Here is a 57,671-nt window from a genome sequence, read left to right as displayed (position 1 = left end):
AGATTCATAGCCCTAAAATTAGGGGTAACTGCCTTTTAAAATGGGTTTACAACCTTCGTTTTGACTCTTCAATCCTTCGTTTTAGGCTTTCGAAGCTTTTCGGAACTCCTTCGAAGTATTAAAACAATCCTTCGAAGGATCAATTCGTAAGATAAAGAGTATCAGGGAATGGGATCATGGTGACCATAAATCCTTTTTTTTTAATGCAGTATAAAGGGAAAATTCCCTATTATTGTGTTATGCAAAAACGGGTATAATCCCGCATTTTTTATGAAAGTGCATACCTATATTTTTAGCAGAATAAAATAATGTAATACACTAATTCTGATATGTCAACTACATTTTCTGTGATGGTCAAACAAATAGTCACTGAAGGAAACACGGATGTTATTCCTAATCCCGCGCGATCCGGGTATTTGTGTTTGCCAAAGGATTTTTTAACTGAGTTAATCCGGTTTGTATCCATGATGCAGGTACTAAAGATAGGAATTGGGAGTGAAATTGCAGCGATAAAAAATGATTTAGAAGTAGCCAATCAATCACCGTTTATTTCACAATCAGATGATCGATTGTATAAACTAATGGTTGGTGCCATAGATCGTATAAGTATTATCTGTACTAAAGAAGGAGAACGAGCACAAACGATAGGAGAGATGAACCTGGCAGAAACCTATGCATGGTCCATAGCAGGATGCCTATTATTTTTAGAATACTCCGAATCGATGGAATAGTATATGTGTCATTCTGCCGTAGGGCGGAATCCATAATTCTGGTAAAAGATCCGTTGTGGATTCCAGTCTATATTTCGACAAGCTCCATATGACATGCTGGAATGACAAAAAAAAGCAAACAACACAATTATGAAATAAACCGATAACAGTCATTTTATTTTCATATATTTAAAAACCCAAGTGTGTTATTATTTCCCCAAAATCTAATAGCACATCATTATCAGAAAGCCATAGACTTTCTATTAACGTAAATAACCAATCGCCCTACGAGTACAGATTCCTGTAGTCTTATTTCATCGTTGTACATACTAAAGTATCACCATTGCGGATTCCTGTATGGGATAGAATTGTCGTTGTGGTAGTGTATAGAATGAATAGTAATTGGTGATTGTATTTCCGAGATGTAGAGAATATGATTACCGTGGTTACTGTACGCAACTGTTATAATCAATTTAAAAACGAACTAACCAAAAAAACTAATACTTATGAATAGAAAAGACTTTGTTAAACATTCAGCTTTAGGCTTAGGAAGTTTAACTTTAATTTCGAGTTTAGCATCTTGTGAAGAAGAATCCGATAAAAAAAATGAAGTAATCGAAAAATCTTCAAAAATCATAGAAGCATCTTCTATTGCCTTGCCGCCTAAAGTTTCAGAACTTTTTGGTTCAAGAGGCCATAGACTGCATCACTCGCTATGGCATGGATTAAGAGACTTTTGGGATAGATCTGATAAGGTTTCAGAATTAGCCAAAAAAGAGATTACAAAATTAAACTGGAATCCACCGCGTCCTGCTCTTCAATGGCAACGAGGTGGTTGGACACCATTAACTTTGAATGGCTCTGGGATTGATTTTTTGTTTATGCACAGAGAAATGATTTTTGAATTTGACAATGCAATGAAAAAAGAAGGAGAAGATCCAGATATTGGATGGATTTTAATTCCTGAACCTGGTTTATATCCTGAATTTGAAGTGCCACCAGTTTGGGAATTACCAGAAAACTTAAAATGGCTTCAGAGACGCTTTGCATCTGTTAAAACAGATGATTTTTATTGGTCAAGAATAAGATGGTGGGATAGAGAATTTCACGATCACAGTTATTTAAGAACGTTAACTCTAGGACAATTAGGTTCATTAATGGAAACATCGGTGCATAATGATATGCATATGCGATGGGCAAGTCAACCATACGATCCAGTAACGGGAGAAGCCATACCTATGGGAAGAGACGAGATTGATATAGATGTAAAATGGGATTCTGTGAAATATGATTTTTTAGGAGAAACATATTCGTCACACGTACATCCAATTTTTTGGAGATTACATAAATGGGTTGACAATATTATTGATGAGTGGTATAAAGCACACGAAACAATCCATAAAGGAGAGATTGAAAAAATTGAAGTTAACGGAATTACTTGGTACAAATCTTCTAAATGGATAGAGGTTGATAATCCTTGGTCAGCACCTTCACCACATGCACATCATGATATAGAAACTATGGAGAAAGTATCTGGAATATTATTCCCGAAGAACGAAGGGATTTTGAAAGATACTAAAAGATCCGTTGATACAAAACCGATGACTTGGTTCTAATCTAGAAACTAACTGCAGAAAGAGATCAGGCATAAACGATAGGAGAGATGAAGTTAGCAGAAACCTATGCCTGATCCATTGCAGGATGCCGATTATTTTTAGAGTATTTAGAATCGATGGAGTAGCATATGTGGCATTCCGCTGCAGAGCGGAATCCATAATCTTGGTAAAAGATCCGTTGTGGATTCCAGTCTATATTTCGACAAGCTCAATATGACACGCTGGAATGACAAAACAACAATAAGAATGACAATATGAAACAAACCAACAACAATCATTTTATTTTCATATATTTAAAAACCCAAGTGCGTTATTATTTCCCCAAAACTTCATAACACATTCATGCCAGAGAGTGATCCGCTTTCGACTAACGTGAATATACAAACGTTAGCCACAATTAAGGTCAAGAAAAGATGTGTTCAAATATGAATGGTAACACAATAGATAAATAAAGATGAAATTGTATTCTAAATTATCAGAAGTATATGAAGCTATGTATACTACCTTTATTAATTACGAGGAAGAATATAAGTTTTATAATAAAATACTTTCTAAGCACAAAAAATTAAACCTTCTTGAAATCGGAAGTGGGACAGGTAATTTAGCTATCTATTTTGAAGAAAATGGCTATGAATATTGTGGATTAGACTTGAGTAAAGAAATGGTAGATATATCAAAACGTAAGTTGCCTCTGAGTAAATTTATAGTAGGAGATATGAGAACCTTTACCACTAAAAATAAGGTGGATAGTGTAATAGTAACTGGAAGAACAATCAGTTATTTATTAAGTAATAATGATTTAATGTCAGCTTTTGCAAGCATTTATGAAAATTTAAAAATTGGAGGAATAATAAGTTTTGATTTTATTGATGCCAATAGATTTATACCTAGAATTTTAAAAGGAGAAAAAATAACACATGAGGCGATTTACAAAGGCGTACAATATAAACGCAAAAGTAAGTGGGAATTAAGTTTAAAAGCGGGAATGGATTTTATTTGGCACTCAGAATACAGTAAAAAAGTAGGAGATAAATTCTTGAAGATAGAAGATGATACTTCGATAGTAAGAACATTTACAAAGGATGAAATTGAGATATTCTTATTGATAAATAATTTTGAAATTAAAGAGGTCATAAATAGAGAAACCTATGCTTTTCCAACATATGTAATTGTCGCTGAGAAAATTGAAAAATAAAATGAAGACCCGAATCCAGAATAACAAAACAACAACTTGTCATTCCGCCGTACTTGTCTACCGTAACATTTGTGAAGGTAGAGAGCGGAATCCAGAGTCTCTAAAAACAACGACCTGTCATTCCAGCGTAGGCTGGAATCCAGAATAAAAACGACAACTATAAATAAATAAAAAAACAACCTGTCATTCCGCCGTAGGGCGGAATCCAGAATTAATAAAATCCGTCAGCCTGTCTACCATACCAGGTAGATTCGAGTGCTTCGACTTTAGGAGAAGTGTACTTCGACAAGCTCAGCAGAACTATCGAGAATAGGATTTTAAACAACAACAGTCATTTTATTTTCATATATTTAAAAACCCAAGTGTGTTATTATTTCCCCAAAATCTAATAGTGCATCATTACCAGAAAGTAATTCACTTTCTACTAACGTAAATAACCAATCGCCCTACGAGTACAGATTCCTGTAGTCCTATTTCATCGTTGTATATACTAAAATACCACCATTGCGGATTCCCGTAAGGAATTGATTTGTGGTTGTGGTAGTTTGGTGGAGAGAATTTAATATGAATTAGTGGCTATATATTATATATAATAAGAGATATGGTTACCGTGGTAGCTATACACAATTGTTAGCAACAAACAAAAGTAAACGACCTATTTATCTGAATGAATGGAAATAAAATTACCAAATATTGAAAAGCTTATTTTTACCAATGGGAGCAATTTCATTAAACAGTCTTTTAATGACTCTCCAATCGTAAATTTTGAATTCGTTCAAAGCACCCCATTTATAATTTCTTCAAACAAAGAATCTTACTTCATTACCAGTAAACTTGAAGATGAAATACCCGAAGGTTGCAATTATGCTCTTTTAACTACAAAGAAACCTTACAAGAAAGATTTTGAAGCTAGCTCTTTAAAAATCAAAAGGTGGTTAAAACATCCTGCATTTGAAGATTTGACTCCTGAAGATGTTGTAAGCTCATGGAAGGGTAAATTTAAATTTATAAAGGAAGATGTTGATAATGACATTAAAGGATTACGACCACCTCAAATTGGGGCTTTATACTCGATATTAGCTCATGTTCAAACTCCTGAAGATAAGGGGATAGTTGTGATGCCAACGGGAACAGGGAAAACAGAAACAATGCTATCAACCTTAGTAGCTAATGAGTGTAAGAAGCTTTTAGTAGCTGTTCCATCCGATTCACTGCGCACCCAACTATCTAACAAGTTTATCACTCTTGGGTTATTAAGAGAATTTGGAATAGTTGATGAAACTTGCCACAATCCAATAGTAGGTGTCATAAATCAAAAATTTGATAGTCAAGAAGATCTTTTAGAGTTCATATCTAAAACGAATGTAGTTGTTACGACTATGAATATTCTTACTGGTAGTACATATCAGCAACAAATGACTTTTGCTCAAAACTTTAGCCATTTATTTGTTGATGAAGCACATCATTCCGAAGCAAGTACTTGGAAGAAATTTATAAAAAACTTCGATAAGGAGAAGGTATTTCTTTTTACTGCAACACCTTTTAGAAACGATGGTAAGAATTTAGATGGAAAATTCATTTTTAACTTCTCTCTTAAAGAAGCGCAAAAGCAAGGGTATTATAAAAAAATAAACTATTTACCCATAAGAGAGTATGATAAGGAAGAGGCTGATAAAAAGATAGCAAGTACGGCAGTAGCTAAATTAAGAGAAGATATTGCTAATGGCTATCCGCATATAATCATGGCAAGATGTGTTTCAAAGAATAGAGCTAAAGAAGTCTTTGAGCACTATGAAGAATATGAAGATTTAAAACCCGTAATTGTTTATACAGGAGTTGCAGGTTTAAAGGACAAGGTTAAAGCGATAAAGGAAAAGAAGCATAGTATTATCGTTTGTGTAAATATGTTAGGAGAAGGGTTTGATCTTCCCGAATTAAAGATAGCAGCAATACATGATGAAAGGCAAAGCTTGCCAATTACACTTCAATTTGTTGGTAGGTTTACTAGGACATCTTTTGTAAGTCTTGGCAATGCGAGTTTTATAACGAACATTGCATATCCTCCTATTCAACAAGAGCTAAATCACCTTTATGCTAAAAATGCGGATTGGAACCTATTGCTTCCAAACTTGAGTGAAGGTGCCACCGATAAAGAAATTAATTTCCAAGAATTCTTAGACGGGTTCAATGATCTTGAAAATTCGGAAATACCTTTTCAAAATATCAACCCAGCTATGAGTTCGGTTGTATTCCGAAACAATGGAGATGACTGGGATCCTAATAATTGGAAAGAGGGTATTAATAACATCGATGCATATGAACATCAATTTAGCAAACATAATCCTAAAAAAAACACATTAGTAATTATTTTAGGGAAAGTAGAAAAAGTTGAATGGGGTGATTTTGACGTAGTTCAAAACATGGATTGGAATATGATTGTAGTTCATTGGGACCTAAGACCAAAGAAGAATTTAGTATTTGTCCATACTTCATTAAAAAACTTATCATCTACTAAGCTTGTTAAGGCAATTTTTGGAGATGTGGTTAGTGAGATTAAAGGCATGGATATGTTCAAGATTTTCCATGAAGTCAAGAGGCTAACCCTATATAATGTTGGAGCTAGAAAAGGTACAGGGCGTGATATAAGTTTTCAATCCTTTTTTGGAAAAGGTGTACAAGATGGTTTAAAGTTGTTAGAACAAGGAACTCTAATTAAAAACAATGTATTTGGTGTAGGTTTTAAAAATGGAGAGAAGGTTTCTTTAGGATGTTCTGTGAAGGGTAAAGTATGGTCGTATTTAAGGGGTAATTTAAATGAATTAACTCAGTGGTGTAGAGATATTGGGGATGTACTTGATAATCCTAAAATCAATCCGAATACTGTATTAGAAAACACTCTAGTTCCAGTAATAATTACCGAAAGACCAAATGTTGTCCCAATTGCAATTGAATGGCACCATGAGATGTTTGAATATTCAGAAAATAGATATGTAATAAGTTTAAATGGAATTCATTATAACCTATCTAATTCTGAATTGAATATAGTTGATACTCCTAATGATTCGCCATTACGTTTCTGTTTTAAATGTGAAGATTACAGCATTGAATATGAGTTGATTTTGGGATCAAGAATTGTTGATGATGTAGAACAACCTTTTCACCAAATCAAGAAACTCTCGCCGGAAAACCCTATAATATCTTATGGAAACAAAAGAGAGGATTTAACTAACTTCTTACAAGAAGTTACTCCTACTTTTTGGTTTACAAATGGTGGTCAATTATTTCAAAATAGCTACGTTGTTCCTAAGGAAAGGGTGGATGGAATTTCATTGGATAGTATTACTCCAATGAATTGGGATGGTGTTTCTATAAAAGACGAAGCACAAGGTATTGCTCCATATAAAAAAGAATCGATACAATATAATTTTATAGAGAAGATTAGAGAAGATTATGAAATCATCTATGATGATGATGGACCAGGAGAGATTGCAGATGTGATAGGAATCAATAATGGAGATAAGGTAATAGACATACATTTATTTCATTTAAAGTTTGCTAAAGGTGGACGTACTGGTAACGATATAGGCAACTTTTATGAAGTATGTGGACAAGCGCAAAAATCCCTTAATTGGAAATATCGTGATGGAAAAGAATTCTTTAATCATCTTTTACGAAGGGTAACCAAATCTAAAAAAGGAGCCAGTTGTAGTAGAATTATCAAGGGCAATGAAGATGATTTAGAGCTATTATTAAATGCTGCCAAATGGACTAAGGAAATGAAGTTTCACATTTATATAGTTCAACCAAGTTTAATAAAGGGAAAAGGATCAGATAACATTATGTTACTCTTAGGTAATACACATCATTATTTACATACCGTTGGAAATGTGGAACTAAAAGTTTATTCAAGTTGAAAAAGCGAGCTAACTAACACCGTATATAAAATCATAACAGCCTAAGGGATGTTAAGTTCCATATATTAACCGTTACCACAAATTAAAAAAAATGCAACTACCGAGAAAACATTTCTTTGAAACAAAAAAGCTTTTAAAAAGTGTTTCTACTGAAAAAATTGCAAAATGGCTATTAGAGGAAGGTTATTTTCCAGAACAATATATTGTTCCACCTACGTTCAAAGTATCAAAATTTGATTTAAAACCAACACCTTTCATTGAGGTGGATATTACTGGAGCAAATCCAAAATTTGATGTTGAAAAAAGTGAATTAATAAATGTTTCATTTCCAAAGACACAATTAACGGATAGAACATTTGGAGTTATTGAACCGAAAATTTATCACGATATAGTTTGGTACTTAATGAATGAATGGGATTTAATAACAAACCATTTATTTAATTCAAAAAACAAAATCTACTGCTATAGCTTTCCAATTCCTGTCACTAAAAAAAATGAAGGAGAATTAGGGAATTTAAGAGCAGGAAGAATGATTTATGAATTTCTGGAAATGGCTGAAAATGATTTAGTCGCAGAAGCTTTTAATTATAAATACATTTTAAAAACAGACATAAAAAACTTCTATCCTTCAATTTACACTCATAGTATTGCTTGGGCAATTCACACGAAAAAAGTAATTAGAACAAGTGGGAACAGAAATGCTTATGATAGGTTTTTAGGATTGAAGTTGGATAAACTAATACAATATGCTAATGATGGTTGTACAAATGGAATTCCTATTGGCCCTGCGATATCAGATTTAATTGCAGAAATAATTTTATCAGCAGTAGACACTGAAAGCTCTAAAGAAATAGACAAACTAAAAATTGATTTTTTAGCAGTCCGATTTAAAGATGATTATAGAATTCTTTGTCAATCAAAAGAAGAAGCAAATACGATAATAAGAATACTACAAAAGCAATTAAAAAATTTCAATTTAGCACTAAATGATGACAAATCAGAAGTAAATGAATTACCTGAAGGGTTATTTAGAGAATGGACTGCTGATTACCAACAATTTTCATTGCGATATAAAAATAAAATAACTTATAATAGATTTGAAAAATCTTTAAGGGGAACTTTAAAAGTAGATAAGACACATAAAGGAACTGGTGTTGTTGACCGATTTTTAAGTGAACTTTCATCTAATTCTTTTAATCTAAAATTAGACTTTAATGAAAAGAACTTGATGAAAGCAATTAGTCTTTTACTTTTACTGAAAGAACGCAGATATAAATCATTTCCTCAAATTCTTGCCCTAATCGAAAAGATAATTGAAAAATATTCTACAAATAAGTCTGTAATGCATAAAATAGAAAAAGCAATTGAGAATTTGTTTAACGACAAAATGAAAAATATTGAAGACAATCAATATGATTTAATTTGGTTAATATACTTTATTAAATCTAATGATATTTTTTTAATAAAGTTTCCGAGAAAAATTAAATCACCGCTAATAAAAAGTTTGAAAGCTAATCGAAGTGAGTTTTTTAAACCTTTACCAAGTGGGATAAAAATATTTGAGACAATTAAAAAGAAAGGAAGTAATAAATCTATGCTTGAACATTTAGCAGTATTTAAAAAGGAATAACTAGGAGGTAACAACTTGTATAAAGCATAGTCTCTCCGCCAGTCGCCACCTCAGGCGGACAGGTGTGACTAGTGGCGGTAAATATTAGTATTAAGAGATTCAATTAAAAGTTTACATATATCAAGAAAGGCCATAAAACCCTTTAGGTGGTTTTCAACATGTTTTTTGCACACTACATTTATATACAAGATCTTTGGCGGTCTACAGATGATTAAAGAAAGACATATATGAACTTACAAGAGATTTCAGTTTTAGAATCAAAATTTAAAAGACACAAAATTGCTTACCAAATACAAGGGTATAAAGTGATCATAGGGAATGCTAAAATTGACTACACTACTCTTTTAGGGCTGGTTGTTCTGCCACTGATTATATTAATTGGTATGGCCTATTACCTATTTATTGAGAATATAGAAATCTTTTATAAAATGCCGTTAAGAGCAATTCTTGTAATGATGGCAGTACTAAGTATTTCATTATTTTTCTTATGGAGGTTGCGATCCAATAAAAATATAAATAGTAGTACCAAAACCCTGTACAATAAGTCGTTAAAAATTGAAAATAAAAACTTTGCTAAAAGTTTTGACAAAAAAAATATACAAACTATCGCATATAATGTAAGTTGTTTTGAAAATGATGTGTATGAAGGAACATTATTTCTAGTAGATAATGAAGAGACTACACCCGCTCTGCGAAGTTTGCAACTTCGTAGCATCAAAGGTTAGATAACAGCATAAACCGATAAGCGCATTCTATAGAGAAATTATTTTTTACTTTTGGATTTGACAAAGAAAGAGTTTCTAATTCATGAGTACTACGCAACCAACCAAGAATATAGTAAAAACAGTATGGAATACATACATCAGTAGTGCTGCATGGCGTTGGTTTCAGAAAGCAATTATATTGATAATTTTCTCTTTAGTAGTAAATCATTTAGCAGCGAGTGATAATTTTCTGGATAGTGGATCGTATAGATTCCCCATAGAAGGTTTTCTGTCGACTATCGTTTTATCTATTCTCGTTGGAATCATAGCGGATTTTAATTTTAAATTTTACAAGAAAAAATATTTTTCTAAAAAGGTAGAAATCATCACTGTCATAAGGTTTATGATTTCTACGCTGGGATATATTACACTCATGTATATTCCTGTAAATATTATTGTAGATAAAGTAGCAGGTGGACAGACAGTGTTCTATTATTTATTAATTGGTTTACTAATTACCTTATTATTGTGTTTTATTCTCATAGGTTTATTGTATGCCCAAGACCTATACAATTTATATAAGTTATCTATAAGGGAAGCTGAAATTACTATTGATAATGGCACGAAAATGACAAAGCTTACCTATGAAAATATTGCGTGCTTTTATAGCGAAAACAAAATTGTATATACTGTTCAGAATGATGGCAGCACAATTAACACCGATTTTACATTAAATGAGCTCGAAGAAAAAATAAACGATCAATTATTTTTTAGAGCCAATCGACAAATTATCATTCACAAAGATACTGTAGACCTCATTGAAAAGATTGAAAATGGTAAGTTGCGTATTCAGTTAAAAGCTTTCATTGAGAACGATAGTATTGCTGAAATCAATATCAGCCGTTACAAGCGAAAAGCATTTATGAATTGGTTTCAATAAAAGATGCCAAAAACTATCGACTATTCAGTTATAAATTACGACCACTCAGTAAAAACACACCTATCTAAAGGGGTTTTCAGGGATTTTGTTCATTATTTCGTTTAGAATTTAAAATCAAAAAACAATGAACAAAATCACCTTACGACAAATATTAATTCCATTAATTACCATTGCAATCATCTGCTTTTTATGGTTTGGACCATTCCGTATAACCATAGAAAATATCATTATTTCTATAGTAATCATTATAGCCAATTATATAGAATATAAAGGGAAACCATTTTCAGCACTTGGATTTCAACGTGAAAAATTCACATTCAAAAACATTTTCGTACTTGCTCCATTAGTTACACTAGGACTCTTTGTTTTTTATGTCTTTGTATTGGTTCCTGGAATTACAAAACTCACAGGAGTTCCCATAGATTATTCAGGTTTTGATCAATTAAAAGGAAATCTTCCAGCCTTTTTAATTACTTTATTATTAGTGTGGGCTACAGCGGGATTTGGAGAAGAAATAATCTTTCGTGGTTATTTTATGCGACAATTTGTAAAATTCTTTGGAGAAAGCAAAGTCAGTATTGTGCTTAACATTGTCCTAATTACTGGTTTTTTTGGCTTTATGCATAGTTCTCAAGGAATTACCGGGCAACTTGTTACTTGGATTGTCGGAGCGCTCTTAGCCCTGATATTCTACTTGCGTAAATACGATTTGTGGTTTATTATTGCCGTACATGGTTTTTTTAATACCATAGCTTTAACCTGTATTTACTTTGATTTGGTGTAACGATACCAAGTAACAACACCTACACCCTAAATTAACCCTATAAAACCCGATCTACGAAGTTTGCAACTTCGTAGCATCAACGATTAATAACAACAGAAATCTTTCCGTTTAACACATCTCCATCCGATTTCTATGATTAAACCAACAGATAAGAATATTCTAAACGTAAGTCCTAAATAATAGATTTTAACATTTCTATAATAAAAACTAGCTAAAAATATCTCAAACCCACTACTATAAGTGGGGAGGGGGTACTTGTATAAGTGGGTATACATCAGTTAGAACATAACTTAGGGTACTTATGGAAGTGGGTACTCTTGTCGAAAAGGTCGGCATGGGGTACTGCAAATTGACGAAGGGGGGACTTCAAACAGAAGTGGCACTTGTGTTAGAGCTAAGTGTCACTTGCCATAGAGCTAAGATAGACTTAGCTACGAGGTACCCCCTTGGTACTCCAGAGGTAGGGAGAGGGTACTTAAGAAGTACCCCTTAATGACTAAGTGACGTTAATTTTTTAACAAATACATTATCTTCTAATGCTCTCTGTCTCGTTCCAGCTCTCCGAAGTTTGCAACTTCGGAGGATCAACGATTAATAACAACAGAAACCTTTCCGTTTAAGACACCTCCATATGTATCAATGAGCATTCATGGAGTCAAACCACTAAAATAATTCAAGGCATTTCCCCTGTTTGTTAAAAGGTCTTTTAACTATTTATTAGGGATTTATTTCCCCTATGAAAACAAATAACTTTCTGATTGTTAGAGATTTATAATCTGTATAAACTTTCAGATACGTCAAGGCTATTTTTAATAATTGATATTCAGAGTATATTTGAGTCTATCCTACATCAGTCATGCAAACCGCGGTGTTAGCCTGATAACTATCACAATAAAACTACCTGAAAAAGGTATGATATCCCAAACGTGTATTACATCCTAAAGACCACCCATCTTAACGGGTTAGAAATAGCATTAGATGTTGTTTCATGTATAAAGATGGATGTAATGCGGTAATCGGATATTACTAACTGAATGTTGTACTATTTAAAACCACAACCAAATGAAAAATTTAAAATTATTGGCGCTTTGCGCTATTATGATGGGATGCTTGATATCCTGCCAAAAAGAAGACGTCTCTGATACTGCTGTAGAAGAGGTAGCCCAAGAACCCACCAAAGCACAGCTGGATAAACTATCCAAAATGGGGGTCAATACAGAAAAAGTAACGATACAGGATATCCCGCTGCCAGATGGATCCAAAGAGAAATACCTGGTATCTGGGGATATCACGATTCCTATTAATGACCTAAAGGAATACCCAGATCTAGTATCTGAGGATGGGATTAATAAACAATACCGATCTGATTATATTGTTGCACCACAGTACAGAAATATAAGGGTTTTGGGTTGGACAGGCACAGGTTCATCGTTTGATCTGACTCCTAAAATGCAGACTGCATTGTCCTGGGCAGTGGCAAACTATAATGCATTACCTAACACGCTTAATTTTACGCTGACCTATGGTAATGATCAATCGCAAGTTGATATGGTGGTGTACAGAGTAATTGGAGGCGCAGGAGGATCCGCAGGATTCCCTACCTCGGCAGGTAGACCCAATCGATATGTGCGTATTAACTCCGGATTGGATAGTAGCACGTGGAGTTACAATGTAGTAGAGCATGTGATAGGTCACGAAATAGGACATAGTGTTGGCTTTAGACATCAGGATTGGTATAATCGTTGGAGCTGTAATTATACAGGCCCACTTCCTGCAGAACCATCAGTAAGCCCAGCTGCGATCTGGATTCCTGGTACACCTTGGTCTCCGTTTGCGGATTCTATTATGCTAGGTTGCTTTGGTACCGGAGAAGATGGCGAGTTTACCGATTCGGATAAAGATGCCTTGAATATTTTGTATTAAAAATATAAAATAATCAGTAGTAAATTATAAATAGTATAGAGGCTGTCTAAAAGTAGTTTTCTCTGTCATTTTGAGCCCTGTCGAAGGGCTCAATGTGATAGTATCTTAGATATTGTGCTTTTCGGACAGCCTTATACTATTTTGATATTCTTTTGCTTTTAATTCTCTTTTTCTATTAGCAAATCTAAAGGCTCGTGTTTTAGTACTTACAATTAATTTCGAGACATTTGTTTTTCTCCCCAACTTCTCAGTTGTTTAATTAATGGAATTAATTCCTCTCCTGTTGATGTAAGTGAATATTCAACTTTTGGAGGAACTTCTACATATACCTTTCTTGAAACTAATTCATCAGCTTCTAATTCTCTCAATGTTTGTGTCAGCATTTTAGGTGTAATTCCAATAATTGCTCTTTTTAACTCTCCATAGCGCATACAGTTGTCTCTAAGTACCCAAAGTATACGTCCTTTATATTTTCCTCCTATTCTTTTGAAGGCATAATCTACAGGACAATAGGCTGTTGTATTTTTTTTATTCATTTTTATGCAAATTTAAATAGCTGATAATCAGTAATACTATCCTTTTGGTATGTAGTGCACTTTATTGTACGTACTTGTCACAAATATATTAAAAGCTTTACTTTATATTAATTTTCTAAGTACATCAATTTTATAGTATGAAAAACATCCAGAATATCTCTCCAGGAATAGTTGCAATTCTAACACTTGTAGTTATTAGTAGTATCGTGCTATTGCCAATTGATACGATTCTTTTAAAAATGTCACTTTCAGAGTTTCATTCGGAATACCTGGGTTTAACGATTAAAATGGCATCCATCCTAATCATAAGTTATGGTGTTATAAAAAAAATGAAAATTGAACCTATAACTGGCCTCTCTTCAGCATATGATTGGAAATTTAAGTATTTGAATTTGATCCCTGTTTATCTTATTATAATCGGAGTTTCGGGCATTATAGCTACAGATGTAACCCAAATCCATATAGGAAACGTAGTACTCTTACTTTTTGCTTGTTTGACGGTTGGGTTCGCAGAAGAATTTTTATTTAGAGGAGTATTGCAATCAGTATTTTTAAAAAAATATGTCCATAGTAAGAATGGAATTCTTATCAGCATAGTACTACCAGCCATAGTTTTTGGATTATTTCATCTAATCAATTTGACAAAAAACGATAATGTAAGTGCTGTATTAACTCAAGTTGTATTTGCGATGTTTATTGGATTCTTTTTCGGTGTTTTAGTTCTGAAAACAAATAAAATAATACCTGTTGCATTCACTCACGGGCTCATAAATTTTTTCTTTTCTATTTTGCTGCTACCTGGTATAAAAGATATTGAAAACACCCTACCTTTAGAAGAAACAGGAACCTCAATTGCTCCTATAATTTTAACCTTACCTCTTTTAATTATCGGTCTTTTTGTAGCAAAAAAAATTAAAAAAGAAACTGTAGTTAAAAAATTAAATGAAAGCTTTAATTAAGACAATACTAGGTAAATTGGTAGTATGCAGAATACTGAAAAAATAAGATAGCAAGAATGAAAGTTCAAATTATTTATTGTCACCCAAGTCAAAAATCGTATACCTATGAAATACTTGGACAATTAAAATCAAACCTCATACAGGAAAATTTAGAATTCGAAGTTTCAGATTTATATGCCATGAATTTTAAAACGGATATGAGTGAAGATGAGTATGAACGAGAAGGGTTTGTTAATTTGAATTTATCAATACCTGATGATGTAAAAAATGAACATCAGAAAATAGAAAAATCAGACTGTTTAATTTTTGTTTATCCGGTTTGGTGGAGTGATTGCCCTGCAAAATTGAAAGGTTGGTTTGATAGAGTGTATTCTGTTGGATATTCCTATGGGTACGATGAATCTGATAATAATACTCAAAAAATGAAAACAGTACCATATGGAATTGCCCTTTGTACAGCAGGACATCCAAATGAGTTTTTAAATGAAATCGGAATAGCAGAAAGCATGAGAAATGTAATGATAGATGATAGACTCGGGAAACGATTTATAAAGAAAGAAATGATTATTTTAGGTGGAACTTTGAATAAAGAAAATGTGAAGCATAAACACATGGAAATAATTAATGGTATTGGTAAAAAAATAAAAGAATACTGTGCCTAATAACATTGTGCGAAATTAATTACTTGGTAGTAAGTTGTTTACAGCAGATTACTAAACCATATTGACACAAACTTGAAGTATAAAACATGACCTATTATCAACAAGCATCTAATGCCGTTTTGAAAGAGTACATCAGATGTTTTTGGTGGTTAGACAACGATTCATCAAAAAATCTTGATTACACGATTTTACCTGACGGTTTTTTTGATGTTATCGTTCGCTTCGAGAATTACAATTATCAAAGTACTGTGCTAACGGGGCTATATACAAAAGAGGTTGAAGTGGTCATTCCACCAAATCATCAACTTTTCGGAATACAATTCAAACTACCAGCTGCGGAATATATATTCTGCGAAAGTATTGCTCCGTTGTTAAATTCTGATAAAAAATTGCCTAATGCTTTTTGGGATCTAAATTCATTTGACTTTTCCGAAAACTCAGATACGATTGATAGGTTAAGTTCAATAATAAGTCAAGAAATCGATAAAGAAGATAATCCAGACAATCGAAAAATTCGTCTATTTAGCTTATTGAGTCAAACTAAAGGCAATCAAAGCGTGAACTATTTTGCCGATAAAGTATTTTGGTCTAGTAGGCAAATCAACAGATATTTTAATAAAATGTTCGGGCTTTCTCTAAAAAGCTACTGTAATATAGTACGATGTTCGGCATCCTTCAAAGACATTAAGAAAGGAGATTTATTGTCTAATCAAAACTATTATGACAGATCCCATTTTAATAAAGAAATAAAAAAGTATACCAATCACACTCCAAAAACCCTATCAAATAACGAAAACGACCGATTTTTACAAATTTCTATCATCCCCAATAAGTAACTTTGTGGTATAACTAACCATAATAAGCTAGGAATGGACAAAGAAGTGGTTGCATGGAAGAATAAGGGTCGAACAATAGACGTAAACGGTCATCAAGTATTTTACATAAAAGAAGGTAGTGGTCCCAACCTTTTAATACTTCACGGATATCCTTTCAATACCTTCGAGTGGAAATCTGTTTGGAAAAATCTAGTAAAAGAGTACACGGTTTTTACCTTTGATTATTTGGGTATGGGATTTTCAGATAAGCCCAAAGATCATGACTATAGCTTTCATGAACATTGCGAAATAGTCAATTCTCTAATCGAGTTTTGGGGTATTAAACAAACCCATATCTTATCACATGATCTAGGAGTTAGTATTGTACAAGAATTATTAGCCAGGGACTTAGTTTCGCAGAACTGCTTTAAAATACAATCGGTGGTATTTATGAACGGTGGTTTGTTTATGGATAGTTACAAACCTAGAATGATACAACGATTGCTTTCGCAATCTCCCAAACCTATTGGGAAACTGTTGAGCAAGCTTCTCACTAAAAAGAAATTGGAAAAATCGATCAAATCAGTTTTTGGTCCCAACACCCAACCCACGAACCTACTCATAAATCAATTCTGGGATATTTTAAATTATAATGATGGCAAGTCAATCGCATATTTGATTGGGAGGCTGGTTTTTGACAAATTAAACCATCAAGAAAGATGGATAAGCGCCATGCAAAATACAAAGATCCCAATGTGTTTTATAAATGGGCCATTCGATCCCAATTCTGGTATTCATATGGCTAATCGATATAAAGAACTGATTCCCGATCCTAAAGTAAAGCTACTGGGTCAAGACATCGGACATTGGCCACAAATTGAGGATCCAAGCGGTGTTTTGTTATACTATCAAGAATTTAGACACGAAATTCATAAAACATCTAATAGCAACGCTCTTGATTAAAAAGGTTTTCTCAAACTTGAGAATGCTTGAAATGAAATACGCCATATAACATGAGTTATGTGTAATCTAAAAATAACTAGTAATGATAAAAAAAATAGCAATAACATTTAGTGTAATTCTATATGCAATTATCGTCCCTTTTCTGGATATCAATGAAACGCATGTTTGGAATCCAGATTGGACGCCTCACGCTCGAATACATGAGGTTTGGCAATTGATTACCAACTCCAGTATTGGAGTAGTATGCTTGTGGCTGGTTTGGTATAAAAAAGAAGTTCAATTAAGCACTATATTAAGCCTCATAGTTATGGGAGGGTTCTTATTAGCATTCTTCTTAAAAGATGGATATGGTGGTTCTATGAAATATTTAGATGGAAGCGAAAAGACTATAGTGGGAATTAATATAGGAGTTTTAGGCTTTGGAATAGCGTTCTTATTTTTAATGCTATCACAGGTGTTGACAAAAACAAAAAAGACTTCGCATAACTAACCTTATACAGTCTGGTTAGGCGCAAGCTGAAAAATTCCCCAGCTCCCAACTAGTGGCTGTGACATCCCTAATGGTGGGGCACCACAAAAAACACTATAAACCAAATAGGCTGTCTAAAAAGTAGTTTTCTCTGTCATTTCTAGCGGAATCGAGAAACAACCACATTTGGTTTTCAGTACATTTCGACTATAGCCTGTCCTGAGCCCTGTCGAAGGGCTCAATGTGACAGTATAGTAAATATTTTACTTTTAATTCGTAGGAATGGCTGCAGAAACCTTTCCGTTTAACACGCCTCCATTTCGTAACTGTGTATCACAAAAAATCAAAGTGATTTTTTGACCATCATTGTTTACAAATAACTCAGTTTCTGGAGTAGAGTCGCCATTATCGATCAATACCTGATTGGTTGATTTTACAAGCTCTCTCTGGATATGTGTACCCTTAAACTCGTAATCCACGCCAAAATATTGTCCTGTTTTAGGATATCCGCCACTTAATTCATTAAAATTAATTTGAAAAATATCTGGCCAGATTCCAAACCTAAAACCAACGTTACCGTCACCACAGCAACTAGGATTTGTGATTTCTACGTTAGCATCTCTCCAGGTTCCGGAAATACTATAATAATTATCTTGATCATAGGTACACGCAATAGCAGATGTAGTAAATGACTCCCAATCGGTTTCTTCTGTAGGACCGTTTTTTGTAAATGCTGTATAGTGATAAGTCGTATTTGGCGTTAGTCCATCGATAGTATGATTAAATTTATAAAAACCATTGTAATATTCCACCTCTCCTTCGAGTTCGATGATCTGATCGTTACTGGAATCCTGTGCATCTCCGGTTCTAAATATAAAACCTGTGGTATATGTGTCTTGTTGTTGGAAAACAACATTTTCATGATTAATGAAACCATTAAGCGATACAGCATTTTGAGAAGTATAGGTAGTATACGACCTCACATTAGGAGCGTTATAAATTGCATCTTCATCTCCATCACCGAAGATATCGCTCTCGCTACAAGAATATAGCATACACGAAATACATACGAAAGTAATAAGTTTTTTCATTTTGGGTAGATTAGTATTAAAACGACCGCAAAAATGCAGTATTTAAATCGTTTTTACAAGTCTAAAAATGACTACTGATATCAGTGATATTAAACGATATCTTATAATTGCGGTATTCTAACTGATTTTATTGTCCCTATCGATACAACAAAAAAATACATGTCCAATTTTCGGTTGCTGGCCAGATATGATCATCGGTACTTTGTATAAAAACAAACAACGATGAATTTTAAAGAGCTTCATACGCAAAAAACACCTTTGTTATTAGGAAATGTTTGGGATGTACCTAGTACCAAAACAGCCGAGAAACTAGGCTTTAAAGCCATAGGAACTTCGAGCGCTGCCATTGCTAGTCTTTTAGGATACCAAGATGGTGAGGACATGGATTTTTCTGAACTGGCTTATTTCGTAAAACGAATCGCAGCAAATACTAATCTACCACTATCCGTAGACCTGGAATCTGGTTATAGCCGCAATCCAACAAGTATTGCAGAGCATATTAAGGAACTGGTAGCGATGGGAGTAGTAGGTGTTAATGTAGAAGATAGTGTGGTTGCGGATACAAGAACATTGCTAGATGCAGCCGAGTTTGCCAATACCCTTAAGGAAGTAAACAAGCTATTATCACAAGAGGATATCGATGTTTTTATAAATGTACGATCGGATATCTTTTTGTTGGGAGATCCGGATCCCGTAGCGGCAACCAAAAAACGAATCCAATTATACGAAGCAGCAGGTGCTAATGGAATTTTTACACCTGGTGTAGAAAACGAATCGGATATCAGAGAAATTGTAACTTGTACACAGTTACCGATCAATGTAATGTGTATGCCCAATCTTCCGGGTTTTGAAACCTTAGCAAGCATAGGAGTACAACGAATTAGTATGGGTAATTTTTTATTCGATAAGATGTACAGTCAGTTAGAACGTACTACCAAAGAAATCGTAGACCAACAATCATTTCAATCCATTTTTTAAGATGCTGATTACAGAAAACAAAACAATAGAAACGTATTACAAAGCATTGCTAGAACGAAAAGAGAGCTTTGTAGGGATTTTTTTTGTGGGTGTAAAAACGACATCTGTTTTTTGTATCGCTACGTGTAGAGCCAGAAAACCGAAATTAAAAAATGTAGAATTCTACACCTCGTTTAAGGAAGCGCTGGATAATGGATACCGACCATGTAAAATCTGTAAGCCTACCGAAAATGCTAATGAAGCACCAGAACAGGTAGAAAAAGCCATTACATTGGTGAAGCAAAACCCAAAAGAGAAAATCACAGATGATCAGTTACGAAAACTAGCAATCAGTCCAGAAGTGGTGAGGAGATGGTTTAAGAAAAACTATGGAATGACGTTTCAGGCGTATCAGCGGATGTATCGGATTAATAATGCTTTTCAGGAATTAAAAAAAGGAAAAAATGCTACACATACTGCTTTTGATTCGGGATATGAATCCTTGAGCGGTTTTGGATATACCTTTAAAAAAGTCATAGGAACATCTCCTCAAAAAAGTACAAAGGGAAATGTAATTTTAATTAGTCGGTTGACAACACCTTTGGGGCCTATGTTTGTGTGTGCTACCGAAAATGGGATCTGTCTGCTAGAATTTGTAGATAGGCGTATGCTGGAAACCGAGTTTACTGATTTGCAGAAGCGATTGCAGACACAGATCATAGCTGGCGAAAACGAACACATTAAGCAAGCTAAAAAAGAAATCACTGAATATTTCGACGGTAAAAGAAAAATCTTTGAGGTTGATCTAGAAACACCGGGAACGGATTTTCAGAATACTGTTTGGCATAGTTTAAAAGAAATCCAATACGGACAGGTGACTACCTATCAGCAACAAGCAGAGAAAATCAAGAATCCAAAAGCCATTAGAGCAGTAGCTTCTGCAAATGGGTATAATAGGATTTCGATTATAATTCCGTGTCACAGAGTCATCGGAAAAGATGGAAGTATGACTGGTTATGGTGGTGGTGTCGAACGAAAGCAATGGTTGTTAACGCACGAAAGTAACAATCACTTATCTGATTAGTTTTTGATACAAAATTAAGGCTGAATTTTTCAGTTTTATCTTAGAATTCAGCCCCAATTTATAAAATGTATAAAATCACGATTTAGTAGGAATCACTGATTACTTTTTCTGTTTTTAAAACCCTTAGATTTTTGTCTAATACTCTCAGGAAATAAACACCTCTAGGAAGATTTGTAGAAAAACTAATGCTGCTAGAATCATTCATTATAGGCATGCTAGAAACTTCTCTACCAAATACATCTATGAGCTGTACTCTGGTGATTTCGGTATTACTTTTTGGTAATTGAACCGTGAGTGTTGTTGTAAAAGGATTTGGGTAGATCGAAATTTTAGGAACCTCTGTATATTGACTTCTATTAGATAGACTCTGACTACCACCAGAACAGATTATTTTAAACTCATTTATAGACGACCAACTACCTGAATATCCTGATGCACCCGTAATTGTAAGTTTAACATATCTAACAGATTGCGTAGAAAAACTTCTGTTAATCACAGAGCCGCCAGATGTGTTATTTGAGGCATCGGTTAATACCGAGAATCCTGAAGTAGGAGAGTTGCTAGAGCCTTCGACAATAAACTGATATGCTCTATTGCTATATGGATACAAATTGATCTCGTTAATAGTATATTCTTCTCCTAAGTCTATTACTGCGTTTTGCGGAAAACCTTGAGCAGACCATCTATTATCTGTATTGTCATCTATTAGGTTACTTGCTGGATTTGCTGTCTGTTGATCACTGTAACTAGAAAGACTAGCATCTAATGATAGATTACTTCCTGCAGCACAAGTTGGAGTAGTAATAGTATTACCAAAAACTCTAAACTCTGATAAGCTTATCCATGGTCCTGAATAGCCAGATGCACCGGATACAGTTACTCTAACATAACGAGCATCTACAGAAGAGAAGTTATCAGTAATCGGGTTAGAAACTGTTCCTGGTGTTGTGTTGTTGCTTCTATCAACAATTGCCGTATAGGTTCCATTGGGATCAGTAGCTGTTTCTATGGTATATTGATATGCTCTGTCTTTATAACAAATTAATGCTGTTTTGTTAATGCTAAAAGTAGCTCCAAGATCTACCGTAAAAGATTTTGGAAAACCATTTACCGACCAACGAGAATCTGTAGAATCGTCTACAAGGTTTGAAGCTACATTATTACCATCTGGTGTACCTGTAGCGGTTACTGGTTTATTTAACGCCAGATTGATCTCTGAAGAAGTAGTTACAACAGTCACTATAGTTGTATCTGTAAATCCACCATCTTCTGTAGTTACGGTAATAACCGCTTCGCCAGTGTTGGTAGCATTTATTAATCCATTAGCATTGATTGTTGCTACTGAGGTATTATTACTGCTGTAGGTAAGGTTTTGATTAGTTGCATTGGCAGGTGATATTGTGGCTGTTAGTTGTTGGGTGTTGCCAATTTGTATAGTAGTAGTGCTTGGAGAAAGAACTATACCGTCCACAGATACGGTTCCTGTAGCACCTAGTTGGGTTATAATGATTGTTCTGGTCAAAGATCCACCACTAACGGTTACTGTACCAGTTCTTGTAGTACTTTGGGAATTGGCAGTGACCGATATTGTAGCGCTGCCATTATTTACTCCAGATGTAGGGCTTACAGTAATCCAGGAACTAGTATTGGATATGGTCCAATTAACATTGGATGTGATGGTAAGTGTTTTGCTACCAGAAGCAGCTGCGAAATCACTAATTGCGGATACTGTTAAGATATCTGTAGGCGGTGTATTACTACAAGAATTCAGAGAATCTCCGATGTAATTAACGAAACAAGCACCAACCATTGCGGCTACATCGCTATCAGAGTAGGGAGATTGAGCTATGTTTGATCCGGCATTGGTACCAGAAATATCAAAAATTTCACCATTACTACTAGCCGATAAATTTGCTGAGGTGAATCCACTTACCGATGCTCCTAAATTTGTGTTATCATATACATTTCCTGAATACGATAACGACGAACCAATATCTGAAAAATCTCCATTATCATCTTCAGTAATAACATTAGTAGTATTAGATGAATTACTCGAAAAGAAAATGACATTGTTAGAAACGTTACCGGTATTGCTGCTAGTACCTTTGTCTCCATTAAAAAATAACGGAGCATTGGTGTTCACTATGGTATTTTTGGAAACTGTAATGTCTTTTGATTCTTGATACCCATTAGATACACTTGTAGCATTACAATTATCCTGAGAGCCGGTAGAACCTCCCATAAATGTAATTCCATTATTCCATTTTGCTTGATCAATAACGGTGATACAATCCTGAATGTAATTGTTCGTAATCAGGTGATCACTATCTACTATCCGAATACCACCTGTTCCATCAACATTTTCTCCTAAGAAGTAGTTGCCTTCTACAGTAGCACCAGAACCATGACGCAATGTTAATGATCCTCTACATCTTCTAAAGGTGTTATTTTGGTATGTGTTATTGTCACTTTTATTGGTAATAATTTCATTTTCACCATCTGCCTCAACAAAGTAGTTGTTGCTCACTGTTGTTCTACAATCTACATTCTGAAATTCACTGGTTCCCACACGAATGGTTTCACTATCGCCAGAGTTTGATAATGAAGGATCCATTTTTTCGTATTTATAAAAATAATTATTGCTTATCGTATGACCAACAATGTCACATCGATTCACCTCGGCATTGTATTCTAATTCGACTAACACCAAAGCTCCTGCGGTAGATTTATTCAAAAAAGAACAATGTAGTACCTTGTTATTATTTCCATATAATACAATCCATCTATGTTTAACAATTGCTCCATCTTGTTCGGCTTCTGCAGCATCACCAGGTTCAACTCCTAAACCATTAATTACACAATTTTGAATTGTAGAATTTTGTGCATAGGTAGTTCCGTTTCTAAATTGGATAAAATTACTAGCTCCATATCCTCCTTTCCAGTGAAATCCTTCAACGATAAGATAGTTGCCGGCAATATCCATTTGTAGTCCATTATTAAAAATTACGCCACCAGGAGTTTCAGCTTTTAAAGTAATAGGGTTTGATGAGGTTCCATTAGCTTTGAATACAAGTCTTTCATCATCGTTATACGTTCCGTTTGCCCATATGACTACATCACCTGGTGCTAAGGTTAAATTTCTAAAATCGTCTATTGAACTAATCGTGTATTCTGTAGCAAGAATGTTCGTTGAACATAGAAAAGCGAGAATAAATAATACTGGAGGAATCTTTTTTTTCAATAATTCTTTTAAAAACAAAACATCCGAATCATATACTGTTTGCATTATTAGGTTCCAAAATGTGTGAAGATTTTTCATGTTAAATGTGTTAAATGGTTTAGTTATAGATGATCTAGCCTTCCAATTTGGTTTGATTGTAATAAAGCAGTTAAGATTTTAAAAGCTAGTGTAGATACGTAAATTCGTTGTTTACTATTAAATAATTAAATTGGTCAACCAATTTAATGTTTTTTGATGATATATAAATATTTTATGTTGATAAATATTATAATTGCATGAATTTTGTTAATTAATTGAGGAAATAAAGATTTAGAAGAAGGGTGCTTAATTACTCGAATACACGTTGGTCAAAACATTAGTTGTTTGTTAATCAGTTGTTTGCCCCTGTTTTTTTAAGGTGTATACCTATTGTGGTTAGTTTTTTAAAATAATACATTTAGGGTTTCTTATGTAAAGTTTTTGTCCCGTCTATCCTAAAGGAATATAGAAAAACAAGCCTGTATAAAAAGAATCATGGACGTTGTCTGACTAGTTGGTAGCTATGCGATTTTTGGTTTTAACATTAGTGTGTAATTATGAGAATTATTAGGAACCCATTCTTAACTCCTCCTACAAGACATGCGTCTCATTTATTTTCAAAGAAAAATGATGAAAACAGTTTTTTTTCGCAAACTTCTCGGAAAACAGCAAGTTTCTTTGATACATCATTCGTTCAGCCTAAACATATAGGCAGCTCTATTGATCCTGTTTCTGAAAAAGAGGCGAATGTAAATCCCAAAAATAGTATAACAAAACAAAGTGTAGGACCTTCCGTAGTACAAAGAAAATGTGATACATGTGGAAAATGTAAAAAATGTGAACAAGAAGAAAAAAATGGATCTTTGGATGAGCAACCAGAGGATATGGTGATGACCAAGCCTATGGAGCGTTCCGCAACGAATTTAGGAGTTAACAATGAAAATTCTTCTTCTGATACTTTAGAAAACACACTTCAGGCTTCTAAGAGTGGTGGGAAATCACTTCCGGATGATAGTAAGATGGAAATGGAGCAGGCTTTTGATACTGATTTTGAGAATGTAAAAGTACATACAGATTCTACAGCCGATCTTATGAATAAGCAACTACAGGCAAAAGCGTTTACCCATGGAGAGCATATGTATTTTAGCCAAGGAACTTTTGATACGAGTACAAAAGAAGGAAAGAAATTATTGAGCCACGAATTAACCCACGTAGTACAACAAACCAAAGGGTCAGCACCTGCAAGTGCGCAACGCACTATTGGAGATGGACATGACTTGCAATCTCCCAGGTTTTCTGGTAATCCAAAACTAGAAGCTGCTTTTGATAATCAAAGCCTTATAAGAATAGGTGCTAATGGAGCACATGTACGTGCAATTCAGCAAGGAGTAGTTGATGCTGGGCATCCATTGCCAAAATTTGGTGTAGATGGTATATTTGGTAGTGAAACTCATACTGGTATAAGAAGTTATCAGGCAGAGAGAACCTTAAAAGTTGATGGAATTGTTGGCCCGGAAACTATGGGAGATCTGGATCAGTTCTTTACAGATAGCCCTCCAAATACAAAAGTACCGCCTATTATTCCTAATATATGTACGATACTGGAATCTGATAAAAATGGGTTGGTATCGGTCTCATCCCTTACACAGGAACAGAAGGAACTTACAGAAGATACTCCTACGGTAAATTTACCTAATGGCGAGGAAGCTATCGAATGTAAAACCCCGTCAAATAATAAGGATTGCAAAGATTTTTGTGGATGTCCATTGCCGGCTTCCAATTATAAAGGGAGTGTTGGTGATTTGGCCCTTACCATGGATAAAGCTGTTGCTTTCCATGAGAATAATCCAACACCTGGTAAAGATCCACGGAAACACATTTGTCCTCCTAAAGGAACACCTGTAAGAGTTCTGTCTATTATTCCCGTTGGAGCCATGACTTTACTTAAAGTTCGTTTCTGTAATGGATCCTTACCGGATAAGCAAGGAAATATGGTAACTGAAGTATTTATCCAACAACAATTTGTTCATAATGGTAAAAAGTTAAATATCAAAGGACCTGATGAGGTAACCAAACCTAATGAAATAGAGTTGGAAGCAGAAGGCGCACATCCTGGATCACAACCTGACTGGGATGTAGAACACGATCCTTCAAACCATGGACGTGTAGGGATTAATGGTTCTGATAAAAAACCTAAAGTAAAAATCAAAGGAAAAGAACTGAGTTCGTTAGAAGGAGATGTAATGATTAAGGTTTCTGTCTGTGGTATGGTAGCATTACACAGGCTTACTGTAGTACAGCCTTTTGTACTTAATCTTCCAACACCTAGAATACCTCGAACACCTGTAGGGCCCAGGAAGCCTGACGATACTCCTTTGTTATATTGTGTGCCTTTTCTTACTAAAACTGAGGCTAAAGTAGAAAGAGCGATAGCAAAAAAAGAATTACAGGCGTTTATTACAGCGCGACATTCTGGTAATACGGATGCAATGGGTTTGTATATGGAATATCTCAATAAACCAAAAACAGGTACTACAGGAACCATATTACCGCGTAGGCTCTTTAAGGATCCTACAAGTGACTTTGTAAAATCATTTATGATTGATGGAGAAACTTTTAGAGAAAAAAAACGCATTCAAGATCTGATCACTAGTAGGGTAAGCAAAGACCCAAAACTGATTCCTCCTGTAGGTAAAACAACACTTTTATTACCATTTAGAACGGTACTCAAAGATCCGGAAATTATGAATTTACCCATGAGTTTTAAGGATCCTTTTTCAAGAATTCCAGGTCTAGTGGCTGGAGGATTTGGTGTAGATTCTAGTGATGCTGGGGATGATGTACGACATGTTGATGGACAATTTAGAGTTACTAATCAAGGAGGCGGTACCTTGCGTTTTCAGATTAAATATACGTTCGATGTCCATGATGCTGTAGATTTTTGTCCAGGTGCACCTGGAGGATTTTTTGCTAAATTATTACTTACAATTAGATTGAGTCGACTAGAAGCTACACCAGATGTACCTACCTACGATACTCCGTTTGAAGTGCTATATAGCATCAAGGATGATATTATTGTATGATCAGGTTCTTGTTCTGATATTTAATGGAGGTTTAGTTTTTAAAATAAATAACTTTTAAATGAGTAGAATTCTACTGTATCTTTGAAAACTATACATTGAGAATTTTTAAGTTCCGAGTGTACTTTGGTTGCTACAATTATTCTCCACTAAAACACCTTCATGAAAGTAATAGGAATCGAGATTGATAAAAAAAGAGCGATTTGTGTAATCTTATCCAAAGATACACAAGGAGAATACTCCAATCTTACAGGTAAAACTAAGTATATCGAAATCAAAGATGATCAGAACAATCAAGATATACAGAACTTTCAGAAGGATATTCATGCGTTTTTTGATTCGATAACACCAGATCATATTGCTATTATTAGTAGACAAACCAAAGGTAAGTTCGCTGCGGCAGCGGTTTCTTTTAAATTAGAAGCGCTACTCCAGTGTTATCAAAATGTCGAAATGAGTTTCGTTTCTAAGCAAACATTGACTGCTTATTATAAGAAGAATGTACTTCCTGTTACTTATGACAATGCATATCAGGAAAATGCTACTAAATTGGCGGCATATTTATTAAGAGAATAAGTTATTTTCATCATATAAAAGCTATTCTCAATAGTTCTACTGAGCCCGCTGAAGTACATCGTTTTCTATCGAAAACGACTCGAATAGGCGCTTTATTTAAAAAATAAAAAACAAAGGATAATAGGAAAAATTCCATTGTAAAAGGAAAAATTCCAAATTCCAAATATTTCTCTTAGATTTGCATTTCAAAAGAAATGTGATGTCAGAAAAATTATATGCTGTTATTGATGTAGAAACTACCGGTAAAGGCATTAAAGGTAATCGCATTACAGAAATCTGTATTGTATTGTTACAAGGCAATACCATTATAGATAAATTCACTTCTTTAGTGAATCCTGATTGTTATATTCCACCTTTTATTACAGGACTTACCGGTATAGATAATGATATGGTGCGAAATGCACCTAGATTCCACGAAATAGCAGAGCGTATTGTACAAATGACTACAGGAGCCATCTTTGTGGCGCATAATGTAAGCTTTGACTATAATGTCATTAAAGGGGAGTTTAAAAACCTGGGATATTCTTTTGTTCGAAAGAAATTATGTACCGTTCGTTTATCCAGAAAGTTAATTCCGGGGATGTTATCCTATAGTTTAGGAAAACTTTGTTCATCTCTTAATATTCCATTAGAAGGTCGACATCGAGCGGAAGGCGATACAGATGCTACTGTTATTTTATTTCAGCGGATTCTGAGTCTTGATCCTGAATTTTTGGTTATCAATAAATTTTTAAATGCACGTTCTAAAGAGGCTACATTACCTCCGCATCTTCAAGTAGAAAACATAGATGCATTACCCGAAGAAACGGGGATTTATTTATTTAAAGATCAAAAAGGAGAAGTAATATATGCCGGTAAAGCTAAGAATATTAAACAGCGTGTGATTAGCCATTTTTATGATAAAAAGAATAAAGAATATGCATTAGGTCAGGAAACATATTCTATAGACTATGAAGTGACAGGTAATGAGCTAGTGGCGTTGTTATTAGAATCAGAAAAAATACAAAAGCACTATCCTAAATTTAATCGAGCACAGAAAAGACCTGTTGCTCCTTATTGCATTATGTTCTATACCAATAGGAAAGGAGTGGTACAACTGGCAATAGATAGATCACATTCTATAGATCATTCGGTAGAAATATTTTATAGTAGGGCAGAAGCAGTAGAAAAGTTAGAGCAGCTTTGTGAAGAGTATCAGTTATGTCCACGATATTGTAGTTTACAAAGTACTACAGAACGATGTTCTCACTATAAGATAAAGAATTGCAAAGGTATTTGTGAAGGTCAAGAATCTGTTGCGTTGTATAATATGCGGGTACAAAAAGCATTGTCCTCATTGCGTAGAGATCAAAAAAGCTACTTTATTAAAGAAAAGGGAAGAACTTTTAGTGAGCTAAGTTTTGTAATGATTCAGGATGGTGTTTATAAAGGTTTCGGGTTTATACAAGAAGATGAACAAATTGCGAAAATAGAAGACTTCGAGAATTTCCTAAACCTTCAGAAGCATACCTATCATACTACTAAAATAATTAAAAGTTATTTGCGTAAACATGGGGATAGGAATATAATAAATATTGATAGGTAGATTTGAGGTAGACAAAGGCTAATAAACACTGTTTTTTCTCATTTTTAATTGGAAAAAATCTGCATCTTTGACGATTATTAATTCAAAAATCAATCAATGAAAATCTCACAGATTTCCAAATTTATATCGACCGTAGTACTTTTCTTTTCTATTTTTTACACGAATGCACAAACCAAAGAGGTAGAACGAGAATGGGTTTCTTTTCAGCAAAAAATCGATGTTCAAACCGATGAGAAAGTTAAATTTAAACTGAAGGCACGAGTAAAAACCAAAGCTGCAAGTAGTAATAGTGTTGCTGCGATTTGGGTTTCTGTAGAAAACAAAAATAAAGAATACGGTTTTAGCGATGGTATACAAGATACAGTATTAACTAAACCCCAATGGACTTCTTATGAGATCGAAGGTTATTTTGATGAAGAGGCAGAGACCATAACTTTTGGAGGGTATGTTGTTAGTAATGGTACATTTTATTTTGATGATTTTGAATTGTTGTTCCAAGAAGAAGGAGCTTATAAACCTGTAACGATATCTAATGCTGGTTTCGAAAAGAAAGTTGCAAATGATAATATTCCTGGATGGTTACAAGATGTAGACGAAGAAAAGAATATACTAAAAGTAAAAGGATATACTTTTCATTCTGGAGATGATAAGGATTCTGAAGAATCTTTACTAATGATTTTGGGTAAAGATGTTCATTATGATAAAAGTAATTATATCATACAGGAAGAAGGTTTTTCTCCGCAAATAGGGACATTAATCTCTATGTTAAATAATCTTAGTAACAGAGTAGAAGGTATTGTAAAAAATCTAGACCAAAGAGAGACAGATCATTTAGTAGATGAAAAGGCAAATCGAATCGGTGCGCTAATAATGCATTTGGCCGCTGCCGAAAAATTATATCAGAACCTTACTTTTGAAAATAGGAGGTTTAATAAAGAAGAGGAAGAAAAATGGCAAGCAGGATTGAGCCTTGGAGAAGAAGCTAGAGAAAAATTTGTAGGAAAACCAATTTCGTATTATCTGGAGATTTATAAAAAAGTTAGAAAAAAGACAATTGAAGAGCTAAAGAAACGTAATGATGCTTGGTTAGAAGACTCATGGCCAGGATCTACTATGAATAATCATTTTGCATGGTTTCATGTAATGGAACATCAATCGAGTCATCTTGGGCAAATCTTGTTTCTAAAAAAGAGAATTCCTGAAAAAGAAAAAGAAATTACAATGGAGAATGAAATAGATAACTAAGGTTGTCTTTATGATATAAAAGTATAGGTAATCGAGAATTGATCATCTAGATCTAAAAGGCTGTCTAAAAAGTAGATTTCTCTGTCATTTCAAGCGGAGTCGAGAAATAACTACCCTTGGTTTTCAATACATTTCGACTCCGCTCAATGCGACAGTATTGTTAACATTGTGCTTTTCGAACAGCTTTTTTTGTATTTACTGTTGAGATATTTTTCAAAACTATAACAAAATTATAATATACATCTATAATGTAAATTAGTACTTTGAGGAACTTATTCTTATTTGTATTAATCATTTATTATCTATGAAAAGTATTCTTACCGCAGTAATCGTATTCTTAACGGTATCCTTGTATGCTCAAAAAACCATTGATTTTCCATCCAAAGATGGACTAACGATAACGGCCGATATGTATGAAGCCAAAAAAAGCAGTCAATTTATTATTCTTTTTCATCAAGCAGGGTGGAGTCGCGGAGAATACCTAGAAATTGCTCCAAAACTGAATAGTTTAGGATATCATTGTATGGCTGTAGATCAGCGATCTGGAGGAGCAGTTAATGGGGTTGAAAACAAAACGAAAGCCTTGGCCAAAAAAGAGGGAAAGCAAACAGAATTTGTAGATGCTTTTCAGGATATAGAGGCTGCCGTAGATTATGTAAAAAAGACCTATGACCCTGAAAAAATTATTATTTGGGGAAGTTCTTATTCTTCAGCCCTTGTATTAAAATATGCAGGAGATAACCCAGATGCTGTAAACGGGGTTTTGTCTTTTGCTCCAGGAGAATATTTTGGTAAAAAGAATTTTATTACTTCTAGCGCTGCTAATATTAAAGTTCCAGTATTTATTACCTCTGCTAAGAATGAAAAAAAGAATTGGTCTGGAATTTATGAAGCGATTCCATCAGGTAAAAAACAATTCTTTCTTCCTGAAACAAAAGGAAATCATGGATCGAGAGCGCTTTGGGATAAGTTTTCTGACAGTGAAAGTTATTGGAACGAGGTAAAAGGTTTTTTAAAAACTATTTAAAATCAAACAAAAAGTGGTTAGTCTGATTTTTGGACTCTTCTGTTTACGGATCATTTTCCCATTGACTTTTTATTTCTGTATGTCTAAAAATACCTTTTATTGGGTATTTAGTTAGGTGTAAACATTTAATAACTTCACATTATAGAAATAATGATCTAAAGAAGGTATTCTAAAGAAAGGAAAAAATAAAAACAATCAACAATTGTACGTTGTACGAACTAATTTGTATATTAAACGTATTCTACGTAATACTCTCCTGCGTCATTATTGAAAATTAATATTTAATTGAAGGAACAGGTTTCCTCTAAGTAATATATAATCAAATATAATGATGAGTGATTCAGTTGAAAATTCGGATAGCAATAATTTATTAAATCAAGAGGTTTTAAATGAGATAGATAAGAGAGTCGATGAAAAGATTCAGGAATCTAACAAAAAGTTACCACCAATTGTTAGAGTTTTAAATGCGTTATTGAATGCAGTTGTGGCAAAGTTAATAGTCAAACTTGGAATATTATTTTTCGGAGGCTTGATAATATTGGCTCCCTTTTGTGTAACTCAAGTTAAAGATTATGAACTAGTAATGGTTCATAGATGGGGAAGTTTAAAGCAGACGCCTGTTAAACCAGGATTAAAATGGTTTTGGCCAATCATGGATAAAGTGCATCGTTTTGATTTACGTCAAAAGAATATTACTTTAACTGATCGACATGATAATTCTGGAATAGAAGGGATTGATTTTGAAACAAGGGATAAATACCATGCTGGATTTATTGCAAGTATACATTATACGTTAGATAAGAGTAAAGGCAAAGTGCTTGTCGATGCATATGGAGCTAAGGATTCTGAGGAGACCAGAAAATTAATAGAAACCAGAATTGAAGATGAAGTAAGATACTCTCTGCAAAATCTAGGTCCTCAGTATAATTTGAGTGATATTATACAAAATAGAGCTGCATTAATTCATAATGCTTTATTTACAATGGGGTTTAAAAAAACCTCATTAACGAAAAAATCTGATAATCTGAAATCGGGTATAAAAGATCATTTGCCTGATTACCAGATAACTATTCCAGGTCCAATGATGGACGATGAACGGCTTCCTGATTTAGGTATAATTATCAAATATATGCGATTAGAGATCTATACACCAGAAACTTATGAATCCAAAAACAAAGTTGAGTTGAGTTTGTTAGAGTTGGATGATTATGAAAAAAATGAACTTAAACGGGCAGAGATAAAAAGTAAGAGTATGGAAGAATTGAAAAAAGGAGCTTTAATTTACTTTTTAGATAAATGGGATGGTAGATTGCCAGAATCACTCATATTAGATGATAAATTTTATGAGTTAATGAAAGAGGAGAAAGTAATTCGGAGAATTAAATAAAATTTTCTAGAGATTAAAAGAATTTTACTAATTAGGATAGATAAAGTGGCGGAAAAAATAAGCCTGAAAACTAACAAGTTTTCAGGCTTATTCTTATTTTTTTTTGTAATTATACTATACTTCTTCCATATATGCTTCAATAGGAGCGCAAGTACAGATAAGGTTTCTATCTCCATAAGCATCGTCTACACGTCTTACAGTTGGCCAGAATTTATTATCTGCAACATATGATAATGGATATGCCGCTTGCTCTCTGGTATATGGAAAATCCCAAGAGTCTGCAGTTAACATAGCCATTGTGTGAGGAGCGTTTTTCATCACATTATTGGGATTATCAGGGTTTGCTTCTGCAATTTCCTGACGAATACTGATCATGGCGTCACAAAAACGATCTAATTCCGCTTTACTTTCACTCTCTGTTGGTTCGATCATAATCGTTCCGGCAACAGGAAAAGAAACGGTTGGTGCGTGGAACCCATAATCCATTAATCGCTTAGCGATATCCGTTACTTCGATTCCATGTGCTTTAAAAGGACGACAATCTACAATCATTTCATGAGCTGCACGGCCACGTTCCCCAGAATATAAGGTGCTATAATGTCCATCTAATCGTTCCTTAATATAATTGGCATTAAGAATAGCATATTCTGTTGATTCTTTAAGACCTTCTGATCCTAACATGGTGATATACCCATAAGATATTAAACAAGCTAAAGCAGATCCCCAAGGAGCTGCAGAAATAGCTGTAATAGCTTGATCTCCTCCTGTAGTAATTACAGGGTTTCCTGGTAAAAATGGTACTAGCTGTTTTGCTACACAGATAGGACCAACTCCAGGTCCACCACCACCATGAGGGATGGCAAATGTTTTATGTAAATTCAGGTGGCATACATCTGCACCGATAGCTCCAGGATTGGTTAATCCTACCTGAGCATTCATATTGGCGCCATCCATATATACCTGTCCTCCGTTATCATGGATTATTTGAGTAATTTCTTTAATAGCAGATTCATACACTCCGTGAGTAGAAGGATAGGTTACCATTAATGCAGAAAGATTGTCTTTGTACTTCTCTGCTTTTTCTCTCAGATCATCTACATCTATGTTTCCTTCTTCAGTAGCTTTGGTTACCACTACTTTCATTCCGGCCATTACTGCAGATGCAGGATTAGTACCGTGTGCAGAGGATGGAATCAAACAGATATTTCTGTGATGATCTCCTCTTGATTCATGATATGCACGAATTACCATTAATCCAGCAAACTCTCCTTGAGCACCTGAATTAGGTTGTAATGAGGTTGCTGAAAAGCCAGTGATCTCTGTTAATTGATCTTCTAATTTTTTTAATACTTCTTGGTATCCTTGCGCTTGTGTAACAGGTACTAATGGATGGATGTTACCCCATTGTGGGTTACTTAATGGAAGCATTTCTGAAGCAGCATTTAGCTTCATTGTACAAGACCCTAACGGAATCATAGAATGATTTAAAGAAAGATCTTTACGTTCCAACTTCTTGATATAACGCATCAGTTCTGTTTCAGAATGATAGGTATTAAATACCTCATTCGTTAAGAATTCTGTATTTCGTTTTAAAGTATCAGGAATATGTGTAGAAACATCAATAGCATCTATCTGAATGCTGTCTTTTCCAGCTGCTTTTGCAAAAATTGATACAATAGCATTTAGATCTGCAGTAGTTGTAGCTTCGTTTAGTGAGATTGATATAGTCTCTGTATCTGGATAATAAAAGTTTACTTCTTGTGTTTCAGCAATTTCTTTAATCTTATCTGCGTTTGCTTTAATTCGTATAGTGTCAAAGAATGCAGCGTTTAATTGCTCGTAACCAAGTTGACTAAGCGTCTTAGAAAGACTAGCAGTCGAACTATTTACTTTATTGGCGATATATTGTAATCCATCTTTACCATGATATACAGCATACATACCTGCCATTACGGCTAGTAATACCTGAGCTGTACAGATATTAGAAGTTGCCTTATCACGTTTGATATGTTGTTCACGTGTTTGTAACGCCATACGTAACGCTCGATTCCCATTAGTATCTTGGGTAACTCCAATGATTCGGCCTGGGATATTTCTTTTGTATTCTTCTCTAGTAGCAAAATATGCTGCGTGTGGTCCTCCATATCCTAACGGAATTCCGAATCGCTGTGTGGTACCAACAACTACATCAACACCAAAACTACCTGGAGATTTAAGAGCTACCAAACTAAGGATGTCTGCAGCTACGGCCACTTTAATTTCTGATTGATGTGCTTTTTCTACAAATTCGGCATAGTCAAATACTTGACCAGATACACCAGGATATTGTAAAATTGAACCATAGAAATCTGTAGAAAAATCAAATGTAGTATGATCCCCTATTACTAGTTCAATTCCTAAAGGGATCGCTCTTGTCTTTAGTAGAGAAAGTGTTTGAGGTAATATTTCTTCAGAAACAAAAAACTTATGAGTACCTTCTTTTTTCTGTGTTCTTGATCGTACGGCAAATAACATGGTCATTGCTTCTGCTGCAGCTGTACTTTCATCAAGTAAAGAGGCATTAGCTAATTCCATTCCAGTAAGGTCACAAACCATGGTTTGATAATTCAATAAAGCTTCTAATCTACCTTGAGCAATTTCTGCCTGATAAGGTGTGTAAGCAGTATACCAACCTGGGTTTTCCAGAATGTTACGTTGTATTACAGCTGGTAAACAGGCTTCGTGATATCCTAGACCTATATAGGTTTTGAACACCTTATTCTTAGCAGCTAATTGCTGTATATGAGCAGAATACTCTTGTTCGCTCATAGCCTCGTCAAGTTGTAGAGAGGTTTTTAATAAAATGTCATCAGGGACAGTTTCAAAGATGAGTTGATCTATTGAATCAGCCTTGATTATATTCAACATATCATTAAGATCTTTTTCTGATGGACCTATATGACGTAGTTTAAATGAGTCAGTTTTCATAGCAAAAACGGTTGAGATTTAAAGCGCAAAAGTACATATTTAATCCCTAAAAATTTCACAATAAATTAACCTAAAACTAGCAAGTTTTTAACCAACTTAGACTGTTATTAACAGATTCCCCTAAATTTACAGAGTGAAAGTCGTAAAAAGTATATTTAATTTTTATTTAAACAGTAGTATTCATGTAGCGTTAGCTGTAGCAGCTTTAGTAAAACTTACCTTTTTAAAGTTCGAGATTTTAGAGGATAATAAGTACATATATTTCAGCTTTTTTAGTGCTATTGTAGCGTATAACTTCGTGAAATATGCTAATATTTCGAAATTGTATCATAAACAATTAACGAAATCAATGACCAGTATCAAAATATTAACCGGTATTAGTGTCGTGTTGCTTATGTATTTTGGATCTCAGCTATCCAGAGATACTTTGCTTTGTATGTTGCCCTTTGGTTTATTGACTATTCTCTATACGGTTCCAATTTTTCCAAATAAAAAGAACTTAAGAAGTGTTGCGGGGATTAAGATTTTTATTATAGGAGTTACTTGGACAGGAATTACTGTATTGACACCTATTCTTTATGCCGAAGGAACTTTGCTCATAGATGTTATTATAGAGGTCACCCAACGTTTTTTATTTATTGTAGTGATCATGCTTCCTTTTGAGATTAGAGATTTACAATATGATAGAAAAGAATTAGAAACTATTCCTCAGAAAATAGGTATTACTAGAACCAAAGTTTTTGGTAGTATTCTGTTAGTAATTTTTCTGTTGCTTACAGCTTTTAAAAATGAACTTTTTTCTACAGAAATTCTAAGTTCGGTAGCTATTACGATTATAAGTTTATTATTCTTATGGGGTACTGATAAAAAACAATCGGAATACTTCTGTTCCTTTTGGGTTGAAAGTATTCCGATTATGTGGTTGTTTATATTGGTTCTGATGCAAAGCCTATTTGGATAATTTTTTTTGCAACTGCTCTTTCATTTCTTCTTTTTTAGAAGATGTTATCACCTGTAGATTAGATTTTTTTATAATTTTAGTGAGTTTGTTATTCTTTTTTGAATATGCTCTTGTCACCTTACAATATATTAACCTAATATTTAATTTGATGATTTCCGAAAGGGATGCTTCACCATATTGGTTTTTGTCACAGATAAATTTTGCCTGTTCACAGGATACTAATAAACTATTACTTGTTTTCATTACAATTTTAAAATACTAATTATTTGGGGTTTTACTAATTTATTATTCTTGTTCAGTCATTTTTTTCTTTAATTGTTCCTTCATTGCATCCTTAGCTGATTGGTTGATGCTTATAACTTTAGGATCTTTGAATAAATTAGTTAGTTTCGTATTCTTAGACGAATATTTTCTACAAGCCTTACAATAAATTAAATGGATATTTAATTTTACTTTTTCCCAAAAAGAGGCTTCTTTATATTGATTTTTATCGCAAATGTGATTAGCATTTTCACAACTTACAAATATTTTGTTTTCTGTACTCATGTGTATTAAAACCAGTTTTTTTCCAGGCATTCTGCCATCGCTGTACGTGCACGATGAATAATCACCCATAGGTTAGACGCAGTAATATCAAATTCATTACAGATTGCTTCTGTATCAAATCCTTGAATTGTTTTCATAGAGAAAATACGTGCTTGTTTCTCAGGTAGTTTGCCAATGCAATTATGAATGGCAACGCCTAATTCTGTATTCTCAATTTTACCTTCAGCATTCTGATCAAAGGGATCCGCTACTCGCTCTTCTAGCCAATCTCCTTCCGTTTCGCCATCGTTGGTGTACTTGATGCGGACTTCTGCTTTTCCTTTATTACTATTTATTTTTCTGTAATGATCAATGATTTTTCTTTTTAAGATTGAAATTAGCCAAGTACGTTCGCTAGCTTCTCCTTTAAAATTTTTCATTGATTTAAGACCTGCAAAAAAGGTCTCTTGCACTAAATCCTGTGCAATTTCTCTGTCGTCAACCCTTACTATCGTGTAATTAAATAAATAATCACTGTATTTGTCAATCCACGTATTAGGGTCTATCGTGTTTGTTGGCATAGTTTATCAGCTCTTTTCCTCAAAAATAGGATAAAAAGTTGAATCTCAAATAAGTTTAAACCATTGAATTGTAGGAAAGATGATTAAGTGACCTAACAATATACCCAGTAACTGGGTGTTTTTTAAACACTGATATGATTTTATGTTTGTTGATATTAATTTAAAAAAACAAAATCACTAAAAAAATACATTGCTTATAACGATATAACTACTTGTTAGAAAAACTGTTGATTATGCTAATTTTTCTATTTTCATTTTAATAAATTGGTTTCTAGTAGTAAGAAACTCTGTCAAATGTTTCTTTAAAATTAATCGATCAAAAACTCTTCCGAAAAAACCATAGGGTGTGATGTATTCCAAAACATCAATCATTTCTGTTCCGGTTGATGTCTTTTTAAAAACATGCTGATGCTTAAACCGCTTAAAATGCCCAGAAATCATTTCATCTATAAAAAAGGTTGGATACCTTAAAGATGTTATTTTGCTTTGATGTGTCAAGTACATTCCAAAATGTCTTCCTCTCCAGGTTACTGTTTCATAAAGTGCTATCAATCCAGAAGTCCTTCCTGCAATAGCTTTTTCTTTTGTATTCTTTGCAGAATTTATATGAAGATCAATATTCCTTGCTGCATCAAAAACATTTTCTAGAGGAGCTTGGATAACAGTGCTTAATTGAATTGTAGTCATAATTATGATGTTAAATCTATTAGTGCATGGGTAAGGTCAGAATGTTTGAACTTAAAACCTGTGTCCTGAAGTTTTTTTGGAACTACATTTCTGCTTTTTAAAATTAATTCAGTTTCAGTTTTAATGATTCGAGCTCCAATTTCTAAAAGAGGTTTTGGTAATGGAATTCCAAATGGCACTTTAATGACTTCTTGTAATGTTTTCATTAAATGACCATTATTAGTAGGTTTAGGAGAAACAATATTCACTGGACCTTGAATTTTTTGGTTTTTAATAATATACTCCAAACTTCTGGAAAAATCAGTTTCATGGATCCAACTAAACTTTTGATTTCCTTTGCCTTGTTTTCCTCCAAAACCAATCTTCACTAAATTCAGGATAGGCTGTAAAGCGCCGCCATTTTTTCCTAAAACAATAGATGTCCTCAATGCTACTTTTCTGGTTTTTGGAGTTTGACAGGAGAAGAAAGCATGTTCCCAATTGGTAGCTACATTCACAGAAAACCCTTTTCCTATTTCACCAGTAGCTTCATCCATTTCTTTATCCAAAGAATGTCTGTAGATAGTTGCTGTAGATGAGTTAAGCCAAACTTTAGGAGGGTTGTGACATTCAGAAATAGCTTGCCCTAATATATTTGTGGATGCTATTCTAGAGGAAAGGATAAGATCCTTGTTCTTTTGATAATATCTACAATCTACCGATTTGCCAGTCATATTAATAAGAACATCTGCATCTTCAAGCTCGTATTTCCATGTGCTCAGAGTTTTAGCATCCCATTGTACATAGTTGATGTTACCCGCAGATTTATTTTTACCACGAGTAAGTATGACAATGTTTTCTACGTTATTTTTAAAATGTTCAACCAGTACATTTCCTAAAAAACCGGTTCCTGCTGCTATGATTAGTTTTTTCATGAAGTTATTTTTCTGCTGTTATGATAAAATATCCAAAGCTTTGCATGTGCAACCCTGATAGCAATGCAAAGAGGGAACCTTTTAAATTTTTCCAACTTTGAGGTTTCAGTGTTTCTTTTCTGAAAAGTTTTTTAAAAACAAAACCGATGATTGCAAATGGTACGTGTAGTACCGATGGTGCAACTCTAAAAGAGATATCTTCTACAATTACGTTTTTAAAACCAATGCACTCTAAAGATTTCTTTACTTGGTTAATACTTCCTAATCCTTCTAGACTCCAACCTTTGCAGAGCTGATCATAACAATAATGACTTCCTGGGCATAGTTGTTCTTCATCTTTTTTTAGAAAAGCATCTGCAATCACGAATTTAGCTCCAGGCTTTAGAATTCTATATGCTTCGCTTAAGGCTTTATCGCTATGACCTGAATGACAAAAACTTTCAATAGCATAAGCACTGTCAAAACTATTATTTCTAAAAGATGTGTTACCATAATTTTCTTCCAGAATGAGCCCATTCATATTTTGTAATCTTTTGTTTCCTTCGGTTACCTGAAATGGAGAGAGGGTTACTCCCATAATGCTTAGTCGAGGATATTTACGTAATCCATAGCGCATAGTGCCACCAATTCCACAACCTAGATCTGCAATGAGACCATTTCTTTTACTAAAATTTAACCGATTGAAAACCTGATTATTCATTTCATTAAGCATAGTATCTCTTTTAAAAACTGTTGTTTTAAAAGGAATATAGTATCCGAAATGCATATTGAAATCTTTACTCCAGAATTCATAATCTTCTGTTGCTTCGTCATAGAGGTCTATGAGGTTTTCTTTGTTAGATTTTTGGAATCTGATTTTATGTAATAGTGGAAGTGTAGTGTTCATAACAAAGTATTTTTAGTTTATGATTGAAAAAACACAATTTATTTATTGTACCTGAGGTCCTTTTGGTCTTATTGTTTGCGTAATGACTTGTTGTCTTTGTTTGGATTTTTTTCTTCCTCTAAAAAACAAGTACATATTAAGGAATAGCATGAGTCCTAAGTACATAGAGAACCCACCAATTTTGAAGCTTAGTATTTCCACTAAATTTTGATAGGTGTCATTAAAGCGATAGCTATCAATTTTCAGAATTAGTAGTGCACAGCCAATGTTTAATAAGTAGAAACCTACCTCAAAAAGACGGTTCGTTGCGATTGCAATATCATCCTTACCTTTAAAAATATCAATCATAAAGGTTTTTCCATTCTTAAAAAGTGTTTTAGAGACAAAATAAGTCAGGATTATTGCAATAGGTAAGTAGATTGTATATCCAATAAAAATTTTAGAAGTTTCCATAAAGTTGTATTTATAATTATTTAATGTTTTTAATAAATTTTGTTATCCAGAATAAATTGAAATAATGTAAAATTGCTAGGATACAGATAATGATTGCTATATGTTTAGACAAACTTTCTATCATTTGTGCATTAGAATTAATTGTAGTCCATCCGGATAATGTTATAACTGTATATCCAATATTTATAAGATAGTATCCTATTAGGAGCATATTGTTTATTCTTAAACAAAACTCCTTGTCATCGGGAATGAGATATGCTACAAAAATGTTTCCGTTTTTATAACAAATAAGGCCTATCTTGATAATAATGAGTACAGTGATTAGTATGTATATACTATAGGTAATCAAGTTTAGGTTCATAGCTATTTTTTTTAATTTGATATGTGATATACACAAAATAAGAAGCGATACTCATTGGGATAAGCATGAAATAAATAAAACCGACAGAATCACGGAAAGAAAAATCAAGTATTAGCCAAGTAAAACCATATAGTAGGACAATCATCCAATATACTGAAACGTGTTTTTTTGATTGACTGCTTAAGTTTTTCCAATTAAATAATAAGTTTAAACCTAATATAACTTGTACTACACCAAGAACTATTTGAGCTAATAGACCACCAATGACTGATAAGTAAAGAAATAAGGTGATGATAAAACTCCATTTGTTAATGTTATGTATTGTTTTCATAATTCTAATAATTTTAAAGTTTCAATAATTTTTGAAACATAATTTGAAAAAGAAAAGGAATTTCTCCCTTTATCTTATCGCTTATGTTTTTAAGTTTTATTTAATCAGTTTCATAAGTGTTTTTGTAAGCCATTTAGATTCTTGATTCACAATTTTGTTCATCATGGTATCTGCATTATCTGCTAGTTCGTATAAAGCTTTGGTTTGTTTAATAAGTTCTTCAGTTTTTTTTGTTCCATCGCCTTTAATACGAGATACTTCTCTTAATACTTTGATAACAGGTTTGATTTCTCTTCTGCTTCGTTCTTTTGCTACTTGTCTGGCCAGCTCTTGTACATCTTTTTCAGAGGCAAAATATTCCTTACGTTCCCCTGGTTTACTTTCTTTAAAAACAATCCCCCAATCCATTAATTGACGTAAATTCATGCTAGTATTTCCTCTAGAGATGTGTAATTCCTCCATAATGTCCTCCATAGAAAGTGGTTGTGGCGAGATCCATAATAAGGCATGAATTTGTGCCATCGCCTTATTAATACCCCATAAAGTTCCTAGCGCTCCCCAAGTGGATATAAACTTATCTTTTGCTTCTGTGTAATTCATATAGCAAATATATAATAAATTTTAAACTTTCAGTAATTATTGAAAGTTTAATTTAATAAGTTATGTCAAAACCATAAACTAACAGATGTTAGTCCAGTTGATATTTTGCGGGGAAGCCACTTTGGTTACGCTTTGATTTTATGTAAGTTAAGTGTCTAACACAAACTCATTTAAAATGAAAAAAATCAACCTAATTATTTCAACAATTTTGCTGTGCTTATTCCTGCAAAATAGTCACGCACAGCAACCATCGGATATGTTTTATGCCACGATGGAAACAAAAGATGCTCTAGGGCTTCAAAAAGAGCATCCTGAGGATATAAAAATTATAGAATCAAATAATGGCTATAGTGCGGTTATGCTAAGCGATGAAGCCGCCCATGAATTGCATGATAAGGTATTAGTTCACGGTCCCGGTTTTATTTATCAGAACTCAAAGAAAAATGCGATTTCAGCGATACAACAGAGAAGATTATCTCAAAAGCTTGCAGGAGGGTTTTCTATTACTCAAGATCAATTAGTGAGACAAAGCCTTGATTTAGTAAATAATCTGAATATTGCAAATCAAATCCAAGAATTAGAAGATTATGGTACTCGATATCACACAAAAAATAGTGCAACGCAAGCTGTTTTAGATCTAAAAACGAAATGGGAGAACTTAGCAGGCGGTAGAAGTGATGTGTCGGTTCGCATTGTAAATCATACAAGCACTAATATGCCTTCTGTAGTTATGACTATCACAGGAACTGAAGCACCTGATGAATTTGTAATCATTGGTGGGCATATAGATTCTACTTCTGGTGGTAATAATAATGATGCTCCTGGAGCAGATGATAATGCATCCGGTATTGCTACGATTACTGAAGCAGCGAGAGTATTATTTGATATGAATTTTGAACCCAAAAGAACTATGGAGTTTATGGCTTTTGCTGCGGAGGAAGTAGGGTTAAGAGGTTCCAGAGAAATAGCTGAGGATTATCGTAGTAGAAATGTGAATGTAGTGAGTTATATGCAATTAGATATGACTAATTATAAAGGGTCAACGAACGATGTATACGTTTCTACAGATTCATATAATGATGATACATTAAATGATTTCTTAGTAGAGTTAATGGATTATTATAATGCTTCCGGAACCCATAGAATTACATATGGTACATCTAGATGTAACTATGGATGTTCTGATCATTATAGCTGGGCACAAGAAGGGTACGCCGTAACTTTCCCTTTTGAAGCTACATTCAATCAAAGTAATCCAAATATTCATACCACAAGAGATACCTTCGATAGATCTCCAACACCAAATGCTACCCATGCTGCTAAATTTTGTAAACTAGCTTTGGAATATTTGATAGAGATTGGAAATGGCGTAAACACTGGCGGAGGTGGAGGAGAAGAATGTAATATTAATATTACTTCTTTTCCTTATTCAGAAAGTTATGAGGGTTCTATAGGTGCCTGGACACAATCTACCAATGATGACGTTAACTGGACTGTGGATGCTAGTGGTACCCCTTCTAATGGTACAGGGCCTTCTAATGGTGCGGATGGATCTTCCTATATTTATGTGGAAGCTTCTGGAAATGGAACAGGATTTCCAAATAAAAGAGCAATATTGAACTCTCCCTGTTTTGATTTAAATGGATTAAGCAATCCCGGATTAAGCTTTAAATACCATATGGAAGGAAGTGCAATTGGAAGCTTATCAGTCGAACTCAGTACGGATAATGGCGCTAATTGGACAAGCATTTTTAGTAAATCCGGAGCGCAAGGAAGTAATTGGAATACTGCCGATATAGATTTAGCAACTTATAATGGAACTGGAATACAACTTAGGCTGAATACGGTAACGGGAACTAGTTGGCAAGGAGATGTTGCGGTAGATGATTTTAGAATAGGAGAATCTGGCACCGATCCAGGTCCAGATCCATGCGTCACTTTAGACTTTAATGATTATACAATCTCTGCTTTTTCTAATCAGGATTCAGTAGGTGATTTCTCTGTTGTTAGTGGTGGATCAGGATTGTCACTAGAAAATAATACCTGGAAGTATATTCCATTGAATTATACGGTTACATCATCAACTGTAATAGAATTTGATTTCAGTAGTACTTCTCAAGGAGAAATTCATGGAGTTGGTTTCGAGAATGACAATACTTTAACTGCTAATAGATATTTTAAAGTTCACGGTACTCAAAACTATGGAGTGACGAATTACGATAATTATTCTGTAGGTACGACTTCTTATGTAATTCCGGTTGGAGATTTTTATACCGGTGCTATGGATCGATTGGTATTTCTAAATGATAATGATGCGGGAAGCGGTAATACTTCTGTTTTTTCCAATGTAAAGATCTATGAAGGATCTTGTGTAAGATCATCAACAGCTGTAGTGGCTTTCGGAACTAAAATTCCAATATTAGGTGATGAGGATGAACTAAACTCATCGATCATAACTATTGTTCCTAATCCTACTAAGGATAGCTTTACACTTAGTGTAAATGGAACTAGTAATAAGAGTATGACAGCTACCGTATATACAATTTTAGGAAAAAGAGCATCTACAATTCAATTAAACCCTGGAGCGAATACCATTTCTGCTCGTAATCTATCATTAGGATCAGGAATTTATTTGATTAGGATAGAAAGTGAAGGCGAAAAATTAGCAGTACGAAAACTGGTAATTCAATAGTTCTTTTAACAATTAGTTAGCCAAATGATAAGAGCCAGTTTTTTATGAAAAACTGGCTCTTTTTTTATTAGCAATTATCTCCAATGCAGATGCTATTATATTCTGTTTCACAGGTTCCTTTTGCTACGCAGGCATAACCATCGTAATCTACTCCAAGAGTTTCCGATCCGAAACCAAAGCCTGGAGTTATTTCTGAGAGAATGTCTTTTATTCTATCCGGATATACTTCTTTTAAGCTTTTATAAGAAAAAGTTTTTAGTCCTCTTTTGTTGAACTTCATAGTACTTGCAACTGCTTTTAAAAGACCTTTCTTTGCAAATACTTTTCTTAATTTAGGATTAGATTGAACATACTGTTTGAAATCTGCTACGCTTCTTACAATGTTTGCTTCGGGATTATCCATAATTTTTGACAATTCTTCAGCAGTGTTTGCGATTTTATAATTAAATACCCACTCTTGCTTTTGTGCGGTAATAATCATTGAGCTGAATAAAAAAATAATACATGCTACTAATGTTGATTTACGTAATTGTGTGGTTTTCATAATTAATGGTTTTTAAAATTTATGTAAAACTACCAATCAACGTTATGTCATTTCACAGTTGAAACCCCCATGTTTAGCAGGTGTTAATGCTATATTTTTTAGAGTTAAATTCCCTGTTTTATTAATCCAGCCCGTTTTAACAAGGCCTCCGGTTTTGGTTCTTGACCACGGAAACGTTTATATAAAGTCATGGGATTCTCTGTTCCTCCTTGTGATAGCACATTGTCTTTAAATTTGGTTGCTACTTCCTTATTAAAGATTCCATGTTCCTTAAAATATTCAAATGCATCTGCATCCAATACTTCTGCCCACTTATAAGAATAATACCCTGCAGAATACCCTCCTTGAAAAATATGAGAAAAAGCAGTGCTCATACAATTCTCTGCCACATCAGGATATAAAGCAGTTCCAGCAAAAGCTTTCTTTTCATATGCTTTAACATCTTTAATATCACTTGGGTTTTGTGCATGCCAGGACATATCCAGTAAACCGAAACTTAATTGGCGCATAGTTGACATTCCTTCCATAAAGGTGGATGATTCTTTGATCTTGCGCACTAATTCCATGGGAATTACTTCTCCTGTTTCATAATGTTTGGCAAATAATTCTAATGCTTCTTTCTCATAGCACCAGTTCTCTAATACCTGAGATGGTAGTTCTACAAAATCCCAATACACACTGGTTCCCGATAATCCAGGATAGGTAGTGTTGGCTAACATACCGTGTAAGGCGTGACCAAACTCATGAAACAAGGTGGTTACCTCATTAAAGGTTAAAAGCGAAGGCTTACTAGGTGTAGGTTTCGTGAAATTACAGACGATAGATATATGTGGTCTAATATTTTTCCCATCTTTCCTCATTTGAGGTTTGTATGAGGTCATCCACGCACCGTTTCGTTTCCCTGATCTTGGATGAAAATCAGCATAAAAGATAGAAATAAAATTACCTTGTGTATCAGTAACATTATATGTTTTTACTTCTTCGTGATATTTGTCTACTTGATTTGTTTCTTCAAATTGTAGCCCAAATAAATTAGAAGCTATCTGAAAAACACCATCAATAACATTCTCTAACTTAAAGTATGGTTTTAGCTTTTCGTCATCAAGATCAAAAAGCTTTTGTTTTAATTTTTCTGAATAGAATGCGCCATCCCATTTCTGAAGCTGATCAATTCCATCTAATTCTTTGGCAAAATTTTCTAATTGTTTAAATTCTGCTTTTGCGGCAGGCTTTGCTTTTTCCAGAATTTCATTTAAAAAAGAAAATACTTTATCAGGGGTTTCTGCCATACGTTCTTCTAAAACATAATTAGCGTGAGAGGTATAGCCTAACACATTGGCACGTTCATAACGTAGTTTGGCAATTTTAAGTACAATATCTTGGTTGTCTAGCTCATTGTTTTGGAATCCTTTAGAGCCAAAAGCTAAGGCTAATTTTTTGCGCAGTTCTCGGTTATTGGCATAAGTCATAAAAGGAATGTAACTAGGATAATCTAAGGTAATCATCCATCCTTTTTTTTCTTTGGATTCAGCAAGTGCTTTAGCCGCTTCTTTGGCTCCATCTGGTAAACCATCCAGATCAGCTTTATCAGTTAATAGCATTTCGAACTTGTTAGTCTCGGCTAATATGTTTTCACCAAATTTAAGACTAAGTTGAGAAAGTTCTTTATCTATTTCTCTAAGCTGTTCTTTTTTATCAGCAGGAAGGTTAGCTCCATTTCTAGAAAATGATTTGTACCTCTTTTCTAATAATGTTGATTGCTCTGGAGAGAGGTTTAATGTATTTTTATCTAGATATACAGATTCTATTTTTTTAAATAGATCCGTATTTAAAGCGATATCATTACTGAATTCAGAAAGCAATGGAGAAGCTTCTTGTGCAATTTTTTGGATTTCTTCATTAGTTTCTGCGCTATTCAGATTAAAAAAGATACTGGTTACTCTATCCAGTAATTCTCCGCTATATTCCAATTTTTCTATAGTATTAGAAAAGGAGGGAGTTTCTTTATTGGCAACAATTGCATCAACTTCTTGTTTGGCTATTGTGATTGCGTTTTTGATAGCAGGTAAAAAATGCTCCGATTCTATTTGAGAAAAAGGAGCAAGATCAAATGATTCTAACAATGGGTTTTTCATGATCTAAGAATGTTTTCTTTATGTTTTATATGATCTCTTGTCGAAAAAGTGTGTTTTTTATCGATAAATGCTTTTTTTATGGCATCACGTTTTGAATTAATCAAGTATGATACTGATACATTTGTATAGGTTTATTAGTAATGACCTAAACAAAGAATCTAATACATTATTGCTATAGGGGTATGGTAACAATAAGTAATCTTTGAAAAGGTCAAATATATTGAAAGAGCTACAATTATTGTAGCTCTTTTCTTTTCTATTTTGATTGAAAATCTATTATTTACATAGAGGATGCAAAAAAATGTATGTTTTTTCTATGGGAAAAAGCGAAATAAAAATAATTTTAATGCATTTTAACGATAAAAGGTGATTTTTATCGAAAATGTTAATAAGTTTTGACAGATAATTATTGCGTAATTAAAGTAAGGGTTTACCTTTGTGTCAGGTTTTAAGAGTATGGTCTTACGATGAATTTTTTGTGTAATATATTTAAGTTGGTTAATAAATATTGTTATATTCTATTGTAAGACCTGATATTGGAAAGAGTCGCTGAGGAGCGACTCTTTTTTTTTACACTAATTTTAGTGTCTTATTTTTTTATCTGTTTAGCTCCTTCAATTACCTTTTGTTTCAATCCTTCTTTATAAACAAGAATTTTATCCAATACACATTTGTCGGATACCCCAATGATCTGAGCGGCTAGAATACCTGCATTAAGAGCTCCATCCAAAGCTACCGTTGCTACAGGGACTCCACCAGGCATTTGCAATATGGAAAGAACAGAGTCCCAACCATCAATAGAGTTTCTGGATTTTACAGGAACACCTATTACCGGCAGCGGAGATAAAGAAGCTACCATTCCAGGAAGATGGGCGGCGCCACCTGCACCAGCAATGATTACTGAAATACCTCTAGTATGAGCATTTTTACTATAATCAAATAACTTCTCTGGTGTACGGTGCGCTGATACAATATCAACTTCGACCTCTATGTCAAAACCTTGTAGAATGTCGATTGCCTTTTCCATAACGGGCATATCGCTTGTGCTGCCCATGATTATTCCTACTTTGCTCATAGCTTATTTTTTTTCTTATTGTTCTTGTTTTATTTATAACACGTGCTGTAAGGGTGAAGTTGTATTAAATACAATAAATAATTTTCTTAAACCTTTAAACCTCAAAAATGTGTCTGAGCACGTCGAAGGGTCAAACCTATTTACTAACTACTTTTATTGTCTTCTTTACTTTCTCTGCAATTTTTCTAGCTTCCGCGATATCTTCATGGACAATAGTAACGTGTCCCATTTTTCTGAAAGGTCGTGTTTGTTTTTTTCCATAAATATGAGGAGTAACACCTTTCATTTTCATAATGACATCTATATTTTCATAGACTACATTTCCGATATGTCCTTCAGCTCCTACAAGATTCACCATAATACCAGCAACTTTACTTTCCGTAGCACCTAGCGGGAGGTCTAATATAGCTCTTATATGTTGTTCGAATTGATTAGTGTAGCTAGCTTCGATACTATAATGTCCACTATTATGAGGTCTTGGTGCGACTTCGTTAACTAGAATATTATCGTCTTTTGTTTGAAACATCTCCACAGCTAATATACCAACGTGTGAAAAGGCTTTAGAAACTTCTTGTGCTATTGCTCTCGCTTTTTCTGCAATTTCATTGTCAATTCGAGCAGGACAAATTACATATTCTACCTGATTTGCTTCTGGATGAAATTCCATTTCTACAACAGGATAGGTTTTAATTTCATTCTGAGGATTACGAACTACAATTACTGCGAGTTCATTCTTAAAATCTACTAATGTTTCAGCGATGCATTCTGTATCCGGAAGTTTCGCAATATCTCCTCCTGTGCGTATAACAGAAACTCCTTTACCATCATATCCTCCTTGGGTACTTTTCCATACAAAAGGTAACTTTACCTTGCCACTTGTAATCCCTTCTGCTAAATGTGCTTTATTAGAAAACTGCATAAAATCAGCAGTAGGTATTCCTTGATTTTTATAAAAGAGTTTTTGTTTTCCTTTATTCTGAATTTTTTCTAAAGTTTTAGAATCGGGATATACTTTTTTCCCTTCTCGCTCGAGTCGAGCTAATGCCTTCAAGTTAACAGTTTCAATTTCGAAAGTAAGCACATCTACTTTCTTTCCAAAGTTGTATACAGTTTCATAATCCATAAGATCACCTTGTTGAAAGTGATCACAGGCTATTCTGCAAGGGGCATCGGGGTTGGGGTCCAGAACATAAGTTTGGATATCATATTTTCGGGTTTCATAGAGCATCATTTTGCCTAGTTGACCACCACCTAAGATACCTAACTTAAAATCTGATGAAAAATAGTTTGTCATTTTTGGAATAATAAAACGGTCCGTGATCGCAAAAATAATTTTTTAATAAGTAAAAACCACAATATTAGGCAGTAAATGCAATAGATATCTATCTTAAGTCTTGTTTGTAATCACTATCTTTGCCGCTTTAAAATCGAAATGGATATTGTGATAATCTCGGGACCCAATGATTACACTACATGAATTACAATTTATACCATTTATTGCTGAAGAGAAAATAATCAAAGCAATAGATGAATTAGCTGATGAACTTAATAAGGATTTATCAGATAAAAAGCCTCTTTTTATTGGGGTACTTAATGGCGCCTTTATGTTTGTGTCTGAAGTGCTAAAAAGATTCGATCATGATTGTGAAGTGAGTTTTGTAAAACTCGCTTCTTATGAAGGGACAAAGACAACTTCTACAGTTCAAGAACTCATTGGATTAAAAGAAGATATATCAGGCAGAACGGTTGTTATTCTTGAAGATATTGTAGACACAGGTAATACAATTGTAGAATTGACCAAAATGTTTAAAGATAAGGGATGTAAGGAAGTGAAAATTGCAACTTTATTTTTTAAACCAGAAGCTTATACCAAAGAAATTACTTTAGATTATATAGGGATAGAAATCCCAAACCGATTTATTGTAGGATACGGATTAGACTATGATGGTTTAGGTCGTAATCTTACAGAAGTGTACCAATTAAAGCAAAACAACATGACAAATTTAGTGTTATTCGGACCTCCAGGAGCAGGAAAAGGAACACAAGCAGAAGTTTTAAAACAAAAATATGATCTTATACATATTTCTACAGGAGATGTATTTAGGTATAACATAAAAAATGCTACTGAGCTAGGAACATTAGCAAAGTCGTATATTGATAAAGGACAACTAGTTCCAGATGAAGTAACCATCAATATGCTGAATGCTGAAGTGGATAAAAATCCAGATGCGAAAGGTTTCATTTTTGATGGTTTCCCAAGAACTGAAGCACAAGCTGAGTCATTAGCAGAATTATTATCTTCTAAAGGAGCAGAAGTAAGCGCGATGGTTGCTTTAGAGGTAGATGATGAGGTGTTGGTACAACGTTTATTAGAAAGAGGAAAAACATCAGGACGTCCTGATGATGCTGATGAAAGTGTAATTCGTAATCGTATCAAAGTATATTATGACGAAACGGCAATTCTAAAAAACTATTATCAAAAACAAGATAAGTACTTTGGAGTTGATGGAGTAGGAGGTATTAGTGAGATTACGGATAGATTAAGTAGTGTTATAGATAAATTATAGTTGTTATTGGCTGTAAGATGCAGATCTTATTTATGATAACAAAAGGATGAATTTGAATAGATTCCAGTGTATACTGGAATGACAGTTAGCGTATTATGACAGAAGGAAATTTTGTAGATTATGTAAAGTTACACGTAACTTCCGGAAACGGAGGAAAAGGATCTGTACATTTACATAGGGAAAAGTATATAACTAAAGGAGGTCCTGATGGAGGTGATGGTGGTCGTGGAGGTCATGTCATTGTTAGAGGTAATCCAAATATGTGGACATTACTCCACCTTAAGTTCAAACGTCACTTTAGAGCAGAACACGGAGGACACGGAAGTAAAAGTAGAAGTAGTGGAGCGGATGGAGAAGATGTATATGTAGACGTACCTCTAGGAACTGTAATTCGGGATACTGAAACTCAGGAAATTCTTCATGAAATTACAGAAGAAGGACAACAAGTCGTGCTTGCCGAAGGAGGAAAGGGTGGACGTGGAAACTGGCACTTTAAAAACTCAGTGAATCAGACTCCTCGATATGCGCAACCTGGTATCGAAGGTCAACAATTTGATCTAACTCTAGAATTAAAAATACTAGCGGATGTAGGTTTAGTAGGATTCCCTAATGCAGGAAAATCCACTTTATTGTCTGTAATTACTTCTGCAAAACCAAAAATTGCAGACTACGAGTTTACGACTCTGAAACCTAATCTTGGAATTGTAGAGTACAGAGATTTTCAGACTTTTGTTATGGCGGATATTCCTGGAATTATTGAAGGAGCTGCAGAAGGAAAGGGTATAGGTCATAGGTTCCTTAGGCATATCGAACGTAATTCTACATTATTGTTTTTAGTACCTGCCGATGCACCCGATATAAATGACCAGTATGAGATCTTACTAGATGAGTTACGAAGATATAATCCGGATTTATTAGATAAAGAGCGATTAATAGCAATCTCTAAATGTGATATGTTAGATGATGAACTTAGAGCAGAACTCAAAACAGAATTAGATGCACAGTTAAACGTACCTTATATATTCATTTCTTCAGTTGCTCAACAAGGATTACAAGATCTTAAAGATAGATTGTGGCAAATGCTTAATAATTAGATTCTTGTGTAAGAATATTTAATATATTTGCCCGACCCAAAATAATACCTACTTATGAAACAAATTTACCTATTAGCAGTTTTGCTAGTTTCCACTGCGTCTATTTTTTCGCAAACTGTATCAATTCCAGATGCAAATTTTAAACAGGCCTTACTTGATTACCCATTCACTATTGATACAAATGGAGATAACGAGATTCAGGTTTCAGAGGCGTTAGCAGTAACTTTTTTATTTATTTCTGATCCTACCGATAGCAATGGGCAAGACGATGATGATATTGTTGATATTACAGGAATTGAAGCCTTTGAAAATTTAGAAAGATTTAGTTTATATTCTCATCCGATACAGCAAATTGATGTAACGGGTTTTTCTAATTTAGAAATATTGGATCTAGGTCAAGTAGAATTATCATCTATAGATGTTTCTAATAACTCAAAGCTAACTAATCTTAGGCTAGACGACAATAATATAGATTTTGTTGATGTAAGCAATAATCCAGAATTGGTAGAGTTGGACTTGCGTTATAATGAACTTAAACAACTGGATGTATCTCAGAATTTAAAATTAAAAATGCTTTCTGTTGATCGTAATAAATTGACAAGTTTAGATGTAACCAATAATACAGATTTAGAAGAGTTATATTTTTACGAGTCTCCCGATCTTATGTCAATTGATTTGACTAATAATACAAAACTTAAGAAAGTATCTAGTAGTTTTAATCAAATTGCAGCTATTGATTTATCAACGCTTTCAAATTTAGAAAGTTTTATTTTTACCAGAAGCCAAATAGAAAGTATTGATTTTTCAGCAAATCCAGAGTTATCTCTAGTTACTTTGTCATCTAATTCACTATTAACTTCAGTGAATCTTTTTAGAAATAATAAGATAGAAAGACTGAATCTTATTGGTACGAATGTAGAAGAAATCGATGTTTCCCATATGTCGGATTTAGTGTATTTTGTGTTTTGGAGTAACAATTCGTTAAGTAATCTAAATTTACGAAATGGAAATAATGAAAACCTAAATGTTGGTAGTGGATTTGTCCAAGTGCCGTTATTAGAATTTGCTTGTGTTGATAATGTTAGTTATGCAATTGCTAATTTTGCAAATGATGGAATTGTGCAATTCGTGGATATCTGTGATGCAGTAAATGTGCTTACAGGAACGGTACAATATGATGCTAATAATGATAACTGTACTAGTGGATCGGCTATGGAGAATATTACAATTTCTGCATCGATCAATGGAAATATCTACAGTAGTATTACCGATGTAAATGGAACCTATATGATTCAGATTCCAGAGGAAGGAACTTGCGAGGTTTCTTTGTCTAGTAACTTACCTGAATATATGACCAATCCAGTAAATCAAACAATAAGTTTTACAGGGCTTAGAAATGCTGAGGTAGCAGATTTTTGTACCAGTCCTACTGATGTTTCTGATTTAAAAGTATATTTTATTCCGGCAGCTTCAGCAAGACCAGGTTTTACCACTCGGTATTATTTATATGTTCGAAATAATGGTAATCAGGTTGACAGCGGTACTGTAGAATTAGATTTTGATGATCAAATGGTAGAGTTAACATCTACGAGTCAGACTCCCATAGAACAAACTAGCAATTCTGTGAAGTTTAGTTTTAGTAATCTTTTACCATTTAGGCATACATTATTTAGAGTGAGTTTTAGAACATTCCCTCCACCAACGGTAAATGGGGGAGATCGCATTCTTTTTGAAGCAACAGCATTACCAATCAATGGAGATGTAAAACCAGAAGACAATGTTAAAATATTAAATCATCGAGTAGTTAATTCATATGACCCTAATGATATAGCGGTATTAGAAGGAGAAGAAATTTTTGAAGAAGATGTTGATGATTATTTGAATTATAGAATTCGTTTCCAAAATACTGGCTCTGCTTCCGCTATTAACGTGAATATAGAGAATGTGTTAGATGCTAATTTAGATTGGAATACGTTTTCGCCAACAGTATCTAGTCACGATTATAGAATAGAGATTACAGATGAGAATAACGTTAATTTTATTTTTGACAATATAAATCTACCGGACAGTACTACAGATGAGGAAGAGAGTAATGGTTTTATTGCTTATAGAATTAAACCTAAATCCAATTCGATAATAGGTGATGAATTTGACAATAAAGCTGATATTTTCTTTGATTTTAATTTACCAATCGAGACAAATCAAGTTAAGACAACAATAGTAGCTCTGCTATCTGTTGATGATATTGAAAATCAATCTGAGTTTTTCAAAATTTCACCGGTTCCTTTCGCAGAAGAACTTATTATTGATAATTTAAGCGGTGAAAAAATTAATGAAATCCAATTGTATGCTATAACTGGTAAACAATTCTATACCAGACAGAATATAGAAACTAATACCTTAAAGATTAATACAATCAATCTAGCAACAGGTGTCTACTTTATTAAACTAAATATAGGCAACAAAGTGATCGTTAAAAAACTTCTTAAGAAGTAGTCTTACTTCTTAAGCTAATTCTTAAGACATATAAAAAAGCCTTCTAGTTATATTTAGAAGGCTTTTTATATGGATTATACCGAATATCCATCTTTTAATATACCATCCGCTGCATCTGGATGTCGTTTTAGATAGGCAACTACAAATGGGCAAAGTGGTATCATTTTATATCTTTTTTCCTTAATATAATCGAGTGTCTTTTTTATAATCGTACTCCCTAATCCTTTTCCCTCCATAATTGCTGGTACCTCCGTATGAGTTAGGTATATTGAATTTTCGTTCTTGAGAATATATTCTATAAATATGGTTTCACTTTCTACTTTTAGTTCGAATCTGTTTTTAGAGGAATCCGTGTTATTTATCAATTCCAGTTGAGACCAATCATTCTTTTCCATAAGCGATTTTTGAAGTTGTATCTCAAAATTATGATATAAAGAGGTATCAATGACTTAACGAATGGTTAAAAATCAAGGTAATGATTTAGCTGATCTCTTTCTTAAACAGCTGGTCGATTTCCAGATATTGTTCTTTGATAAGACTTAAACCAAATGCAGCAGCAGAAGCAGAGAATACTGAATAATCTAAGGGAGCTTTTATACCTAATGTAAAGGTCATTGTAACTCCAAAAATTAATAATAAAACGCCACTTATTCTTGCGGATAATGCGGTCTTAAAGCCAATCAGTAGAAAAAATGCAAGTATTATTTCTGCAAGTGTTGCTATCAAGCCAATACTGTTAGTCATAAATTCAGGAGCCCAAGGATTCAGTAGTTTTGTGTATTCTAGAAAACTATCCCAAGTTCCCCAAGCTGATTTTTCTTTTGGCCATAAACCAAATCTGTCTGCAACCGCTGAGATAAATCCAGTAGCTACGCTAACTCGTAAGAAGAGTTTGATGTATATGATTTTCATTAGAAAATAGTTTGATTACGTATTTATTCTTGCGATGGTATTGGTACTAGTAATGTTGCTATTCCTATTCTATTCCAGGTATTAATGCCACAAATAGCCATAATAATATCGGCCACTTTTTCTTCCCCAAATGTGTTAATAGCATTTTGATACAAATCATCCGACAATCCCTGATGAGAAATATGAGTGATTTCTTCAGTCATTTCTAAAATGATTTGTTCCTCTTGTTTGAAAAATGGAGAATCTTTCCATACTGGTAATGCATGAATACGGTATTGTTTTTCACCTTTTTCGATGGCTTCTTTTACATGCATCTGTATGCAATATGCGCAGCCATTGATTTGCGAAGCTCTGATTTCAATTAATAAAAATTCTGTGTCTGTCAGTGTGCTTTTTTTACAATTATTATATAAATCAAATAGGGGTTGATAAGCGTTTGGACTTACCTTGCTAATATCTATTCTAGCTGTTTTCATATCTATATTGTTATTTGTTTATAACAAAATTCAGTATATGAAATGAAGAAAAACTTAATCTAGATTAAGAAATATATTACGAATGTTTTTTTGTTCTTATTTTACTTAAAAATTCAGGAGTAAATCCTAAATAGGATGCTAACATATATTGAGGAATACGCTGAACAAATTCAGGATTGTACTCATAAAAGGTATTATAAAGTTCTTCTCCCGAAAGATTGAACATGAACTGGATTCTTCTTTGATCAGCAATTCGGACACGTTCTAAAATAACCCTGAAGTATTTATTGATTTCCAGAGAGCTTTGTAAAACGATATCCAGATTAGATTTACTAACTTTTAGAATGACTGCATCTTCAGTAGCCTGTATATTAAGTTGAGTTTGAGTTTTATTCATAAAGCTATCAAAATCGGTAAGCCACCAATCTTCAATACCAAAATTCACCGTTTTTTCAACGCCTTTTTTATTGGTAAAAAATGATCTAAAGCAGCCTTTTACAATAAAATGATTGTAATTACAATATTGTCCTTCTTTAATCAGATATTCTCTGCTACTAATATTCTCCAATTCTAAAATGTCAATGAATGATTGTATTTCTTCTTCAGATGGGTTTGCGAATTTGTTGATATGATTTATGATAGCTTCAAATTTCATAGAGAATATTTAGATAACTAAAGGTAAGGATTAAAGGTTGACGAGCGTATTTGTATAGGTATTACAAAATTCGAATTTAACGACATATAGGCAAGGTTAATTTAACAAAAATATTGATTTTTAGTAATAGATTAACGATAAAACGAAGGAGTTTGTAAGAAAGGTTTATGTTTTGGTAAATTAAGTTAAAAAACTGATAATGAGGTAATAAAAATCCGTTCATTCATGTTTCATGATAACAACTTAAATATTTTATCATGAAAAACTCAATTAAAATTACAAGCTTGATCCCGATGATTTGGGTAATGCTTATCGTTTGTATTTCTTGTGAAAAGGATACAGCAGAATTTTCGGCAGAAGAAACTCAAGAAACTGTTGATCAGGAAAAAATTGTTCAGGAAAGAGCGTTTCCCGAAGAACAAGGTGTCGTCGAAACCATTCAATTGTATGGACAGACTGTTCAAGTGGAGAAAATTAATGGACAGTACATTCTGGAAGGAGATATTCTAGTAATTCCGGATGATGTAGCTAAAAGTACGGGTAGAACCAATTCATTTACTCGTTGGCCAGATAACAAAGAACTGAGTTAAAAAACAAGTCTTTTTAGCCTAATTTAGAAATGAAGTTTTCATCGTATGGTCTTCCTGA

General features: G+C 33.8%; 50 protein-coding genes. 29 read left to right on the top strand and 21 right to left on the bottom strand.

Features of this window, described 5'->3' with window-relative positions; all coding sequences use genetic code 11:
- Positions 1 to 329: 329 nt before the first annotated feature.
- The 10 genes from Q0975_RS25215 (at position 330) to Q0975_RS25170 (ending at position 13,416) form a co-directional block, all read left to right on the top strand.
- Entirely contained in the window at positions 330 to 731 is a 402-nt protein-coding gene (locus Q0975_RS25215; RefSeq protein WP_299442626.1) for a hypothetical protein, read from the top strand.
- Between the two features lie 485 nt (positions 732 to 1,216).
- Positions 1,217 to 2,326, top strand: coding sequence for a hypothetical protein (locus Q0975_RS25210; protein ID WP_299442623.1), 1,110 nt, complete (start codon positions 1,217 to 1,219; stop codon positions 2,324 to 2,326).
- A gap of 454 nt (positions 2,327 to 2,780) precedes the next feature.
- The gene (locus Q0975_RS25205) at positions 2,781 to 3,521 is read left to right on the top strand and encodes a class I SAM-dependent methyltransferase (RefSeq protein WP_299442620.1); all 741 of its coding nucleotides are present in this window, start codon (positions 2,781 to 2,783) and stop codon (positions 3,519 to 3,521) included.
- A 1-nt stretch (position 3,522) separates the two neighbouring features.
- Complete coding sequence (locus Q0975_RS25200; protein WP_299442617.1) at positions 3,523 to 3,669, top strand: hypothetical protein; 147 nt, start codon at positions 3,523 to 3,525, stop codon at positions 3,667 to 3,669.
- A gap of 523 nt (positions 3,670 to 4,192) precedes the next feature.
- Positions 4,193 to 7,435 carry a DEAD/DEAH box helicase family protein gene (locus tag Q0975_RS25195; RefSeq protein ID WP_299442614.1) on the top strand — a complete coding sequence of 1,081 codons (3,243 nt, stop codon included), beginning with the start codon at positions 4,193 to 4,195 and terminating at the stop codon, positions 7,433 to 7,435.
- A 262-nt stretch (positions 7,436 to 7,697) separates the two neighbouring features.
- A complete protein-coding gene (locus Q0975_RS25190; RefSeq protein WP_299442611.1) occupies positions 7,698 to 9,065 on the top strand; it encodes an RNA-directed DNA polymerase in 1,368 nt (455 codons plus the stop codon).
- 227 nt (positions 9,066 to 9,292) lie between these two features.
- A complete protein-coding gene (locus Q0975_RS25185; RefSeq protein ID WP_299442608.1) occupies positions 9,293 to 9,790 on the top strand; it encodes a hypothetical protein in 498 nt (165 codons plus the stop codon).
- Positions 9,791 to 9,872: 82 nt separating this feature from the next.
- Positions 9,873 to 10,709, top strand: a complete 837-nt coding sequence (locus Q0975_RS25180) for a LytTR family DNA-binding domain-containing protein (RefSeq protein ID WP_299442605.1) — start codon at positions 9,873 to 9,875, stop codon at positions 10,707 to 10,709.
- Positions 10,710 to 10,833: 124 nt separating this feature from the next.
- A complete protein-coding gene (locus tag Q0975_RS25175; RefSeq protein WP_299442602.1) occupies positions 10,834 to 11,493 on the top strand; it encodes a CPBP family intramembrane glutamic endopeptidase in 660 nt (219 codons plus the stop codon).
- Between the two features lie 1,062 nt (positions 11,494 to 12,555).
- Entirely contained in the window at positions 12,556 to 13,416 is an 861-nt protein-coding gene (locus Q0975_RS25170) for a M57 family metalloprotease (RefSeq protein ID WP_299442599.1), read from the top strand.
- 212 nt (positions 13,417 to 13,628) lie between these two features.
- On the opposite strand, the gene Q0975_RS25165 is transcribed toward Q0975_RS25170, so the two are convergent.
- On the bottom strand, positions 13,629 to 13,952 hold the full coding sequence (locus Q0975_RS25165) for a helix-turn-helix domain-containing protein (protein ID WP_299442596.1): 324 nt from the start codon (positions 13,950 to 13,952) through the stop codon (positions 13,629 to 13,631).
- A gap of 137 nt (positions 13,953 to 14,089) precedes the next feature.
- On the opposite strand from Q0975_RS25165, the gene Q0975_RS25160 reads away from it, so the two are divergent.
- The 5 genes from Q0975_RS25160 (at position 14,090) to Q0975_RS25140 (ending at position 17,841) form a co-directional block, all read left to right on the top strand.
- Complete coding sequence (locus Q0975_RS25160) at positions 14,090 to 14,911, top strand: type II CAAX endopeptidase family protein (RefSeq protein ID WP_299442593.1); 822 nt, start codon at positions 14,090 to 14,092, stop codon at positions 14,909 to 14,911.
- A 56-nt stretch (positions 14,912 to 14,967) separates the two neighbouring features.
- The gene (locus tag Q0975_RS25155; protein ID WP_299442589.1) at positions 14,968 to 15,573 is read left to right on the top strand and encodes an NAD(P)H-dependent oxidoreductase; all 606 of its coding nucleotides are present in this window, start codon (positions 14,968 to 14,970) and stop codon (positions 15,571 to 15,573) included.
- Positions 15,574 to 15,659: 86 nt separating this feature from the next.
- The gene (locus Q0975_RS25150; protein WP_299442586.1) at positions 15,660 to 16,409 is read left to right on the top strand and encodes an AraC family transcriptional regulator; all 750 of its coding nucleotides are present in this window, start codon (positions 15,660 to 15,662) and stop codon (positions 16,407 to 16,409) included.
- A gap of 33 nt (positions 16,410 to 16,442) precedes the next feature.
- The gene (locus tag Q0975_RS25145) at positions 16,443 to 17,351 is read left to right on the top strand and encodes an alpha/beta hydrolase (protein WP_299442583.1); all 909 of its coding nucleotides are present in this window, start codon (positions 16,443 to 16,445) and stop codon (positions 17,349 to 17,351) included.
- An 82-nt stretch (positions 17,352 to 17,433) separates the two neighbouring features.
- Positions 17,434 to 17,841 carry a hypothetical protein gene (locus Q0975_RS25140; protein WP_299442580.1) on the top strand — a complete coding sequence of 136 codons (408 nt, stop codon included), beginning with the start codon at positions 17,434 to 17,436 and terminating at the stop codon, positions 17,839 to 17,841.
- A gap of 248 nt (positions 17,842 to 18,089) precedes the next feature.
- Here Q0975_RS25140 and Q0975_RS25135 read toward each other — a convergent pair whose 3' ends face one another.
- A complete protein-coding gene (locus tag Q0975_RS25135; RefSeq protein ID WP_299442577.1) occupies positions 18,090 to 18,911 on the bottom strand; it encodes a fibronectin type III domain-containing protein in 822 nt (273 codons plus the stop codon).
- A gap of 222 nt (positions 18,912 to 19,133) precedes the next feature.
- Between Q0975_RS25135 and Q0975_RS25130 the strand changes: the two genes are divergently transcribed.
- Positions 19,134 to 19,889 carry an isocitrate lyase/phosphoenolpyruvate mutase family protein gene (locus Q0975_RS25130; RefSeq protein ID WP_299442575.1) on the top strand — a complete coding sequence of 252 codons (756 nt, stop codon included), beginning with the start codon at positions 19,134 to 19,136 and terminating at the stop codon, positions 19,887 to 19,889.
- 1 nt (position 19,890) lies between these two features.
- A complete protein-coding gene (locus Q0975_RS25125) occupies positions 19,891 to 20,952 on the top strand; it encodes a bifunctional transcriptional activator/DNA repair enzyme AdaA (protein ID WP_299442572.1) in 1,062 nt (353 codons plus the stop codon).
- Positions 20,953 to 21,034: 82 nt separating this feature from the next.
- Here Q0975_RS25125 and Q0975_RS25120 read toward each other — a convergent pair whose 3' ends face one another.
- On the bottom strand, positions 21,035 to 24,271 hold the full coding sequence (locus Q0975_RS25120; protein ID WP_299442569.1) for a chondroitinase-B domain-containing protein: 3,237 nt from the start codon (positions 24,269 to 24,271) through the stop codon (positions 21,035 to 21,037).
- 497 nt (positions 24,272 to 24,768) lie between these two features.
- On the opposite strand from Q0975_RS25120, the gene Q0975_RS25115 reads away from it, so the two are divergent.
- From Q0975_RS25115 to Q0975_RS25090, 6 genes are all read left to right on the top strand, one after another.
- Positions 24,769 to 27,294, top strand: coding sequence for a DUF4157 domain-containing protein (locus tag Q0975_RS25115; RefSeq protein WP_299442566.1), 2,526 nt, complete (start codon positions 24,769 to 24,771; stop codon positions 27,292 to 27,294).
- Between the two features lie 159 nt (positions 27,295 to 27,453).
- Positions 27,454 to 27,867 (top strand): DUF3010 family protein, encoded by a 414-nt coding sequence (locus Q0975_RS25110; protein WP_299442563.1) that lies wholly within the window; start codon positions 27,454 to 27,456, stop codon positions 27,865 to 27,867.
- Positions 27,868 to 28,066: 199 nt separating this feature from the next.
- Entirely contained in the window at positions 28,067 to 29,452 is a 1,386-nt protein-coding gene (locus Q0975_RS25105) for an exonuclease domain-containing protein (RefSeq protein ID WP_299442560.1), read from the top strand.
- 96 nt (positions 29,453 to 29,548) lie between these two features.
- Positions 29,549 to 30,697 (top strand): DUF664 domain-containing protein, encoded by a 1,149-nt coding sequence (locus tag Q0975_RS25100; protein WP_299442557.1) that lies wholly within the window; start codon positions 29,549 to 29,551, stop codon positions 30,695 to 30,697.
- 304 nt (positions 30,698 to 31,001) lie between these two features.
- Positions 31,002 to 31,724 (top strand): alpha/beta fold hydrolase, encoded by a 723-nt coding sequence (locus tag Q0975_RS25095; protein WP_299442554.1) that lies wholly within the window; start codon positions 31,002 to 31,004, stop codon positions 31,722 to 31,724.
- A 331-nt stretch (positions 31,725 to 32,055) separates the two neighbouring features.
- Complete coding sequence (locus Q0975_RS25090) at positions 32,056 to 33,111, top strand: SPFH domain-containing protein (protein WP_299442551.1); 1,056 nt, start codon at positions 32,056 to 32,058, stop codon at positions 33,109 to 33,111.
- Between the two features lie 114 nt (positions 33,112 to 33,225).
- On the opposite strand, the gene gcvP is transcribed toward Q0975_RS25090, so the two are convergent.
- Positions 33,226 to 36,078 (bottom strand): aminomethyl-transferring glycine dehydrogenase, encoded by a 2,853-nt coding sequence (gene gcvP / locus Q0975_RS25085; RefSeq protein WP_299442548.1) that lies wholly within the window; start codon positions 36,076 to 36,078, stop codon positions 33,226 to 33,228.
- 133 nt (positions 36,079 to 36,211) lie between these two features.
- Here gcvP and Q0975_RS25080 point away from each other — a divergent pair, with 133 nt between their 5' ends.
- On the top strand, positions 36,212 to 37,039 hold the full coding sequence (locus tag Q0975_RS25080; protein WP_299442545.1) for a hypothetical protein: 828 nt from the start codon (positions 36,212 to 36,214) through the stop codon (positions 37,037 to 37,039).
- Here the strand turns inward: Q0975_RS25080 and Q0975_RS25075 are convergent.
- The 9 genes from Q0975_RS25075 to Q0975_RS25035 all read right to left on the bottom strand — a co-directional run bounded on the left by Q0975_RS25075 (position 37,028) and on the right by Q0975_RS25035 (position 42,377).
- A complete protein-coding gene (locus Q0975_RS25075; RefSeq protein WP_299442542.1) occupies positions 37,028 to 37,282 on the bottom strand; it encodes a hypothetical protein in 255 nt (84 codons plus the stop codon). The genes Q0975_RS25080 and Q0975_RS25075 overlap by 12 nt on opposite strands.
- 42 nt (positions 37,283 to 37,324) lie before the next feature.
- Positions 37,325 to 37,585 carry a hypothetical protein gene (locus Q0975_RS25070; RefSeq protein WP_299442539.1) on the bottom strand — a complete coding sequence of 87 codons (261 nt, stop codon included), beginning with the start codon at positions 37,583 to 37,585 and terminating at the stop codon, positions 37,325 to 37,327.
- A gap of 5 nt (positions 37,586 to 37,590) precedes the next feature.
- Complete coding sequence (locus tag Q0975_RS25065; protein ID WP_299442536.1) at positions 37,591 to 38,145, bottom strand: sigma-70 family RNA polymerase sigma factor; 555 nt, start codon at positions 38,143 to 38,145, stop codon at positions 37,591 to 37,593.
- A 231-nt stretch (positions 38,146 to 38,376) separates the two neighbouring features.
- On the bottom strand, positions 38,377 to 38,832 hold the full coding sequence (locus Q0975_RS25060; RefSeq protein ID WP_299442533.1) for an SRPBCC family protein: 456 nt from the start codon (positions 38,830 to 38,832) through the stop codon (positions 38,377 to 38,379).
- Between the two features lie 2 nt (positions 38,833 to 38,834).
- The gene (locus Q0975_RS25055) at positions 38,835 to 39,746 is read right to left on the bottom strand and encodes a TIGR01777 family oxidoreductase (RefSeq protein ID WP_299442529.1); all 912 of its coding nucleotides are present in this window, start codon (positions 39,744 to 39,746) and stop codon (positions 38,835 to 38,837) included.
- A 4-nt stretch (positions 39,747 to 39,750) separates the two neighbouring features.
- The gene (locus Q0975_RS25050) at positions 39,751 to 40,632 is read right to left on the bottom strand and encodes a methyltransferase domain-containing protein (RefSeq protein ID WP_299442526.1); all 882 of its coding nucleotides are present in this window, start codon (positions 40,630 to 40,632) and stop codon (positions 39,751 to 39,753) included.
- A 42-nt stretch (positions 40,633 to 40,674) separates the two neighbouring features.
- A complete protein-coding gene (locus Q0975_RS25045; RefSeq protein WP_299442523.1) occupies positions 40,675 to 41,085 on the bottom strand; it encodes a hypothetical protein in 411 nt (136 codons plus the stop codon).
- 335 nt (positions 41,086 to 41,420) lie between these two features.
- Positions 41,421 to 41,777, bottom strand: coding sequence for a hypothetical protein (locus Q0975_RS25040; protein WP_299442520.1), 357 nt, complete (start codon positions 41,775 to 41,777; stop codon positions 41,421 to 41,423).
- A 96-nt stretch (positions 41,778 to 41,873) separates the two neighbouring features.
- The gene (locus Q0975_RS25035) at positions 41,874 to 42,377 is read right to left on the bottom strand and encodes a MarR family transcriptional regulator (protein WP_299442517.1); all 504 of its coding nucleotides are present in this window, start codon (positions 42,375 to 42,377) and stop codon (positions 41,874 to 41,876) included.
- Positions 42,378 to 42,552: 175 nt separating this feature from the next.
- Here Q0975_RS25035 and Q0975_RS25030 point away from each other — a divergent pair, with 175 nt between their 5' ends.
- Positions 42,553 to 45,069, top strand: coding sequence for a M20/M25/M40 family metallo-hydrolase (locus Q0975_RS25030; protein ID WP_299442514.1), 2,517 nt, complete (start codon positions 42,553 to 42,555; stop codon positions 45,067 to 45,069).
- A 67-nt stretch (positions 45,070 to 45,136) separates the two neighbouring features.
- Here Q0975_RS25030 and Q0975_RS25025 read toward each other — a convergent pair whose 3' ends face one another.
- The 4 genes from Q0975_RS25025 to Q0975_RS25010 all read right to left on the bottom strand — a co-directional run bounded on the left by Q0975_RS25025 (position 45,137) and on the right by Q0975_RS25010 (position 50,117).
- Entirely contained in the window at positions 45,137 to 45,613 is a 477-nt protein-coding gene (locus Q0975_RS25025; protein ID WP_299442511.1) for a hypothetical protein, read from the bottom strand.
- 104 nt (positions 45,614 to 45,717) lie between these two features.
- Positions 45,718 to 47,748, bottom strand: a complete 2,031-nt coding sequence (locus tag Q0975_RS25020) for a M3 family metallopeptidase (protein WP_299442508.1) — start codon at positions 47,746 to 47,748, stop codon at positions 45,718 to 45,720.
- A 589-nt stretch (positions 47,749 to 48,337) separates the two neighbouring features.
- Positions 48,338 to 48,823 (bottom strand): 5-(carboxyamino)imidazole ribonucleotide mutase, encoded by a 486-nt coding sequence (gene purE / locus Q0975_RS25015; RefSeq protein WP_299442505.1) that lies wholly within the window; start codon positions 48,821 to 48,823, stop codon positions 48,338 to 48,340.
- 136 nt (positions 48,824 to 48,959) lie between these two features.
- A complete protein-coding gene (locus tag Q0975_RS25010) occupies positions 48,960 to 50,117 on the bottom strand; it encodes a 5-(carboxyamino)imidazole ribonucleotide synthase (protein ID WP_299442502.1) in 1,158 nt (385 codons plus the stop codon).
- A gap of 166 nt (positions 50,118 to 50,283) precedes the next feature.
- On the opposite strand from Q0975_RS25010, the gene Q0975_RS25005 reads away from it, so the two are divergent.
- The 3 genes from Q0975_RS25005 to Q0975_RS24995 all read left to right on the top strand — a co-directional run bounded on the left by Q0975_RS25005 (position 50,284) and on the right by Q0975_RS24995 (position 54,980).
- Positions 50,284 to 51,390 (top strand): adenylate kinase, encoded by a 1,107-nt coding sequence (locus tag Q0975_RS25005; protein WP_299442499.1) that lies wholly within the window; start codon positions 50,284 to 50,286, stop codon positions 51,388 to 51,390.
- A 95-nt stretch (positions 51,391 to 51,485) separates the two neighbouring features.
- The gene (gene obgE, locus Q0975_RS25000) at positions 51,486 to 52,484 is read left to right on the top strand and encodes a GTPase ObgE (RefSeq protein WP_299442496.1); all 999 of its coding nucleotides are present in this window, start codon (positions 51,486 to 51,488) and stop codon (positions 52,482 to 52,484) included.
- 54 nt (positions 52,485 to 52,538) lie between these two features.
- Positions 52,539 to 54,980: a T9SS type A sorting domain-containing protein gene (locus Q0975_RS24995; protein WP_299442495.1), complete on the top strand. Its 2,442-nt coding sequence runs from the start codon at positions 52,539 to 52,541 to the stop codon at positions 54,978 to 54,980.
- Positions 54,981 to 55,054: 74 nt separating this feature from the next.
- Here the strand turns inward: Q0975_RS24995 and Q0975_RS24990 are convergent, their stop codons facing one another.
- The 4 genes from Q0975_RS24990 to Q0975_RS24975 form a co-directional block, all read right to left on the bottom strand.
- Complete coding sequence (locus tag Q0975_RS24990; protein ID WP_299442493.1) at positions 55,055 to 55,375, bottom strand: GNAT family N-acetyltransferase; 321 nt, start codon at positions 55,373 to 55,375, stop codon at positions 55,055 to 55,057.
- Positions 55,376 to 55,460: 85 nt separating this feature from the next.
- Positions 55,461 to 55,892, bottom strand: coding sequence for a DoxX family protein (locus tag Q0975_RS24985; protein ID WP_299442491.1), 432 nt, complete (start codon positions 55,890 to 55,892; stop codon positions 55,461 to 55,463).
- Positions 55,893 to 55,915: 23 nt separating this feature from the next.
- The gene (locus Q0975_RS24980) at positions 55,916 to 56,368 is read right to left on the bottom strand and encodes a carboxymuconolactone decarboxylase family protein (RefSeq protein WP_299442490.1); all 453 of its coding nucleotides are present in this window, start codon (positions 56,366 to 56,368) and stop codon (positions 55,916 to 55,918) included.
- 76 nt (positions 56,369 to 56,444) lie between these two features.
- Positions 56,445 to 57,023, bottom strand: a complete 579-nt coding sequence (locus Q0975_RS24975; RefSeq protein WP_299442488.1) for a Crp/Fnr family transcriptional regulator — start codon at positions 57,021 to 57,023, stop codon at positions 56,445 to 56,447.
- Positions 57,024 to 57,280: 257 nt separating this feature from the next.
- Here Q0975_RS24975 and Q0975_RS24970 point away from each other — a divergent pair, with 257 nt between their 5' ends.
- Positions 57,281 to 57,613: a hypothetical protein gene (locus tag Q0975_RS24970; protein WP_299442486.1), complete on the top strand. Its 333-nt coding sequence runs from the start codon at positions 57,281 to 57,283 to the stop codon at positions 57,611 to 57,613.
- Positions 57,614 to 57,671 lie beyond the last annotated feature (58 nt).

Source organism: uncultured Aquimarina sp. (genome assembly GCF_947500065.1).
Lineage (GTDB): Bacteria > Bacteroidota > Bacteroidia > Flavobacteriales > Flavobacteriaceae > Aquimarina.
The sequence above is the reverse complement of the archived record's forward strand: the minus strand, read 5'-3'. Positions and strand labels throughout refer to the sequence as shown.

What these genes read in the sequence shown, in the direction of transcription:
- Q0975_RS25215 (WP_299442626.1), top strand. Translation starts at nt 330, where the DNA reads ATGTCAACTACATTTTCTGTGATGGTCAAACAAATAGTCACTGAAGGA.
- Q0975_RS25210 (WP_299442623.1), top strand. Translation starts at nt 1,217, where the DNA reads ATGAATAGAAAAGACTTTGTTAAACATTCAGCTTTAGGCTTAGGAAGT.
- Q0975_RS25205 (WP_299442620.1), top strand. Translation starts at nt 2,781, where the DNA reads ATGAAATTGTATTCTAAATTATCAGAAGTATATGAAGCTATGTATACT.
- Q0975_RS25200 (WP_299442617.1), top strand. Translation starts at nt 3,523, where the DNA reads ATGAAGACCCGAATCCAGAATAACAAAACAACAACTTGTCATTCCGCC.
- Q0975_RS25195 (WP_299442614.1), top strand. Translation starts at nt 4,193, where the DNA reads ATGGAAATAAAATTACCAAATATTGAAAAGCTTATTTTTACCAATGGG.
- Q0975_RS25185 (WP_299442608.1), top strand. Translation starts at nt 9,293, where the DNA reads ATGAACTTACAAGAGATTTCAGTTTTAGAATCAAAATTTAAAAGACAC.
- Q0975_RS25180 (WP_299442605.1), top strand. Translation starts at nt 9,873, where the DNA reads ATGAGTACTACGCAACCAACCAAGAATATAGTAAAAACAGTATGGAAT.
- Q0975_RS25175 (WP_299442602.1), top strand. Translation starts at nt 10,834, where the DNA reads ATGAACAAAATCACCTTACGACAAATATTAATTCCATTAATTACCATT.
- Q0975_RS25170 (WP_299442599.1), top strand. Translation starts at nt 12,556, where the DNA reads ATGAAAAATTTAAAATTATTGGCGCTTTGCGCTATTATGATGGGATGC.
- Q0975_RS25165 (WP_299442596.1), bottom strand. Translation starts at nt 13,952, where the DNA reads ATGAATAAAAAAAATACAACAGCCTATTGTCCTGTAGATTATGCCTTC.
- Q0975_RS25160 (WP_299442593.1), top strand. Translation starts at nt 14,090, where the DNA reads ATGAAAAACATCCAGAATATCTCTCCAGGAATAGTTGCAATTCTAACA.
- Q0975_RS25155 (WP_299442589.1), top strand. Translation starts at nt 14,968, where the DNA reads ATGAAAGTTCAAATTATTTATTGTCACCCAAGTCAAAAATCGTATACC.
- Q0975_RS25150 (WP_299442586.1), top strand. Translation starts at nt 15,660, where the DNA reads ATGACCTATTATCAACAAGCATCTAATGCCGTTTTGAAAGAGTACATC.
- Q0975_RS25145 (WP_299442583.1), top strand. Translation starts at nt 16,443, where the DNA reads ATGGACAAAGAAGTGGTTGCATGGAAGAATAAGGGTCGAACAATAGAC.
- Q0975_RS25140 (WP_299442580.1), top strand. Translation starts at nt 17,434, where the DNA reads ATGATAAAAAAAATAGCAATAACATTTAGTGTAATTCTATATGCAATT.
- Q0975_RS25135 (WP_299442577.1), bottom strand. Translation starts at nt 18,911, where the DNA reads ATGAAAAAACTTATTACTTTCGTATGTATTTCGTGTATGCTATATTCT.
- Q0975_RS25130 (WP_299442575.1), top strand. Translation starts at nt 19,134, where the DNA reads ATGAATTTTAAAGAGCTTCATACGCAAAAAACACCTTTGTTATTAGGA.
- Q0975_RS25125 (WP_299442572.1), top strand. Translation starts at nt 19,891, where the DNA reads ATGCTGATTACAGAAAACAAAACAATAGAAACGTATTACAAAGCATTG.
- Q0975_RS25120 (WP_299442569.1), bottom strand. Translation starts at nt 24,271, where the DNA reads ATGAAAAATCTTCACACATTTTGGAACCTAATAATGCAAACAGTATAT.
- Q0975_RS25115 (WP_299442566.1), top strand. Translation starts at nt 24,769, where the DNA reads ATGAGAATTATTAGGAACCCATTCTTAACTCCTCCTACAAGACATGCG.
- Q0975_RS25110 (WP_299442563.1), top strand. Translation starts at nt 27,454, where the DNA reads ATGAAAGTAATAGGAATCGAGATTGATAAAAAAAGAGCGATTTGTGTA.
- Q0975_RS25105 (WP_299442560.1), top strand. Translation starts at nt 28,067, where the DNA reads ATGTCAGAAAAATTATATGCTGTTATTGATGTAGAAACTACCGGTAAA.
- Q0975_RS25100 (WP_299442557.1), top strand. Translation starts at nt 29,549, where the DNA reads ATGAAAATCTCACAGATTTCCAAATTTATATCGACCGTAGTACTTTTC.
- Q0975_RS25095 (WP_299442554.1), top strand. Translation starts at nt 31,002, where the DNA reads ATGAAAAGTATTCTTACCGCAGTAATCGTATTCTTAACGGTATCCTTG.
- Q0975_RS25090 (WP_299442551.1), top strand. Translation starts at nt 32,056, where the DNA reads ATGAGTGATTCAGTTGAAAATTCGGATAGCAATAATTTATTAAATCAA.
- gcvP (WP_299442548.1), bottom strand. Translation starts at nt 36,078, where the DNA reads ATGAAAACTGACTCATTTAAACTACGTCATATAGGTCCATCAGAAAAA.
- Q0975_RS25075 (WP_299442542.1), bottom strand. Translation starts at nt 37,282, where the DNA reads ATGAAAACAAGTAATAGTTTATTAGTATCCTGTGAACAGGCAAAATTT.
- Q0975_RS25070 (WP_299442539.1), bottom strand. Translation starts at nt 37,585, where the DNA reads ATGAGTACAGAAAACAAAATATTTGTAAGTTGTGAAAATGCTAATCAC.
- Q0975_RS25065 (WP_299442536.1), bottom strand. Translation starts at nt 38,145, where the DNA reads ATGCCAACAAACACGATAGACCCTAATACGTGGATTGACAAATACAGT.
- Q0975_RS25060 (WP_299442533.1), bottom strand. Translation starts at nt 38,832, where the DNA reads ATGACTACAATTCAATTAAGCACTGTTATCCAAGCTCCTCTAGAAAAT.
- Q0975_RS25055 (WP_299442529.1), bottom strand. Translation starts at nt 39,746, where the DNA reads ATGAAAAAACTAATCATAGCAGCAGGAACCGGTTTTTTAGGAAATGTA.
- Q0975_RS25050 (WP_299442526.1), bottom strand. Translation starts at nt 40,632, where the DNA reads ATGAACACTACACTTCCACTATTACATAAAATCAGATTCCAAAAATCT.
- Q0975_RS25045 (WP_299442523.1), bottom strand. Translation starts at nt 41,085, where the DNA reads ATGGAAACTTCTAAAATTTTTATTGGATATACAATCTACTTACCTATT.
- Q0975_RS25040 (WP_299442520.1), bottom strand. Translation starts at nt 41,777, where the DNA reads ATGAAAACAATACATAACATTAACAAATGGAGTTTTATCATCACCTTA.
- Q0975_RS25035 (WP_299442517.1), bottom strand. Translation starts at nt 42,377, where the DNA reads ATGAATTACACAGAAGCAAAAGATAAGTTTATATCCACTTGGGGAGCG.
- Q0975_RS25030 (WP_299442514.1), top strand. Translation starts at nt 42,553, where the DNA reads ATGAAAAAAATCAACCTAATTATTTCAACAATTTTGCTGTGCTTATTC.
- Q0975_RS25025 (WP_299442511.1), bottom strand. Translation starts at nt 45,613, where the DNA reads ATGAAAACCACACAATTACGTAAATCAACATTAGTAGCATGTATTATT.
- Q0975_RS25020 (WP_299442508.1), bottom strand. Translation starts at nt 47,748, where the DNA reads ATGAAAAACCCATTGTTAGAATCATTTGATCTTGCTCCTTTTTCTCAA.
- purE (WP_299442505.1), bottom strand. Translation starts at nt 48,823, where the DNA reads ATGAGCAAAGTAGGAATAATCATGGGCAGCACAAGCGATATGCCCGTT.
- Q0975_RS25010 (WP_299442502.1), bottom strand. Translation starts at nt 50,117, where the DNA reads ATGACAAACTATTTTTCATCAGATTTTAAGTTAGGTATCTTAGGTGGT.
- Q0975_RS25005 (WP_299442499.1), top strand. Translation starts at nt 50,284, where the DNA reads ATGATTACACTACATGAATTACAATTTATACCATTTATTGCTGAAGAG.
- obgE (WP_299442496.1), top strand. Translation starts at nt 51,486, where the DNA reads ATGACAGAAGGAAATTTTGTAGATTATGTAAAGTTACACGTAACTTCC.
- Q0975_RS24995 (WP_299442495.1), top strand. Translation starts at nt 52,539, where the DNA reads ATGAAACAAATTTACCTATTAGCAGTTTTGCTAGTTTCCACTGCGTCT.
- Q0975_RS24990 (WP_299442493.1), bottom strand. Translation starts at nt 55,375, where the DNA reads ATGGAAAAGAATGATTGGTCTCAACTGGAATTGATAAATAACACGGAT.
- Q0975_RS24985 (WP_299442491.1), bottom strand. Translation starts at nt 55,892, where the DNA reads ATGAAAATCATATACATCAAACTCTTCTTACGAGTTAGCGTAGCTACT.
- Q0975_RS24980 (WP_299442490.1), bottom strand. Translation starts at nt 56,368, where the DNA reads ATGAAAACAGCTAGAATAGATATTAGCAAGGTAAGTCCAAACGCTTAT.
- Q0975_RS24975 (WP_299442488.1), bottom strand. Translation starts at nt 57,023, where the DNA reads ATGAAATTTGAAGCTATCATAAATCATATCAACAAATTCGCAAACCCA.
- Q0975_RS24970 (WP_299442486.1), top strand. Translation starts at nt 57,281, where the DNA reads ATGAAAAACTCAATTAAAATTACAAGCTTGATCCCGATGATTTGGGTA.